The 53,801-nt window shown below is 63.1% G+C and carries 60 protein-coding genes and 2 pseudogenes (2 of these 62 only partly in view); 28 read left to right on the top strand and 34 right to left on the bottom strand.

Annotated features, from left to right (window positions below; genetic code table 11):
* The 12 genes from AC1DYJ_RS14645 to AC1DYJ_RS14590 form a co-directional block, all read right to left on the bottom strand.
* Positions 1-97, bottom strand: the 5' portion of a protein-coding gene (locus AC1DYJ_RS14645) for a hypothetical protein (protein ID WP_477286243.1). The gene continues 2,366 nt to the left of window position 1, outside the view; only the first 97 of its 2,463 coding nucleotides appear in the window; it begins with the start codon at positions 95-97; its stop codon lies off the left edge, out of view.
* On the bottom strand, positions 97-492 hold the full coding sequence (locus AC1DYJ_RS14640; RefSeq protein WP_477286245.1) for a hypothetical protein: 396 nt from the start codon (positions 490-492) through the stop codon (positions 97-99). The genes AC1DYJ_RS14645 and AC1DYJ_RS14640 overlap by 1 nt, the downstream gene beginning before the upstream one ends.
* On the bottom strand, positions 492-839 hold the full coding sequence (locus AC1DYJ_RS14635; protein WP_477286247.1) for a phage upper tail fiber protein: 348 nt from the start codon (positions 837-839) through the stop codon (positions 492-494). Before AC1DYJ_RS14635 ends, AC1DYJ_RS14640 begins: the two co-directional genes overlap by 1 nt.
* Positions 840-849: 10 nt before the next feature.
* Complete coding sequence (locus AC1DYJ_RS14630) at positions 850-1,650, bottom strand: hypothetical protein (protein WP_477286249.1); 801 nt, start codon at positions 1,648-1,650, stop codon at positions 850-852.
* Positions 1,651-1,658: 8 nt separating this feature from the next.
* Positions 1,659-3,158 carry a hypothetical protein gene (locus AC1DYJ_RS14625; protein WP_477286251.1) on the bottom strand — a complete coding sequence of 500 codons (1,500 nt, stop codon included), beginning with the start codon at positions 3,156-3,158 and terminating at the stop codon, positions 1,659-1,661.
* Positions 3,155-3,553 (bottom strand): hypothetical protein, encoded by a 399-nt coding sequence (locus AC1DYJ_RS14620; RefSeq protein WP_477286253.1) that lies wholly within the window; start codon positions 3,551-3,553, stop codon positions 3,155-3,157. The genes AC1DYJ_RS14625 and AC1DYJ_RS14620 overlap by 4 nt, the downstream gene beginning before the upstream one ends.
* 310 nt (positions 3,554-3,863) lie before the next feature.
* Entirely contained in the window at positions 3,864-4,868 is a 1,005-nt protein-coding gene (locus tag AC1DYJ_RS14615; RefSeq protein WP_477286255.1) for an AAA family ATPase, read from the bottom strand.
* Positions 4,868-5,143, bottom strand: coding sequence for a hypothetical protein (locus AC1DYJ_RS14610; protein WP_477286257.1), 276 nt, complete (start codon positions 5,141-5,143; stop codon positions 4,868-4,870). Before AC1DYJ_RS14610 ends, AC1DYJ_RS14615 begins: the two co-directional genes overlap by 1 nt.
* 174 nt (positions 5,144-5,317) lie before the next feature.
* Positions 5,318-5,509 carry a hypothetical protein gene (locus tag AC1DYJ_RS14605; RefSeq protein WP_477286258.1) on the bottom strand — a complete coding sequence of 64 codons (192 nt, stop codon included), beginning with the start codon at positions 5,507-5,509 and terminating at the stop codon, positions 5,318-5,320.
* Complete coding sequence (locus AC1DYJ_RS14600; protein WP_477286260.1) at positions 5,506-5,694, bottom strand: helix-turn-helix domain-containing protein; 189 nt, start codon at positions 5,692-5,694, stop codon at positions 5,506-5,508. Before AC1DYJ_RS14600 ends, AC1DYJ_RS14605 begins: the two co-directional genes overlap by 4 nt.
* A gap of 143 nt (positions 5,695-5,837) precedes the next feature.
* Complete coding sequence (locus AC1DYJ_RS14595) at positions 5,838-6,260, bottom strand: hypothetical protein (protein WP_477286262.1); 423 nt, start codon at positions 6,258-6,260, stop codon at positions 5,838-5,840.
* Positions 6,260-7,543: a tyrosine-type recombinase/integrase gene (locus AC1DYJ_RS14590; protein ID WP_477286264.1), complete on the bottom strand. Its 1,284-nt coding sequence runs from the start codon at positions 7,541-7,543 to the stop codon at positions 6,260-6,262. Before AC1DYJ_RS14590 ends, AC1DYJ_RS14595 begins: the two co-directional genes overlap by 1 nt.
* 402 nt (positions 7,544-7,945) lie before the next feature.
* On the opposite strand from AC1DYJ_RS14590, the gene AC1DYJ_RS14585 reads away from it, so the two are divergent.
* Positions 7,946-8,140, top strand: a complete 195-nt coding sequence (locus tag AC1DYJ_RS14585; RefSeq protein WP_477286266.1) for a hypothetical protein — start codon at positions 7,946-7,948, stop codon at positions 8,138-8,140.
* Positions 8,141-8,203: 63 nt separating this feature from the next.
* Here the strand turns inward: AC1DYJ_RS14585 and AC1DYJ_RS14580 are convergent, their stop codons facing one another.
* Positions 8,204-8,842, bottom strand: a complete 639-nt coding sequence (locus AC1DYJ_RS14580; RefSeq protein WP_477286267.1) for a 2-dehydro-3-deoxy-phosphogluconate aldolase — start codon at positions 8,840-8,842, stop codon at positions 8,204-8,206.
* Positions 8,843-9,013: 171 nt separating this feature from the next.
* Between AC1DYJ_RS14580 and trhO the strand changes: the two genes are divergently transcribed.
* The gene (gene trhO, locus AC1DYJ_RS14575) at positions 9,014-9,946 is read left to right on the top strand and encodes an oxygen-dependent tRNA uridine(34) hydroxylase TrhO (protein ID WP_477286269.1); all 933 of its coding nucleotides are present in this window, start codon (positions 9,014-9,016) and stop codon (positions 9,944-9,946) included.
* A 25-nt stretch (positions 9,947-9,971) separates the two neighbouring features.
* Here the strand turns inward: trhO and AC1DYJ_RS14570 are convergent, their stop codons facing one another.
* On the bottom strand, positions 9,972-10,334 hold the full coding sequence (locus tag AC1DYJ_RS14570) for a YybH family protein (RefSeq protein ID WP_477286271.1): 363 nt from the start codon (positions 10,332-10,334) through the stop codon (positions 9,972-9,974).
* A 203-nt stretch (positions 10,335-10,537) separates the two neighbouring features.
* Between AC1DYJ_RS14570 and AC1DYJ_RS14565 the strand changes: the two genes are divergently transcribed.
* The gene (locus AC1DYJ_RS14565; RefSeq protein ID WP_477286273.1) at positions 10,538-11,290 is read left to right on the top strand and encodes a tellurite resistance TerB family protein; all 753 of its coding nucleotides are present in this window, start codon (positions 10,538-10,540) and stop codon (positions 11,288-11,290) included.
* Between the two features lie 246 nt (positions 11,291-11,536).
* Positions 11,537-12,298 (top strand): SDR family oxidoreductase, encoded by a 762-nt coding sequence (locus AC1DYJ_RS14560; RefSeq protein WP_477286274.1) that lies wholly within the window; start codon positions 11,537-11,539, stop codon positions 12,296-12,298.
* 99 nt (positions 12,299-12,397) lie between these two features.
* Here the strand turns inward: AC1DYJ_RS14560 and AC1DYJ_RS14555 are convergent, their stop codons facing one another.
* Entirely contained in the window at positions 12,398-13,582 is a 1,185-nt protein-coding gene (locus AC1DYJ_RS14555; RefSeq protein ID WP_477286276.1) for a pyridoxal phosphate-dependent aminotransferase, read from the bottom strand.
* Between the two features lie 83 nt (positions 13,583-13,665).
* Here AC1DYJ_RS14555 and AC1DYJ_RS14550 point away from each other — a divergent pair, with 83 nt between their 5' ends.
* The 4 genes from AC1DYJ_RS14550 to denD are packed head-to-tail and all read left to right on the top strand — an operon-like array spanning position 13,666 to position 16,620.
* Complete coding sequence (locus AC1DYJ_RS14550; RefSeq protein WP_477286278.1) at positions 13,666-14,352, top strand: GNAT family N-acetyltransferase; 687 nt, start codon at positions 13,666-13,668, stop codon at positions 14,350-14,352.
* Between the two features lie 10 nt (positions 14,353-14,362).
* Positions 14,363-15,358 carry a cation diffusion facilitator family transporter gene (locus AC1DYJ_RS14545; RefSeq protein ID WP_477286280.1) on the top strand — a complete coding sequence of 332 codons (996 nt, stop codon included), beginning with the start codon at positions 14,363-14,365 and terminating at the stop codon, positions 15,356-15,358.
* 58 nt (positions 15,359-15,416) lie between these two features.
* On the top strand, positions 15,417-15,623 hold the full coding sequence (locus AC1DYJ_RS14540; RefSeq protein ID WP_477286317.1) for a hypothetical protein: 207 nt from the start codon (positions 15,417-15,419) through the stop codon (positions 15,621-15,623).
* A 13-nt stretch (positions 15,624-15,636) separates the two neighbouring features.
* Entirely contained in the window at positions 15,637-16,620 is a 984-nt protein-coding gene (gene denD, locus AC1DYJ_RS14535; protein ID WP_477286282.1) for a D-erythronate dehydrogenase, read from the top strand.
* Between the two features lie 10 nt (positions 16,621-16,630).
* Here denD and AC1DYJ_RS14530 read toward each other — a convergent pair whose 3' ends face one another.
* The 4 genes from AC1DYJ_RS14530 to AC1DYJ_RS14515 form a co-directional block, all read right to left on the bottom strand.
* Complete coding sequence (locus AC1DYJ_RS14530; protein WP_477426156.1) at positions 16,631-17,830, bottom strand: nickel/cobalt transporter; 1,200 nt, start codon at positions 17,828-17,830, stop codon at positions 16,631-16,633.
* 8 nt (positions 17,831-17,838) lie between these two features.
* Complete coding sequence (locus AC1DYJ_RS14525; RefSeq protein WP_477286284.1) at positions 17,839-18,507, bottom strand: DUF1007 family protein; 669 nt, start codon at positions 18,505-18,507, stop codon at positions 17,839-17,841.
* 166 nt (positions 18,508-18,673) lie between these two features.
* On the bottom strand, positions 18,674-19,573 hold the full coding sequence (locus AC1DYJ_RS14520; RefSeq protein ID WP_477286286.1) for a LysR family transcriptional regulator: 900 nt from the start codon (positions 19,571-19,573) through the stop codon (positions 18,674-18,676).
* Between the two features lie 3 nt (positions 19,574-19,576).
* Complete coding sequence (locus AC1DYJ_RS14515; RefSeq protein WP_477426124.1) at positions 19,577-20,776, bottom strand: amidase; 1,200 nt, start codon at positions 20,774-20,776, stop codon at positions 19,577-19,579.
* A gap of 541 nt (positions 20,777-21,317) precedes the next feature.
* Here AC1DYJ_RS14515 and odc2 point away from each other — a divergent pair.
* Positions 21,318-22,451, top strand: coding sequence for an ornithine/lysine decarboxylase (gene odc2, locus AC1DYJ_RS14510; RefSeq protein WP_477286290.1), 1,134 nt, complete (start codon positions 21,318-21,320; stop codon positions 22,449-22,451).
* Positions 22,452-22,547: 96 nt separating this feature from the next.
* Positions 22,548-23,117 (top strand): GNAT family N-acetyltransferase, encoded by a 570-nt coding sequence (locus AC1DYJ_RS14505; RefSeq protein WP_477286291.1) that lies wholly within the window; start codon positions 22,548-22,550, stop codon positions 23,115-23,117.
* A 109-nt stretch (positions 23,118-23,226) separates the two neighbouring features.
* On the opposite strand, the gene AC1DYJ_RS14500 is transcribed toward AC1DYJ_RS14505, so the two are convergent.
* From AC1DYJ_RS14500 to AC1DYJ_RS14485, 4 genes are all read right to left on the bottom strand, one after another.
* Positions 23,227-23,511 (bottom strand): SCP2 sterol-binding domain-containing protein, encoded by a 285-nt coding sequence (locus tag AC1DYJ_RS14500; RefSeq protein ID WP_477286293.1) that lies wholly within the window; start codon positions 23,509-23,511, stop codon positions 23,227-23,229.
* A gap of 197 nt (positions 23,512-23,708) precedes the next feature.
* Positions 23,709-24,257: a hypothetical protein gene (locus tag AC1DYJ_RS14495; protein ID WP_477286295.1), complete on the bottom strand. Its 549-nt coding sequence runs from the start codon at positions 24,255-24,257 to the stop codon at positions 23,709-23,711.
* A 31-nt stretch (positions 24,258-24,288) separates the two neighbouring features.
* The gene (locus AC1DYJ_RS14490; RefSeq protein ID WP_477233066.1) at positions 24,289-24,705 is read right to left on the bottom strand and encodes a hypothetical protein; all 417 of its coding nucleotides are present in this window, start codon (positions 24,703-24,705) and stop codon (positions 24,289-24,291) included.
* 13 nt (positions 24,706-24,718) lie between these two features.
* A complete protein-coding gene (locus tag AC1DYJ_RS14485) occupies positions 24,719-25,291 on the bottom strand; it encodes a rod-binding protein (RefSeq protein ID WP_477286296.1) in 573 nt (190 codons plus the stop codon).
* A gap of 196 nt (positions 25,292-25,487) precedes the next feature.
* On the opposite strand from AC1DYJ_RS14485, the gene AC1DYJ_RS14480 reads away from it, so the two are divergent.
* The 3 genes from AC1DYJ_RS14480 to AC1DYJ_RS14470 are packed head-to-tail and all read left to right on the top strand — an operon-like array spanning position 25,488 to position 27,935.
* A complete protein-coding gene (locus tag AC1DYJ_RS14480) occupies positions 25,488-26,324 on the top strand; it encodes a DUF1295 domain-containing protein (RefSeq protein WP_477286298.1) in 837 nt (278 codons plus the stop codon).
* The gene (locus tag AC1DYJ_RS14475; protein ID WP_477286300.1) at positions 26,321-27,349 is read left to right on the top strand and encodes an SAM-dependent methyltransferase; all 1,029 of its coding nucleotides are present in this window, start codon (positions 26,321-26,323) and stop codon (positions 27,347-27,349) included. The genes AC1DYJ_RS14480 and AC1DYJ_RS14475 overlap by 4 nt, the downstream gene beginning before the upstream one ends.
* A 25-nt stretch (positions 27,350-27,374) precedes the next feature.
* Complete coding sequence (locus AC1DYJ_RS14470; RefSeq protein ID WP_477286302.1) at positions 27,375-27,935, top strand: hypothetical protein; 561 nt, start codon at positions 27,375-27,377, stop codon at positions 27,933-27,935.
* Positions 27,936-27,941: 6 nt separating this feature from the next.
* On the opposite strand, the gene AC1DYJ_RS14465 is transcribed toward AC1DYJ_RS14470, so the two are convergent.
* Positions 27,942-28,352 (bottom strand): DUF2177 family protein, encoded by a 411-nt coding sequence (locus AC1DYJ_RS14465; protein WP_477286321.1) that lies wholly within the window; start codon positions 28,350-28,352, stop codon positions 27,942-27,944.
* A gap of 123 nt (positions 28,353-28,475) precedes the next feature.
* Here AC1DYJ_RS14465 and AC1DYJ_RS14460 point away from each other — a divergent pair, with 123 nt between their 5' ends.
* The 3 genes from AC1DYJ_RS14460 to AC1DYJ_RS14450 all read left to right on the top strand — a co-directional run bounded on the left by AC1DYJ_RS14460 (position 28,476) and on the right by AC1DYJ_RS14450 (position 31,246).
* Positions 28,476-28,862, top strand: coding sequence for a DUF2147 domain-containing protein (locus tag AC1DYJ_RS14460; RefSeq protein ID WP_477426122.1), 387 nt, complete (start codon positions 28,476-28,478; stop codon positions 28,860-28,862).
* Positions 28,863-29,038: 176 nt separating this feature from the next.
* A complete protein-coding gene (locus tag AC1DYJ_RS14455) occupies positions 29,039-30,385 on the top strand; it encodes an NAD(P)/FAD-dependent oxidoreductase (protein ID WP_477286306.1) in 1,347 nt (448 codons plus the stop codon).
* Positions 30,386-30,397: 12 nt separating this feature from the next.
* On the top strand, positions 30,398-31,246 hold the full coding sequence (locus AC1DYJ_RS14450) for a DUF1365 domain-containing protein (RefSeq protein ID WP_477286308.1): 849 nt from the start codon (positions 30,398-30,400) through the stop codon (positions 31,244-31,246).
* 19 nt (positions 31,247-31,265) lie between these two features.
* Here the strand turns inward: AC1DYJ_RS14450 and AC1DYJ_RS14445 are convergent.
* The 4 genes and pseudogenes from AC1DYJ_RS14445 to AC1DYJ_RS14430 all read right to left on the bottom strand — a co-directional run bounded on the left by AC1DYJ_RS14445 (position 31,266) and on the right by AC1DYJ_RS14430 (position 36,064).
* Positions 31,266-31,648 (bottom strand): annotated as a pseudogene (locus tag AC1DYJ_RS14445) (hypothetical protein).
* A 1-nt stretch (position 31,649) separates the two neighbouring features.
* Positions 31,650-31,880 (bottom strand): annotated as a pseudogene (locus tag AC1DYJ_RS14440) (flagellar biosynthetic protein FliR); the annotation flags it as partial.
* A gap of 9 nt (positions 31,881-31,889) precedes the next feature.
* Positions 31,890-35,000: an efflux RND transporter permease subunit gene (locus tag AC1DYJ_RS14435; RefSeq protein ID WP_477288350.1), complete on the bottom strand. Its 3,111-nt coding sequence runs from the start codon at positions 34,998-35,000 to the stop codon at positions 31,890-31,892.
* Positions 35,000-36,064: an efflux RND transporter periplasmic adaptor subunit gene (locus AC1DYJ_RS14430; RefSeq protein WP_477288356.1), complete on the bottom strand. Its 1,065-nt coding sequence runs from the start codon at positions 36,062-36,064 to the stop codon at positions 35,000-35,002. The genes AC1DYJ_RS14435 and AC1DYJ_RS14430 overlap by 1 nt, the downstream gene beginning before the upstream one ends.
* Positions 36,065-36,193: 129 nt before the next feature.
* Here AC1DYJ_RS14430 and AC1DYJ_RS14425 point away from each other — a divergent pair, with 129 nt between their 5' ends.
* The 3 genes from AC1DYJ_RS14425 to AC1DYJ_RS14415 all read left to right on the top strand — a co-directional run bounded on the left by AC1DYJ_RS14425 (position 36,194) and on the right by AC1DYJ_RS14415 (position 39,007).
* A complete protein-coding gene (locus AC1DYJ_RS14425) occupies positions 36,194-36,772 on the top strand; it encodes a TetR/AcrR family transcriptional regulator (protein ID WP_477288348.1) in 579 nt (192 codons plus the stop codon).
* Between the two features lie 47 nt (positions 36,773-36,819).
* Positions 36,820-38,121 carry a beta-ketoacyl-ACP synthase II gene (gene fabF / locus AC1DYJ_RS14420; protein ID WP_477288346.1) on the top strand — a complete coding sequence of 434 codons (1,302 nt, stop codon included), beginning with the start codon at positions 36,820-36,822 and terminating at the stop codon, positions 38,119-38,121.
* A gap of 70 nt (positions 38,122-38,191) precedes the next feature.
* The gene (locus tag AC1DYJ_RS14415; RefSeq protein ID WP_477288344.1) at positions 38,192-39,007 is read left to right on the top strand and encodes an oxidoreductase; all 816 of its coding nucleotides are present in this window, start codon (positions 38,192-38,194) and stop codon (positions 39,005-39,007) included.
* Between the two features lie 89 nt (positions 39,008-39,096).
* On the opposite strand, the gene AC1DYJ_RS14410 is transcribed toward AC1DYJ_RS14415, so the two are convergent.
* Genes AC1DYJ_RS14410 through flhA form a run of 3 tightly spaced genes read right to left on the bottom strand, consistent with a single transcriptional unit; the run spans position 39,097 to position 42,318 of the window.
* The gene (locus AC1DYJ_RS14410) at positions 39,097-39,480 is read right to left on the bottom strand and encodes a hypothetical protein (RefSeq protein WP_477288342.1); all 384 of its coding nucleotides are present in this window, start codon (positions 39,478-39,480) and stop codon (positions 39,097-39,099) included.
* Position 39,481: 1 nt separating this feature from the next.
* Complete coding sequence (gene fliR, locus AC1DYJ_RS14405; protein ID WP_477288340.1) at positions 39,482-40,234, bottom strand: flagellar biosynthetic protein FliR; 753 nt, start codon at positions 40,232-40,234, stop codon at positions 39,482-39,484.
* Positions 40,231-42,318, bottom strand: a complete 2,088-nt coding sequence (gene flhA, locus AC1DYJ_RS14400; RefSeq protein ID WP_477288338.1) for a flagellar biosynthesis protein FlhA — start codon at positions 42,316-42,318, stop codon at positions 40,231-40,233. The genes fliR and flhA overlap by 4 nt, the downstream gene beginning before the upstream one ends.
* Before the next feature lie 122 nt (positions 42,319-42,440).
* Between flhA and AC1DYJ_RS14395 the strand changes: the two genes are divergently transcribed.
* Complete coding sequence (locus AC1DYJ_RS14395; RefSeq protein ID WP_477288336.1) at positions 42,441-42,740, top strand: putative quinol monooxygenase; 300 nt, start codon at positions 42,441-42,443, stop codon at positions 42,738-42,740.
* Positions 42,741-42,762: 22 nt separating this feature from the next.
* Here the strand turns inward: AC1DYJ_RS14395 and AC1DYJ_RS14390 are convergent, their stop codons facing one another.
* Positions 42,763-43,074, bottom strand: coding sequence for a hypothetical protein (locus tag AC1DYJ_RS14390; RefSeq protein WP_477288334.1), 312 nt, complete (start codon positions 43,072-43,074; stop codon positions 42,763-42,765).
* 248 nt (positions 43,075-43,322) lie between these two features.
* Here AC1DYJ_RS14390 and AC1DYJ_RS14385 point away from each other — a divergent pair, with 248 nt between their 5' ends.
* From AC1DYJ_RS14385 to AC1DYJ_RS14350, 8 genes are all read left to right on the top strand, one after another.
* The gene (locus AC1DYJ_RS14385; protein WP_477288332.1) at positions 43,323-45,158 is read left to right on the top strand and encodes a chloride channel protein; all 1,836 of its coding nucleotides are present in this window, start codon (positions 43,323-43,325) and stop codon (positions 45,156-45,158) included.
* 91 nt (positions 45,159-45,249) lie between these two features.
* Positions 45,250-45,903 carry a helix-turn-helix domain-containing protein gene (locus AC1DYJ_RS14380; RefSeq protein ID WP_477288330.1) on the top strand — a complete coding sequence of 218 codons (654 nt, stop codon included), beginning with the start codon at positions 45,250-45,252 and terminating at the stop codon, positions 45,901-45,903.
* A gap of 39 nt (positions 45,904-45,942) precedes the next feature.
* Positions 45,943-47,019, top strand: coding sequence for an extracellular solute-binding protein (locus AC1DYJ_RS14375; RefSeq protein WP_477288328.1), 1,077 nt, complete (start codon positions 45,943-45,945; stop codon positions 47,017-47,019).
* Positions 47,020-47,041: 22 nt separating this feature from the next.
* The gene (locus AC1DYJ_RS14370) at positions 47,042-47,914 is read left to right on the top strand and encodes an ABC transporter permease (RefSeq protein WP_477288326.1); all 873 of its coding nucleotides are present in this window, start codon (positions 47,042-47,044) and stop codon (positions 47,912-47,914) included.
* Entirely contained in the window at positions 47,914-48,711 is a 798-nt protein-coding gene (locus AC1DYJ_RS14365; protein WP_477288324.1) for an ABC transporter permease, read from the top strand. Before AC1DYJ_RS14370 ends, AC1DYJ_RS14365 begins: the two co-directional genes overlap by 1 nt.
* Complete coding sequence (locus tag AC1DYJ_RS14360; RefSeq protein ID WP_477288322.1) at positions 48,708-49,823, top strand: ABC transporter ATP-binding protein; 1,116 nt, start codon at positions 48,708-48,710, stop codon at positions 49,821-49,823. The genes AC1DYJ_RS14365 and AC1DYJ_RS14360 overlap by 4 nt, the downstream gene beginning before the upstream one ends.
* Positions 49,824-49,845: 22 nt before the next feature.
* Positions 49,846-51,231: an NAD(P)/FAD-dependent oxidoreductase gene (locus AC1DYJ_RS14355; RefSeq protein ID WP_477288320.1), complete on the top strand. Its 1,386-nt coding sequence runs from the start codon at positions 49,846-49,848 to the stop codon at positions 51,229-51,231.
* A gap of 59 nt (positions 51,232-51,290) precedes the next feature.
* Positions 51,291-51,659, top strand: coding sequence for a cupin domain-containing protein (locus tag AC1DYJ_RS14350; RefSeq protein ID WP_477288318.1), 369 nt, complete (start codon positions 51,291-51,293; stop codon positions 51,657-51,659).
* 25 nt (positions 51,660-51,684) lie between these two features.
* On the opposite strand, the gene AC1DYJ_RS14345 is transcribed toward AC1DYJ_RS14350, so the two are convergent.
* Positions 51,685-53,328: an MFS transporter gene (locus tag AC1DYJ_RS14345; RefSeq protein WP_477288316.1), complete on the bottom strand. Its 1,644-nt coding sequence runs from the start codon at positions 53,326-53,328 to the stop codon at positions 51,685-51,687.
* A gap of 248 nt (positions 53,329-53,576) precedes the next feature.
* On the bottom strand, positions 53,577-53,801 hold the end of the coding sequence (gene asnB, locus AC1DYJ_RS14340) for an asparagine synthase (glutamine-hydrolyzing) (protein ID WP_477288314.1). It continues 1,644 nt past the right edge of the window; 225 of the gene's 1,869 nt are visible here — the last part of the coding sequence; its start codon lies beyond the right edge, outside the window — the gene reads right to left on this strand; the stop codon is at positions 53,577-53,579.

Here is a 53,801-nt window from a genome sequence, read left to right as displayed (position 1 = left end):
CGTCTGCAGAAACCGGCTCCGGTTGCTTGGCCGAGTCCGGCATGATGGTCGGGCCGCCAAACGTATTCCCGGTCGCGAAGCCGATGATACCGTCCATCAGGCGGCTCTTGGGCGAAGCCGATACTCACGGCCGGTCGGCAATCGGACAGCGATCATCCGGTGAAGCGCGACGATGTTGTTGCGAGGTATTGTCGCCGCTTCGACTGGGTCCAGCGTCATGATGGTTACGCTTTCGGCATCCTGTTCGAGCAGGATCTTGACCAGGCAGGCTTCGCCCCGCGCTACACGATGGCCTATCTCGTTCCCCTCGGTGCCGTCCGAGCAGCGGCCTGGCACCAGCCACACAGCGACGATGTCGCCGAGCGCTGGTACTTCCAAGGCCGACACCTGCCAGAGCGAGCCGCTGACCGAAGGCCCAAGGCAGATGCCCTGGCTCTGCACATTGTAGACTTCCGGGAAGCAGCCCAACGATGACGGCGTCGCGAAACTCATCAGCCGACGACCAGGTACAGGGTTGCGGGATCGGGCGTCAGGGCATCGTATTCAGCCTGTGTAAGCTTGGTGATGCGCTCAACGTCTGATGTGACGGCCGGGAAATCCGCCGGGCCGATGTTGTAGGTAAACGGGGTCAGGGAACACCGCAGGACATGCCGTGTCGGGAAGGCAAACGGCCCGATCGATTTGTCGGCAGTGATCGCCGCTGTTCCAAGCGACGGATCGCCGGGGTTATTGCCGAGTCGCTCGATGCTGCCAGACCCAATACCTGAAACGGTTATCGACAACACGTCATAGGCCGGCAATGAAACGGTTTCGTGGCCGTTGATTGGAAGTGTTGCCATCGCCTTTGCCTTAAGCTGCCGCGTGATTACGCGCGCCGGGATTGTCGGCGAGGTATTCCGCTTGGTTGGCGTAAAACTTCCCGGTCGCGATCTCGTCGGCCGTGGCGGCTGGATAGCTGGTCTCGCCCGGGATCACCTTGAGAACCTTGTCGCCGTTCTGCTTCAGCCAGGGCGTAAGAACGCCCATTTTCTGCAGCTCATCGAATGCCGTGTCAGACAGGCCGGTCACGGTTTTGATGTCGTTGCGGGCTACAAGCATTGCCGCCTGCGCGGCTTCGGCGGCTTCCTCCCCCTCTCGAATCTCTGCGACCCGATCGCCGAAACGTCGATCAACGGTCAGGTCGCGAATCTGGCCAAACTGGTCATCCGACAAGCCGGCCAGCACCCCCGGAGCCGAGAGAATTGCATCCACAATTCGCTCGTCAACGGTACCCGTCAGGAACACCATGCGCTCGGCCGGCTTCATTGCCCTGACCATGGCGCGAATTTCTTGCCGCTCCAACGCCGCGGCGATATTGCTCGGGTCCGGCGCCGGGACCGAGATCGCAGCACGCGCGTTCCTTGCGGCGATCAGCGCCTTCTCGATAGGGGCGAAAGCAGACTTGAGGCCGGGCAGGCAGTTCTTGACCGCTTCATCCTTCAGCGCCTTGTCGCGGCCGAGTTGGGTGAAACTTGGGTCGGACTTGATCGCTGTGACGCGCTGGGCGAAGCGATCGGCAAGGTCAAGGCAGGCCCCTGCCGCCGCTTTCAACGTTGCCGAAGATGCGTGATCGGGAATGCGGGAAAGCAGTTGCTGGGTACGGATGTTCATGACCGTTCCTATCGTTGAGTGGATTGTGCAAGCGCGCGGTCGAGGGCATCGTATGGGCTGTTTCCGCCCATCCGGACGGAGAACTGTGACGAGCCGCCTCCAGCCGTTGCGTAGGTCACGCTGTAGGGCGAGGGAGCGGTCTGCTCGTGCCCGGCGACGAGATCGACGGCGCCTGCCGCAGCATTGGCCCAGTCGTCGTGATCGCCGTTCTGGTGGTCAATTCGCGCGCCACGTACGACCAGCGTGAGCAATTGCTCCTGCATCTTCGGCTCGTCAGGCAATTCGACTTCGCCAGCGTTCAGGCGCGGCTCTAATGCCTCATAAAGCTGGGTTTTGGTCTTGCCGCAGAGCTGATATTCAATGCCCTCTTCCTCGAAGTCCTGGCGATAGGTGAGGCCGGCATAGGCGTCGCCGACGACTTTCCTCGCCCCGTATTCCTTGATGACCCTGGCGAAGCGCTTCACCGCTGCTCGGGGATTGAAAGGCGGATTGCCGGCCTGCTTCATGACGAGATCAACCACGGCTTTGCCGTCGTCGTCATGCGCAATGCTGAGAGCCGCGTCGTCGCTCGATCCGCCGCTCATGTCGACAAAAGCGCGATAGGCTCGGCCTTCCTGCGGCTTGAGGACGTTGACACCTTTCCTAACGGCGGCAAGCACAGTGTCGGCATCCAGGAAGGCCCCATCGGGTGCCCCCGGCATGTTCAAGTGCAGGCGGCGGTACTTATGAGTTGGAAGGCGTCGCTGCTGCTGGTCTAGATAGGCTTCACCTTCCGGCCATGAGCCCATGCTTGGGTTGGCACGCTCGCGCGGCGGCAACTCGGCGAAGTTTGGATCAGTGCAGAGTTCGCCCGAATACCAGGAGAACATCATGCGCGGGTCGGTGCCCGCCTTGCCGATCTGCTTCAAATCGAAAAGAGGCACGCCTACCGCGTTGAAGATCGTATCGTACGACGCGATCCAGGTCAGCACATCCGCCCTTGTAGGATCTGGCGCCAGGGCTTCAAAGATATCCCAAGAGCGAACAGCGTGGATTTCGTCAAAGCCAAGAAAGAGGGCCGTCTTGCCATGCGCGCCGGTTACGTCGCGACCCGGCAAGATTTGAAGCGATCCCCGCCCGTCAGAGCGGCGAATCTCCTTGGCCAACTTGTCAACCTCGCCGCGAAGCTCATGCGCGTTGGCGTCAATGAGCTTTTTGGCAAGCACTAGATCGTCGTTGGCCTGTCCCTCGTCATTGGCCAGGATGTAGCAGTCATTGCCGAAGTCGCTCGGCCAGATCAGGAGGCGGTACAGGGACGCGAGCACAAGGTCTGTGGTCTTGAAGTTCTTCTTGCCGCGCCCGCTCAGCACCAGGTTGTGAAGCGGTACGCCGTCATCCCTGAACGTGAACAGTGCATTGGTCATGAACTCACGACGATAGGGCTCCATCGTGTCGAGCAATGGCCGTCCGTCCAGCCATTTCAGGCGGCCGAAGAAATCGAGCGGGGTCGGAATATCGGTTGGCTTCACGCGGCACCTCGCAACAGGCGCTCACGCAACGGAGGTGTGATATCGCGCGCATTGCCACGACGCTCCAAGCCGACGTCAGCGAGTAAGCGACGCTGTGCATTGGTCAGGGCCATGAACTCGCCAAGGTCGACGGGATCGCCAGACAGGTAGGTTGCGCCGGCATCCTTGATCATGGCGCCGAGCAACGCCGCACCATCCACGATCTCGCGCTCCATAGCGGACAGTCGATCGATGCCCCCAAGGTCTTTGGCAATGGAATCCCTGAGTTCGAACGTGGCTTGTGCCGCCCTGGTCCTGCGGTCCAGATCGTCCAGTGTGCGCAACCGGGCTTTCGGCCCCTTCGAGGGCGTTACAGCCTGGCTTTCGGCTTCTATCTGGTCGGTATCTGCGAGCACTTTTCAGAGCCTTTATTCGATGAATATGCGATATATAGCACAAGCCTCGTGCTAAGTCATTGATTTTACTGGTTCGCAGAAGTCCGCTAGCGTTCAAGTTTACGCCTTAGAAAGGCGAAGACATGCCGTGAGCCTTGGTGGCTCTTGTCAGCGGAGAAAAAGGCATCGTTGCCGAGTGACCGTTGGTGCCGCAGCTATCCAAGGGGCCGGACACCGGACACTGTTATAGACAGTTGTCCGTGTCTGTCCGTCCTGCACCTCACCCGGACATTTCAGGACAAGTCCGGTTTTGTCCGTCTCTGTCCGGGCATCAATCATCGAAGCACCGCCACACATAGCCGTCATAAATGCGGATCACGCCTCTATCGATGAGGTTGTCGCGGCTGCGGTTGAATGCCTTGAGACGGCTGTCGGCCTTGTCACTGCCGGAGACGCCATGCCGATCGCAGCATTCTCGCCAGTGATCTATCAGCACTATGTTGCAAGGCGGCCAGTCGGGGCCGGTCTTTCGCGTGCCTCGTTCCTGCAATGCTTCATCAAGTGCTTGCATTGCGATGCGCTGGCGCACTGTGAGGTTCCTGCCCTTGGACGCCTTAACGCTGCCGTCCATCTCGGGGACCAGGCTGTCGCCGGTTTTTGTCATCCTGAAGCCCCAGGATCCAGTACTGTCGGCATCCTTGTGGCGTTCTACCGTCAACGTTCCGGTGAGCGCGTCCTTGTCGCCTTCCATCCGCAATCGGCTGTCGAAGCTGCCCCAGAAATGAGTGTGCATCCTGGCTCGCGTGTCATCCGCCCAGCCTGTATGCGCGACGCAGAGCACTGAGGCGCCGGTTTCTCGGAGAATGCGCTGGATGCCGTGCACCCATGCCCTGGCTGTCTTGTCCTCGATCTCGCTTCCCTTCATGGAGCCGCCGAAGATATCGATGACGACGAGGGCGAAGTTGCCGCGGATATTCATGGCGGCGATCAGCGCCGTCACGTCGTCGGTGGCGTCCAGGTAGATCTCCATCGGGTAGAGAAATGCCCGCCGGTCTTCCTCGGCAACAGCGTGGTGCTGATACCATGTCGGGATACGCAGGCGCCCTACACCGTTGGCGCCCTCGGTGGCGACGAACAACACGCCACCCTCCTTCACTGCATTGCCGTGCCAGTCGCGGCCAGCATCGACGGAAAGGCCTATGTCGATCGCTAAGAACGATTTGAACGAATTCGACTTGCCGAACATCAAGGCGGTGCTGCGCGTCTGGATCAGTCCTTCTACGAGCCATTCCGGCTCGGGCATTGCTTCCATTTCGGGATAGCTGAGGAGATGCATCAGTAGCCCCTCCTTGCCCGGCGCCGGTACTCTTGCGCTGCTTCCTCGAAGTAAGAGGGTGGCGGCGGTGGTACAGGCCGGTACTGGCTGCCGTTGAACTCGGCAACGATCCCGGCAACGTAGCTGTAAGAACGCGCGGTCGGGTCGTGTTCGTAACCGGCGTCATCAAAGCTGAGCACCGCGCGTTGGAGATGGTTGCGCGCGGCCGTCAGATGACGGACGGCTGCCAAAAGGTACAGGTCGTCAATACTTGGGATATCGGGGCGGATGGTCATGCCGCGCCTCCATAGGCGAGGCTGGCGGTTGCCAAGGCCAAAGGGACCGACATCGGGAAGTGGGCAATGATCCTCGATGCTTGCCTGAGGCGGAGAGTTTCGCTATTGTCGAAGGTGTTGCTGCTTTGGAATTCGACTGCGCGAAGCTCGCCCTGGCCGGCGGGCTTTCGCATTTCAGGAGCGGCCATTGTCCACCCCCCTGACCCTTGCGGCTTCCCGCATCGCTTCGATCGCCTCAATGGCTGTGATTCCGAAGCGCTTGCGGAGACCGGGCACCAGCGGGCGCTCAGCTTTCCACCAGTTGACGGCGAGCCAGACAGCGGCCTCGTCCACCTTGGCGGTCATCTCGTGATCGATGCCGGTCATGCCGCCTCCCGCACCGGAAGCGCCTTCAGGAAGGCAGAAAGGTCGTCGGCCAGGATGATTGTCCTGCGGCCGGCTTTGCGAGCCGTCAGTTTGCCGAGTTTGATGGCTTCAAAGATTTTGGTACGGCCGATGCCAGAGCAGTCGACAGCTTCCTCGATTGTCAGGCCGAACTTCTGATCATTCATTATAGTGCTCCATGAATTGCGGTCAGTCCGCGTGAATTCATGGAGGTATTCTGCTTATCCGCGCCCGATTACTCAAAGGCAGGAAAGTGGCCACTTAAAAATGATTTTTGAGGCGGCCTCACAACTAAGTGGTCGCTTTATTGTCAGGCTTTGGGCTTGCGAGATCGACCCATGAAATTGATGAGGGTTTCGACATCATCGGCCAGGAGTTTTTTTGAGTCCGCCAACTCTTGGACGGCTTCCGGGACGCCGATTTTCCTTCCTTTGGAAGCCTGTTCCATTTGATATTGCCGCACCATCCAGGCGCGTTCGCGGCGAACCTCCTTTTGGTCAGCAGACAATCCCGGTCGAGCATGCGGCCGATCCAGATCGCCGACCAGCAATTCCGCCAGATATTGACGTTCACCCATGCCGATTTGGCGATCTGAAAGAAGGATGGACACTAAATCTGCCGTTGCCTTGATCCTGGCATCCCGCGATTCGCGGCTTTTTAGGATACCGGCCGCTTGGCGACAGGCATGGAGAAAGTCCGTATCGACGGCGAAAACTTCGTGGTCGAGCGCCATCAGATACCCCCACGCATTGGTACGATGTTGCTGCCTTCCAGCGGCACCAGCGGTACGATCGCGGCCCGGGCCATCTCCTCGAGGCCGGACGTGATCCACTTCGAATAGTGCCGCTCTATCATCACGGTGCTGGTGTCGTGGAGTGCTGCCACCAGTCGGATCGGTAGGTTGGCGCGGATGCCCTTGACGATGCTGGAATGGCGAAGCGCGTACGGAATCATGTCGGGCAACTCGGCGCGTTCCTTAATGGCCTGCCAGGGCCGAACCATTTCCGCCGACTGCCATGGGCCTCGGCCCGAAGGTTGCCACTGGATGCCTCTTTCTACCTGCTCGTACCGCTGGCGCTCAAGCAAGATGGCAGCTTGTGGGCGACCTGTAACCGCAGGCAGAAGAGCATCGATGACGTCTCTGCCTACTGGTATCGTGATCGACGTAGGGGCGTTTGCTCGGCGCTTACCCTTTCGACTGACAGGCACCATGATCCTGCCGGCGGCAATCTGGCAGTCGCCGACCTTAATTCTCGCTACTTGAGAGAACCGGGCGCCTGTGGCCGCAAGCACGAGTACAAGCCTGAACAGATCCCCGCCCATCTTTAGTTCAGCATCAACCTCCCGAGCAGCACGAAGAACTCTGGCGATGTCGGCGTCCGATAGGATTTGGTTGTCTCGGGCGGCAGGCTCGTCGTCATCCGGCGCGTTGTCGGGAGCCTTAAGTCCATCTTTGATAGTCGAAGGCAGGGTAGGCAGGAGTTTAGCCTTGTTAGAGGCATAGGCAGCATTCAGCGCCGCTTTCAGATCGTTGATGAGCCGTTGCCGCGTGGTCGCTTTCATTGCGGATGGTAGATTTGCCCGCCATGTCTTCAAATCATTTTCTGTCAACGCATAGAGCGTCACCCCAGCTAGTGTGGTTGCCGGGGTTGCCTCTTCCTTGCCTCGTGCAGGCTGGCCCAGGACGTGCCGCCCTAACCGGCGGGATGCGTCAGATCGGATCTGCCGCCCAGCCCTCTTGGCGTCCCTGTCGTCTCTTGCCGCGACGTATTCAGCCACGGCTTTGGCGACGGTGATCGCAGGGCCTTCGACATGGGCGTCGGCCTGCCTCCGCTCCCGCTCGACCACCTCCCGCGCGGCTTTCTCTGCCGCCTGGAAGCTGAGGTTTCCAGCCTTGATGGTATCGTCGGCGGTCCCGATCGCAGCTTGCTTGTAGCCGGCGCCGTTTCGCCACCTTACCAGCCAGACACCGCCTCGCTTTCCCTTGCGATAGCCAAGGTGAACTTCGCGGTCCAAGCCCCGCCAATGAAGCCCAACAGGCAAATCCTTGCGGGCATTGGGGTCGTCAGCTTTGCTTCAACCAAGGTCTTGGCCATTTCGCATCCGTCCAAACCGTGAAATATGCGTCAAATATATACCAGCGTACGGGTATGAACAATAGCGAACGGAAAACCAGAAAATCCCTTATTTTCCCGGACTTATGCGAATGACGCTGAACGGGTATCTTGATCGGACAGCGCCCTTTGAAGGCGTGAATCGTGGTTCGAGCCCATGAGCGGGAACCAACTCCCCATCTACGATCGCTGGCAGCTATGCCACGCCATCCCTAGCGATCACGCGCGGCTGAACTTCTCGTGAAGCCGGAACGACTGACATTCTTGCGGGTTAGGCTGGGTTCGTTCCAACCTGGGGATATCAATGAAAAACATTCTTTTGGCGTCGGCCATCGCATTGGCAACGGTTTCGGCCGCCATCGCTCCGACACAGGCCGCAACCGTTATCATCAAGACCCACGACCATATGCGTGTGCATCACAATCACTGCCGGACCAAATGGGTCACGACCTGGCGGCATCACCAGAAGTTCGTGAAGAAGGTTACGGTCTGCGGCTGACCGCTTTTTCCCAACAATCAAACCCGGTCGGTGCAAGCCGGCCGGGTTTTTGGTGCCTGGCGTTTACTTCTTGAGCTTGCTTGCTTCTCGGGCGAGCGCCTCGATCTCGTCCCACTTGCCGGCCTTGACCAACTCATCCGGCGCCACCCACGAGCCGCCGACGCAGATGACGTTGGGCAGGCTGAGATAGTCAGGGGCGTTCTTGGCCGAGATGCCGCCGGTCGGGCAGAATTTCACGTCGGCCAGCGGCGAGGCGAAGGCCTTCAGCGAGGCGATGCCGCCGGACTGTTCGGCCGGGAAGAATTTCAGGAAGCGCAGACCGGCCTCGCGGGCAGCCATGATCTCGCCGGGCGTGATGGCGCCGGGCAGCAGCGGCACGTCGCTATCCTTGGCCGCCGCGAGCAGCTCGCGCGTGATGCCGGGGCTGACGATGAATTTCGAGCCGGCGGCTGCCGCCTCCTCGAACTGCTTGGCGTCGAGAATGGTGCCGGACCCGACAATGGCGCCCTCGACCTCGCCGGCGACGCGGCGGATGGCCTCCAGCGCATCGGCGGTCCTCAGCGTGATCTCGATCGCCGGCAGGCCGCCGGCGGCGAGCGCCCGGGCGAGCGGCACGGCGTCGGCGACATTGGCGATCTTCAACACCGGGATGACCGGCTGGCCGTTGAGCAGCGACAGGAGCTTTTCGGTCTTGCTGGGCATTGGCTTGTCTCTCCGGCAACGATGATTTCAACCGATTAGCAGAAGGCCGATTCCGAGTCCACGAAACCCGGCCTGCCGCGATGTCACATCTGTCGGCCGCCGGGCCGAAGGGAGGACGGCTTCGTCAGCGCTGCCTTGAATCCGCTTTGACCACGGTTTAGTGGCTTGGCGATGACACTGTCCAACCATGAACCCGTCCGCGTCGCCGCGCTCTATAAATTTGCGGCGCTGGGCGACTTCGACGCGCTGCGGGAATTGCGCACGCCGCTTGCCGCCTTCTGCTGCGGGCGTGGCATCAAGGGTACGCTGCTTCTGGCGCAGGAAGGCATCAACGGCACGGTCGCCGGCTCAGGGACCGATATTGCCGACCTGATCGCTTATCTCGAGTCCATCGAAGGCCTCGCCGATCTCGAGGTCAAATACAGCACTGCCGCCGAGATGCCGTTCCACCGCATGAAGGTGCGGCTGAAGCGCGAGATCGTCACCATGGGCGTCGAAGACCTCGATCCGGCGACAGGTGCGGGCACCTATGTCGCGCCGGCCGACTGGAACGCGCTGATCTCGGATGCCGACACCATCGTCATCGACACCCGCAACGCCTATGAAGTGTCGATCGGCACGTTCGAGGGCGCCATCGATCCGCGCACGTCGAGCTTTCGCGAATTCCCGGCCTGGGTTGAAAGACATCGCAACCAGCTCGACGGCCGCAAGGTCGCGATGTTCTGCACCGGCGGCATACGCTGCGAAAAGGCGACGGCCTATGTGAAGTCGCTCGGTTTCGAAGACGTCTTCCATCTCAAGGGCGGCATCCTCCGCTATCTCGAAGAGGTGCCGGCGGAAGACAGCCTGTGGCAAGGCGAATGCTTCGTCTTCGACGAGCGGGTCTCGGTGTCGCATGGGCTGACAGAGGGCGAGGCTGAACTGTGCCGCGCCTGCCGGCATCCGCTGACGCCGGAGGACAGGCTGTCGCCGTATTTTGCCACCGGCGTGTCATGCCCGCATTGCTACGAGGCCCGCACGGACGAGGATCGCGCCCGCTACGCCGAGCGCCAGCGCCAGGTCGAACTGGCGCAGGCGCAGGGCAGGGGCCATATAGGCAGCTAGTATCGGTATTGCTCGGCTGGCTGAATCACCAGGCGACGGAATAGCGGTCGATCACCCACAGCCATGTGCCGTCGCTCTGCCGGCGCGCGACCTCCGAAGTCACTGTGCCATCGGGAAGCCGGGTCGAGGTCAATGCGAGATCTCCATTGATGGCCGCCGGCCGCTGCTCGCCGCGTTGGAATTTTCGCCCACTCGCGGCAAAGGCTTCGAACAAGGCGTGGATCGCGTCGTGGCCGCGCGTCAATTCGGCTTCGCCAGTGTCGACGACGGCATCGGGTTCGAACAGCGCCACCATGCCATCGACATCTCCAACCCACTGCCGGTCGATCAGCAGGCGTTCCAGGTCCTGCGGATCGCGGGCGGGTTCGCGTTCGGTGTTTTCGGTCATGGCAGGTCCTCCCTCGGCGGTGCGGCGGCGACACTAGCGGAAGCCACAGCCCATTTCGACACATGGCAATGCCGATTTTTCGGAAGGCTGCATCGCTGGCAAAGCGCCTGTGCGTCATTGTAATGTCAACAAGCGGGACCTACGTCTGCAACGTCCAAAACCCGCCCGTCCCTGTTTGGCGCGGGCCCTTTTCTGGAGGCACCATGTTCGACCCCAAGAAGCTTCTCGACGACCTGCTCGGCTCGCAAGTTCCCGGCACCACCGGCACCGTCCGCGACAAGGCAGGGCAAGCCGTGCAGATGGCCAAGGACAATCCGCTGGCCGCCGGTGCGCTGGCCGCGGTGCTGCTGGGGACCGGCACCGGACGCCAGGTGACGGGCACTGCCATCAAGCTCGGCGGGCTGGCCGCGATCGGTGGTCTCGCCTACAAGGCCTACCAGAACTACAAGGCCGGCAATGCGCCCGAGCAGGCGCCGGCAGCCGGGACGTCAGGAGCAGGCGGGCCGGAATTGCTGCCGCCGCCCGCCGACACCGCTTTCCATCCCTCGCAGGCGCCGCAGGGCGAGGACGAGTTCACGCTGACGCTGGTGCGGGCGATGATCTCGGCGGCCAAGGCCGACGGCCATGTCGACGACGAGGAACGCGAGAAGATCGCCGGCAAGCTCAAACTCGCCGGCGTCGGTTCCGATGCCGAAAAATTCCTGCTGGCTGAGCTGGACAGCCCGCTCGACCTCGACACGCTGGTCGCCGGCGCCAAGACCGACGAGCAGAGGCTCGAACTCTATACGGCGTCGCGCCTCACCATCGATCCCGATACGCGTGCCGAACGCGGCTATCTCGACCTCCTCGCAGGCCGGCTCGGCCTGCCGGATGCGCTGGTCGACCATGTCGAGGCGACCGTGTCGGCGGCCAAGGTGCCGGCCCCGGCGGGGACCGCGCCGAATCCGCGCTGGTAGCCAGCGCTGGCGCGCGGCTGAGGCAGCGCGGCCGAGGCTGGAAAATGCGTTAACGTCTCGTTTACCGAGGAAGCGCATGATTCTAGCAGTCGGATCGGCTTTTCCTCCTCCCAAGCCCGGTTCAGATCAGGGCGGTCGCCAATGACCGCCCTTTTTGTTGAACCGTTTTGCCGATGGTTCGGCTTGCCATATCAGCCGCCATTTGCGATGCCACTGGCTTCCTCCAGCGACATCAGGATAACGGCGATGACAGCCCTCACAGAGAAAACCGCCATCGTCACCGGCGCCGGCACCGGCATCGGCAAGAGCGTCGCCACGGCGCTGCTCAAGGCGGGTTGGAACACGGTGTTTTGCGGCCGCCGCAAACAGGTGCTCGATGCCGCCATCGCCGAGGCCGGGCCGACGCAGGCCAAGGCGCTGGCGGTGGCTTGCGACATCAGCAAGGCCAATCAGGTCGACGACCTGTTCGAGACGGTGGCGGCGGCTTTCGGGCGCGTCGACCTGCTCTTCAACAATGCCGGCATGAGCTACAAGTCGACGCCGATCGACGAGATCCCGGTCGAGGTCTGGAACGACATTGTCGGCGTCAACCTCACCGGATCATTCCTGTGCGCCCGCGCCGCTTTTGGCGCCATGCGCAGACAAAAGCCGATGGGCGGCCGCATCATCAACAATGGTTCGGTCTCGGCCTATGCGCCGCGGCCAGGTTCTGTGCCTTACACCGCGACCAAGCACGCCATAACGGGGCTGACCAAGACGCTGGCGCTCGACGGCCGGCCCTACGACATCGCCTGCGGCCAGATCGACATCGGCAATGCGCTGACCGACATGGCGCAGGCCATGACCGTCGGCGTGCCCCAGGCCAACGGCTCGATCGCCGCCGAAGCGGTGATGGATGTCCAGCGCGTCGCCGACGCCGTCGTCCACATGGCCAGCCTGCCGCTCGACGCCAATGTGCTGTTCATGACGGTGATGGCGACGAAGATGCCGTTTGTCGGCAGGGGGTAAGCAGCCGGTTCGCCGAAGGCGAATTCATCGTGCCAGTGGCACGATGAAAGGCCGGCGAACGCCGGGACGCTGCGAAGCAGCGGGGACCCGGCTGGGCGACTACTTCTTCAAAAACGCCTCGATCCGCTCCAGGGCGCGCAAAATGTTCTCTTCGGAATTGGCGTAGGAGAGCCTGATATAGCCTTCGCCGAGAATGCCGAAATCAGGGCCGCCGATCAGCGCGACGCCGGCATCATCAAGCAGCGCCGAGGCGAGCTTCTTGGCCTTCCAGCCGGTTTTCGAAACATTGGGGAAGGCATAGAAGGCGCCCTTGGGCGTGATGCAGGAAACGCCGGGCAGGGCGTTCAACCCCTCGACCACGATCTTCCTGCGGTTGTCGAAGGCGCGCATCATCTTGTCGACATCGTCCTGCGGGCCGTCGATGGCCGCGATGCCGGCATGTTGGCTCGGCGCATTGACGCAGGACCAGCAATTGACCGCCAGCTTGCGCACCTTGTCGTAGAGATGGGCGCCCTTGTCACCATTCGGCCAGATCGACCAGCCCATGCGCCAGCCGGTCATCGCCCAGGTCTTCGACCAGCCGTTGAGCACGATCAGCCGGTCGCGGATCTCGGGGAAATTGAGCAGCGAGAAATGCGTCTCGCCGTCATAGGTCATGACGTCGTAGATCTCGTCCGACATGATGGCGACCTGTGGGTGCTTCTCCAGTCCCTTGACCAGCTTCTCGATCTCGGCGCGCGGCGTGACGCCGCCGGTCGGGTTGGCCGGCGAGTTGAGGATAAGCAACCTGGTCTTCGACGTGATCAGCGCCAGCGTCTCTTCCGCCGAGAAGGCAAAGCCGTTCTCCTCGCGGATCGGCACCGGGATCGGTGCTGCGCCGGTGAATTCGATCATCGAGCGGTAGATGGGAAAGCCGGGATCGGGATAAAGAATCTCGGCGCCGGGCTCGCCGAACATCAGGATCGCCGCGAACATGGTCGGCTTGCCGCCGGGCAGGATCATCACATTCTCCGGCGAGACCTCGATGCCGGTGGTGGTCAGCGTGCGGCGCACCACCGCCTCGCGTGTCGCCAGCAGGCCGTTGGCCGGGGTATAGCCATGGTGGCCGTCGCGCAGCGCCTTGATCGCCGCCTCGACAATGTGCTGCGGCGTTTTGAAGTCGGGCTGGCCGATGCCGAGATTGACGATGTCGCGGCCCTGTTGCGCCAGCGCCGTCGCCCTCGCGAGCACCGCAAAGGCGTTTTCCTCGCCGAGGCGGTCGAAGGCCGAAATCGTGTGGAGCATTTTTCCCGTCCGTGTGGTTCTTACTGTTGGGTCGCGTTTTTGTGAGCGTCTGCTCACAAAAGTCAAACGGATTGGAGGTTTGCGTGTCGGAAAATCTTAGCGATTGGCAGCCGCGCCCGCGGCCGGAACGAAAAGTTCTGGATGGGCGCACAGTCCGTCTTGAGCCGCTGAGTGCTGAAAAGCATGGAGACGGTCTCTACGAGGCGTCGGCTGTCGCTGATGGCGATACGCGGTTCCGCTGGCTGTTCGACACCGTGCCCGAGAGCCGCGCCGCCTTGCAGCCATGGCTGGAGAAATCGGCGGCCAGCGAAGATCCGCTGTTCTTCGCCGTCATCGACAAGGCCAGCGGCACGGTCGCCGGGCGGCAGACGCTGATGCGCATCGATCCCGCCTTCGGTGTCATCGAGATCGGCAACATCTATTGGGGGCCGCTGATCTCACGCAAGCCGGCGGCGACCGAAGCGCAGTTCCTGTTCATGAAATACATTTTCGACGGGCTCGGCTATCGCCGCTACGAATGGAAATGCAACAACCGCAACGAGCCGTCGAAGCGCGCGGCGGAACGGTTCGGCTTCAAGTTCGAGGGCATTTTCCGCCAGCATCTTGTGGTCAAGGGTGAAAACCGCGATACGGCGTGGTACTCGATCATCGACAAGGAATGGCCGGCGCTTCGCAAAGCCTATGAGGCCTGGCTCGATCCGGCCAATTTCGATGGCGAAGGCCGGCAGAAGCGGCGGCTCGAGGATTTCCGCGCCGAGTTCGGCGCGTAGGAGAAAACATATGGCGCACAGCCACGATCATGGTTCGCACGATCACAGTGCGCATGGGCACAGCCATGGCGCCGGTCATGTGCATGGCTCGACCGACAAGAAACGGGTGCTGATCGCGGCCTGCCTGACTGCGGGCTTCATGGTTGCCGAAGTGCTTGGCGGCCTGCTGACCGGATCGCTGGCGCTGCTGGCGGATGCCGGTCACATGCTCGCCGATTCGATTGCTCTCGGCCTTGCCTGGTATGCCTTCCATCTTGGCGGACGGCCGGCGACGGTGCGCCTCACCTATGGCTTCGGCCGGGTCAAGACGCTGGTTGCCTACACCAACGGCATCGCCATCTTCGCCATCGCATTGTGGATCGTCTACGAGGCCTGGGGCCGCCTGATGACGCCGGCGCCGGTGCTGGGCGGGCCAATGCTGGTGGTGGCGATCGCCGGCCTTCTGGTCAACATCGCCTCGTTCTTCGTGCTGCATGGCGGCGACCGCGACAGCCTCAACATGCGCGGCGCCATCCTGCATGTGCTGGGCGATCTGCTCGGCTCGGCGGCGGCGATCGTGGCGGCGCTGGTTATCCTTGCGACCGGCTGGACGCCGATCGATCCCATCCTGTCGGTTCTGGTCTCTGTGCTGATCCTGTCCACCGCCTGGTCGCTGATGCGCGAAGCCGCCCATGTGCTGCTTGAAGGCGTGCCCGCAAGCCTCGACCGTGATCTCATCGCCAAGGACATTGCCGGGACGATCAAGGGCGTGCGCGAGGTGCACCACATGCATGTCTGGTCGCTGGACGGCTCCAGCAACATGGCGACGCTGCATGCCTGCCTCAATGACGGCGTCGATCCGCATCAGGCGGTCAGCGCCATCAAGAAGCGGCTTGCCGCAGAGCACGGCATCAGCCACGCCACCGTCGAGCCGGAATTCGGCCAGTGCGCCGACAGCCATGACGAGCACCACCACGATCATGACCACGACCATGGTGCGCCACCGCATCATGGCCATTATCACTGACAGGGAACTTCATGGCATTGGCATCCAGGTTGACGAGCTCCCGCGACGGCGGGAAGGCATGATGGATCGCGACAACAGAAACGCGCTGATTGCCGCAGCATGGATCATGCTGCTGTTCGGCATTGCGGCCTACAATCTGCCGACGGTGATGCTGGCCGTCGGCAATGTCTCGACGGTTCTCGCCGGCATTGTCGGCATCGGCTTCGTGCTGGCATTCTTTCTGGTGTTCTGGCTGCGCGGGCGCAGCCAGAATAAGGGCAAATAAGAGGCTTTTACAAATGCGCATCCTGATTACTGGTGCCGCCGGCATGGTCGGCCGCAAGCTCATCGCCCGGCTGGCCAAGGACGGCACGCTCAACGGCCACAAGATCACCGGGCTCGACCTGCACGACATCGTGCCGCCGCAGGCGCCGGCGATGGCAGGCGTCAGCATCGCCACGCATACCGGCGATCTTGCCGACGCCGGTGCTGCCGAGAGCCTCGTCGCCTCACGCCCGGACGTGATGTTCCATCTCGCCGGCATCGTGTCGGGCGAAGCGGAAGCCAATTTCGATCTCGGCTACCGCGTCAACCTCGACGGCACCAGGGCGCTGTTCGACGCCGTGCGGCTGGCAGGCTTTGCGCCGCGCCTCGTCTTCACCTCGTCGATCGCGGTGTTCGGCGCGCCGTTCCCGGATGTCATCCCGGACGACTTCCACCCGACCCCGCTGACGTCCTATGGCACGCAGAAGCAGATGAGTGAGGCGCTGCTGGCCGATTATTCCAGGCGCGGCTTCTTCGACGGCATCGGCATCAGGCTGCCGACCATTTGCGTGCGGCCCGGCAAGCCGAACAAGGCGGCCTCGGGCTTTTTCTCCGGCATCATCCGCGAGCCGCTCGCCGGGCAGGAGGCGATCCTGCCGGTGCCGCGTTCGGTGCTGCACACCCATGCCAGCCCGCGCTCGGCGGTGAATTTCCTGATCCATGCCGCGGGGATCGACGGCGCCGCCGTTGGACCGCGCCGCAACCTCACCATGCCCGGTGTCGCCGTCACCGTTGGCGAGCAGATCGAGGCGCTGGAGCGCATTGCCGGACCGAAGGTCGCGGGCCTGATCCGCGAGCAGCCCGACGAGACGATCTGGGCGATCGTCAAGGGCTGGCCGACGCGCTTCGAGGCGCGCCGCGCAAGAGACCTCGGTTTCACCGCCGAGAAGAGTTTTGATGAAATCATCCAAGCGCATATCGTGGATGAGCTCGATGGCAAGATTGCGGGTCAGGCCTGACCCGCAATCTTCAGACGCTGCCGGTCAGGCTCGCCGACAGGAGCAAAAGTCCGAACAGGAAGACGAAGGCGGCGCCGCCGATCTCGACGAAGGTGTGGATGCGGTTGCCCATACGGCCGTCGCCGGCGAAATAGACCGCCCAGTTCTTGGCGGTCACCGCGATCGTCGCCAGCGCCGAGACGGTGATGGCCGTGCCGAGCGACATTGCCAGCACCGACAACAGGCCGCCGAGCCACAGACCGTTGAGCAAGGCGAAGCTCAGCACGATCAGCGCGCCGGAGCAGGGGCGGATGCCGACAGCGGCCACCGCCGACCAGGCCGTGCGCCAGTCGAAGCGGTCGCCCGACAACAGCGCAGGATCGGGCGCATGCGAATGGCCGCACGTATCGCAGACCTCGCCGGCTGCGTGATCGTGATGCGCATGATCGTGGTGAGCGTGGTCGTGATGGGAATGATCATGGTGGGAATGATCGTGTCCGGCATGATCATGATCGTGGGCGCTGTGATCGTGATCGTGCGCGGCATGATCGTGATGGGCGTGAAGCGCATGCGCGTGCGCCGCATGGCTGTGGGCGGCATGCGAGTGGCCGGCGTGAGAATGACCATGGGAATGGCCGGCATGCGCCGCCGACAGGCTGTAGGCGGGCGCCTTGCCGAACCAGCGCAGGACCGTTGGACCGAGCTTGCGCCACAGTAGCCAGGCGCCGAACAGGGTGACGAAGACATAGCTCATGATCTCCATGAACCAGGCCGCGTCGGTCATTGAGATGGCGGTGCCGCGCAACACGAAATAGGCAAGCAGCATGACCACGACCGCGGTCAGGCCCTGCAGCAGCGCCGAGACGAAGGACAACAGGATGCCGCGCTTGAGCGCCACTTCATTGGCCACCATGTAGGAGGAGATCACCGCCTTGCCGTGGCCGGGGCCGGCGGCGTGGAAAATGCCGTAGGCGAAGGACAGACCGATCAGCAGCCACATCTTGCTGCCGTCTTCGCGCATCTCCTTCATAGCCGCGGCCAGCGCGCGATAAAATTCCTGCTGCCTGAGATTGATCCACATCAGGATGTGGGCGAACGGGCCGGTGGTCGGCGCCATGCCGTCATTGACGCCGATGCCGAGCGAACTCTGGGCGTGGGCCTGGCCGAGAAAGTGCGTCATCACCAGGGCAGCGGCGACGAGGCCGAATGCCAAACGCAGGGACGGTTTCATCACCGGATCTATCCTTCTGGCGGGCAGTTCAGTTCGAGCTTGGTGGCGAAGATCTTGCTCATGTCGGTGCCTGTCGGATCGTTGAAGAAGGCTTCCGTCAGGGTCTTCTGGTTTTCCTTGATCGCCTCGTCCGGGTCGGGCCGGATCACCTTGCTGGTGCAGTTCGAAGGCAGGCCTTCGACGGTGATGTTGGAATCTTCGGTGAAATCGATGGCCGTGTAGAAGGTCGGGTCGTAGACGCCGAAATCGATCTTGCCGGCGAGCTTGATCGGTTCCTTCGGTTCGGATTCGAACAGGATGATCAGCTGGTCATTGTCGAAATTGGCCATCAAATGCGGCGGCGGCGTCATAGGCACGTCCTTGCCGTTGACAGTGACGAGTTGGAAGTAGTTGAACTCGGCCAGCGAGGCGTGGACGGTGTCGGCAACGTCCTTCAGCTCCTTGTCGTCAAGCTTCAGGTCGGAGTTCTTGTCGAACTCCATCATCACCGTACTCGAGAACAAATCGTCGAAGCGCCAGAGATGGCGCAGCGCTTTCACACTTTGGTGATCCGGCGACAGGATTACGTCGAGGCGGGCCTCGGCGAAGACATGAGGATGCGCGCCAGCCGCTCCGACGGCGGCAAAAGGCGCCGCCAGGGCCGAAGCCAGCATGATTGCGTGGCGATTCAGGTGCATTCTCGGTCGCTGTTCCATCGGCCTCGGGAAGATTTCGAGAGGTTACCAGAAAGCGGGCGAAATTGGGACCGCTGCCGCGTGTCGCCCAAAAGTGCGAAGCGGTTTTGGGATCACGACACGCGCCCTACAAAACTCAAAGCGCAACGCGCTTTGACGGCGAAGCCGGTCAGGCACCCTCGCGGTTCTTGAACCACTGCACCAGGAAATCGACGAAAACGCGGACCTTGGCCGGCAGATAGCGGCGATGCGGGTAGACGGCGAAAATGCCACTGCCCGACTGGATGCGGTCGTCGAGCAAGGACACCAGCTTGCCCGATGCGAGGTCAGGGGCGGCAATGAAATCGGGCAGGATGGTGAAGCCCAGGCCCGACACGGCGGCAGCGCGCGCGGCCATCGGACTGTTGACTTCGATCGGCCCCGACACGTTGACGCTAACGGACTCCTCGCCATCGCCCTTGAAACGCCAGTTGGCGAGCGAGCGGCCATTGGTGTCGACGATGCAGGGCATGTTGGCGAGGTCCTGCGGGCGCGTCGGCTTGCCATGTTTGGCGATCAGCTCCGGCGAGGCGCAGAGCTTGATCGAGAATGGCCCCAGGCGCCTTGCGATCAGCGAGGAGTTCTCCAGCCGCGAAATGCGCACGGCGAGATCGAAACCTTCTTCGACCAGATCGACAAAACGGTCGTCGAGATGGATGTCGAGCACGATGTCGGGGTGCTGCTTGGCGAAATCGATCAGCGACTGGCCGATCGGCGCATCGGCAAAGGTGCGCGCCGCCGACAGCTTGATCCGGCCGCGCACGTCGCCGGAGGATTCGCGCACCGCGTCGGCCAGGCTGTCCACCTCGCGCACGATTTCCGAAGCGCGGCTGTAGTAGGTATGGCCGGCCTCGGTCATCGAGAACTGCCGCGTGGTGCGGTTGAGGAGCAGCGCACCGAGTTCGTCCTCGAGTTCGCGCACATATTTCGACAGCAGCGCCTTGGAACGGCCGATCTTGCGCGCGGCGGCCGAAAAGCCTTCGGCCTCGACGACGTCGATAAAGGCGCGCATGCGGGTCAATGTATCCATGGATCAGGCCTTTCGTGCCGTATCGAGAAGCCGCCGGCCAAGCCGTATCAGGGCAATGTCGCTACCGGGAGGGCCGAGCAGCGAGAGGCCGAAAGGGGCGCCGTCGACCGAGCCCAGGGGCAGGGTGATTTGCGGAAAGCCTGAAAGACCCGAAAGACACAAGAGATGCAAGGCCCTTTCGCGGTAGGCCTGGAGTTGCTCAGGCGCGCTTTTAACGAGAGGGGCGGGACCTGGAACGGTGGGCAGAACCAGAAATCCGTCCTGGCCGAGCAGGGCGGCGAGCTCGGAGCGGAAGGTCAGACGGCGCACCGCCTCGGCCTGTGCGGTCTTCGCGTCTATCGTCCGGCCGAAGCCGAAGCGCTCCTCGACGCCCGGCCCGAGATCGCGCTCGCCAGAGGTGATCCAGGCGCCATGCTGCTGCCAGGCCTCGGCGGCCTGCAGACGGCGGAAGCACCAGTAGAGTTCGTCGGGGAAGGAAGCGAAGACGTACTCCACCGGCTTCGGTTCGCCGACGACAGCGGCCGCCAGCGCTCTCATGCTGGCATATTCGGCTGCCTCGACCGGGCCTGACACGAAGGCATCCAGCCAGCGGATCGAAAGCGGACGGTTGAGCGGATGCTGGTGCGGGTCGCGGCCGAGCAGCAATTTGCCGATCGTCTCGTAGGTTTCGATGTCGTCGGCGAACCAGCCGAACGTGTCGAAGCTCGGCGCCAGTTTCATGGTGCCTTCCAGCGAAATGCGGCCATGCGTGGTGCGCAGCCCGATCAGCCCGCAAAAGCTCGCCGGCGCGCGGATCGAGCCGCCAGTGTCGGAGCCGGTGGCAATGTCGGCGAGTTGGCCTGCCACTGCTGCCGCCGAGCCGGAGGACGAGCCGCCGGTGACGCGGTCGGGCGCCGCCGGGTTCACCGGAAACGGAAAATGCGCGTTCTGGCCCATCAGAGAGAAGGCGAATTCGTCAGTCTGCGTCTTGCCGATGAAACGCGCGCCGGCATCGAGAATCGCCTGCACGGCAGGCGCCGTGCTCGACGCAGCGTGCGCTTCGGCGAACTTCACCAGATTGCCGCAGCCGGTGCGGTAGCCGGCGACGTCGTAAATGTCTTTCACGGCCAGCCTGAGCCCAGCCAACGGGCCCAATTCCGCATTGGCGACCGGCATTCGACGCAGATTGAGGAAGGCGTTGAGCGGGCCATGCGTCCCTGTCATCGTTCGATATCCGGATACGTTTGGCGCAGCATTGTTCGATGCCAGAAATTTTACAACCTGGGATACGATTTTTATTGATTGTGAAATCTTTCGATCTTATATCGCGCTTGCCCAAAGTCGCACGTGCCTGTGGGTGTCCGCCGATCCTCGAATGGTGAGGGAAATCGGTAAGGTAACTGGAGCCAACCCCTCCAGTCGGTCTAGCGGCCAACCGCCAGCCCGAGGACACCTTGAAGCAACGACGGTGCGGGCCTTTCTGGTTCTCTTCCGGTTGTCCAAAGACCGGGGTTACTAAAGAGGCACACCTTCATTGCCGGCAGTGCGGACGGGTCTCCCCTCCAAGCCAAGGCAGACAAAGCGAACCGAAGCCGGGCAAGGCCAAGGTTCATCGCCGCGAGACGGCGTTTCATGGTTCCGGGGTCTCCACCGGCTGGTTCCATGATTTGACGTCCCGCCTTTGTTTGATCCGCGTGTTCGCGAGGCTGACCGCCCGCGTCCGCAGCCTTGTTGCGCGCCGCAAGGCGTTTATGGAGAGACCCCGATGGCCACCCAGCGCATCCTTGACTTCCTCGCCACCCGACGTCCGTCCGGCCCCTGCCTCGTCGTCGACCTCGATGTCGTGCGCGACAATTTCCGCGCCTTCGAGAAGGCTCTGCCCGATTCCAAGATCTACTATGCGGTGAAAGCAAACCCGGCGCCGGAAATCCTGCGCCTCCTTGCTGCGATGGGCTCGTCCTTCGACACCGCTTCCGTTGCCGAAGTCGAGATGGCGATGGACGCCGGTGCGCCGGCGGACCGCATCTCCTTCGGCAACACCATCAAGAAGGAGCGTGACATTGCACGCGCCTACCAGCTCGGCATCCGGCTGTTCGCGGTCGACTGCGTCGAGGAAGTCGAGAAGATCGCCCGCGTCGCTCCCGGCGCCCGCGTGTTCTGCCGCGTGCTGACCGACGGCGAAGGCGCCGAATGGCCGCTGTCGCGCAAGTTCGGCTGCGTGCCGGCGATGGCCGTCGACGTGCTGCGCCATGCCAAGACGCTCGGCCTCGACGCGTACGGCGTGTCGTTCCATGTCGGCTCGCAGCAGACCGACCTGACGGCCTGGGATCGTGCGCTGGGCGACGCCAAGAAGGTGTTCGCCACGCTCGCCGACGAAGGCATCGTGTTGAAGATGGTCAATATGGGCGGCGGTTTCCCGACCCGTTACCTGAAGGACGTGCCGGTGGCGCAGGCCTATGGCCAGGCGATCTTCTCGGCGCTGCGCAAGCACTTCGGCAACGCGCTTCCCGAGACCATCATCGAGCCGGGCCGCGGCATGGTCGGCAATGCCGGCGTCATCAAGTCGGAAGTCGTGCTGATCTCCAAGAAGGCCGACAACGACAATGTGCTCTGGGTGTTCCTCGACATCGGCAAGTTCGGCGGTCTGGCCGAGACGATGGACGAGGCGATCCGCTACCCGATCGTCACTCGCCATGACGGCACCGAGACCGCGCCTTGCGTGCTCGCCGGCCCGACCTGCGATTCGGCCGACGTGATGTACGAGAAGACGCCGTACCCGCTGCCTCTGTCGCTGACCATCGGCGACGAGGTGCTGATCGAAGGCACCGGCGCCTACACGACCACCTACTCGGCGGTCGCCTTCAACGGCTTCGAGCCTCTCCGATCCTACGTGATCTGACGGCTCGCAAGAGCCGATCAGATCATCCCAGGTGGGCGTCAGTCGCCCACTTGGGCTCGCCTGTGGAACAAGCTCCGCTCGTGAAGGATCGCGGAAATGGAAATGCCAGTTGAAATCGTCGACCGCTCGCCGGTCCTTGCCATTGTCGCCGAAACCCCTGCCGATGTCGCGGCGCGTGAAGCGTTGCTCGACCGCGCCATGGGTCCGATGCGGCGCAAGAAATCGTCGGAGAAGCTGCGGCGTGGCCGTCGGCCCTCCGAAGGCCTGGCCTTTGTCGTGCGCGATGCGGCCGGCGCGGTGACCGGCACCGTGCGGTTGTGGGACGTGAGGCTGGGCGAGGGCGGCCCGGCAGCGCTTCTGCTCGGTCCGCTCGCCGTCGATCCGGCGCTGAAGAACGCCGGCATCGGCTCGGCGCTGATGCGCCATGCATTGGCTGAGGCCGCGCGTCTCGGCCATGCTGCGGTGCTGCTGGTCGGCGATGCGCCCTACTATGGCCGCTTCGGCTTTTCGGCCGACAAGACCGGATCGCTGGCCATGCCTGGTCCATATGAGCGGCATCGCCTGCTGGCGCTGGAGCTGGTCGAGGGCGCACTCGACGGTGCGCATGGCACGCTGAAGGCCGCCGGGCGCAAGCTGAAGGCGCTGCCGCTTACCTTCGCGGCGTAAGCCCTCGGCTTTCCGAGGCGCAAAAGCCTTCGGCTTTGCGCGGCGTAAAAGCTTTTGGCTCGACAAAACAAAACGCCGCCTGATGGGCGGCGTTTTGTTTTGCGAGGGGTCAGCCGAGCAGCTGGCTGAGCGCCATGGCGACCGTCATGTCGCCTTCGATCTTTATCTTGCCGGACATGAACGCCATGGTCGGGTTGAGGTCGCCGGCGATCAGCGAATCCAGATCGTCGAGCGACAGCTTGACGGTGCAGTCGGTCGGAGCGTCGGTGTTCGAGACGGTTGCGCCGTCAATGACGATGACGCCGTCGCTGCCGGTATCGAACTTCACCGAATGTTCGAACCCAGCGCTCGCCACGCGCGACTTCATCTTCTCGGCAATCTCCTGAACGCTCATGACTGTTCTCCTCGTCTCGTTGCGTTTTGCCGCGCTTCAGTGACCGGCGCGTGCCGAAGTCGCTGTCTTGCGCGTGCCGCGATCCTGGTCGCTTGGCGCATATAGCTTCGAGTTGACGTAAACGTCAACGCGGTCGCGATGCGTCATGTCGTTTCAGTCGGAAGGGATGGGACAGAGAAATCAGCCTTGCGGCGAGGTCAGTGTGCCGCGGCCGGTTTGGCTGGCTCGGCCTGCGCCGATTCCGCCGGAGCAGATTCGGTCGGCGTGGCCGGCTCCTTGTGACGGCGCATGGCGTTGTCGCGGATCTCGTCCTTGGTCAGGAAGTTGACCTGGTCGATCAGCACTTCGTGCACGAGATTGGCGCCGACGCGTGTGTTGACGGTGTCGCGTATGGCCGTGCGGAAAGCATCGAGATCGATGGTTTCCTTTTTGGTGAAGTCGATCTGTGGATTGGAATAGAGATAGGAATAGACCTGATCGGTCATCAGCGCTTCGGCCGGGATCGACATCTTCTTTATCTCGGCCGGCTCGACCGTATAGACGAGCTTGGTGAGGAAATAGCCGTCGATCTTGGAATTTCGGACCAGCGGCACCGAGATGACGTCGGTCTTGACGTAGTCGAGACCGCCCAGCATCGGCTTCGGCGTTTCGCCGACGCCGCGCTCGCCGGCCGCCTGGAACGAATAGAACACGGCGCCGAGCGTAGCGGCGCAGATCCAGATCGCGGCGGCGATGAATTTGATCACCGGCTTTTCCCGCCAAGTCTTCTCGCAAACATCAGCTCGCCCATCCGAATTCACCGGCCGAATAGGTGCCGTCGGCCTCGGCGCGCTGGATGGCGTTCTTCAGGAGCGTCGCGACCTCGTTGACGGCGTTGAGGTGGGCGAGGATCGCGGCTTCGTTCTTCGCCAGTTTCTGGCGCAGCCGCGCCAGGCTGTCGCGATGCTCTTCCAGGAATTCGATCTCGTTGGCGCCCTTCATGGCGCGGGTCAGCTCATAGAGGTAGCGGCTCTTGCGGGCGTTGGAAGCCTTGAGATCATAGCTGGTGTCGTTCTTCAGTCCCGCCGTCTCTTCCTCGACCGCCTCCTCGATGCGGCCGATGATGGCGGCAAGGTTGCCCGGCCGGGCGAACGGGATCGGCGCCTCGGACGTACGCGCCGGCAGGTTGGAAGAGAATTTTGAAAAATCGGCCATTGAAAATCCTGGTCTAGATCTTGATGTCGGTTTTGATGGTCGTCTCGTCGCCGGTCATCGACCGTGCGGCCTTGCGCTGCAATTCCTCGACCAGCGAGGTGGAGAGCCGGGTCTGCTGGTCGATCTCGGTCTTTTGCGGCCCGGTTGATACCGGTCCGATCGGCACGGTGCGCTTGCCGTCCTTGTAGTGGTCGGCCAGCAGCGACTTGGCGATGCCGATGCCGCCGCGCTCGGCCATGACATCGGCGACGCGCTCGGCAAGCTGCGATTTCCACATGTCGCCGGCCAGCCCCTTGCCGTAGACGCCTTCGGTATCCTTGGGCAGCATGTTCTGAATGAAGGTCTGCAACACCATCGCCTCGAATTTCTTGAACTTGCTGGCGGGATCGGCGTTCGCCGCGGCCTTGTCGCCGGTGGCGCGCGACAGGATCGAGCCGGCATCGACCGAAGCCGCCATGTCGACAGAGAAGGCGCCGCCAACGCCGTTGGCCCGCTTGGTGAGCGCGGCACGGGCAGCCTCGATATCCGTCGGGTCGACGGCTCGGGCAACATCGAGAACGATGTCACTGGGTGGAGAAATCGCCAAGAAAGTCCGCCTCTTTGCCGGGTTTCCTGAAGCGACCATGCCTCAACAAGCTTGTGGCAGGCTTGCCGGTCAGAATTCGGTTCGTGGCGTCGAATGAAATTGCTGGTCCGGCAAAACTCTGAGAGCACGGGAAACTTGCCGCCATCCCAACGCGTACCTCACCCGAGAGACCGAGGTGATCGTGCAGGGCCATGATGTGACGTTTGTAATTCTGTTTGTCGGCGTGGGCATTTGCCTGTCTCTCGTCATGTCGATCGCCTGGGCCATTGCTGTCGCCAGCGGCAAGTCGGGCTGGGTCGATGCGATCTGGTCGTTTGCGGTGGGCGCTGCCGGCGTCGCCGTGGCGCTTATTCCACTGTCAGACTGGCAGCATGTGACGACACGGGCCGTGATCGTTGCTCTGCTCGCGGCAATCTGGTCGATCAGGCTTGGCCTGCACATCGTCATCAGAACCCTGCACGGTGGCGACGATCCGCGTTACGCGCAGCTGCGCAGCGAATGGGGTGAGGCCTTTCCGAGCCGGCTGTTCTGGTTTCTGCAGATCCAGGCTGCGGCAGCCTTGCTGCTTGCCCTTTCCATCTTCACGGCCGCGCGCAATCCGGCGCCACAGCTGCAGACCTCCGACTGGCTGGGCATCGCCATCCTGGTGATTGCGATTGTTGGCGAAGGCGTTGCCGACCGCCAGCTCACGCGGTTTCGCGACGATCCAGGCAACAAGGGAAAGGTCTGCGACGTGGGGCTCTGGGGTGTTTCGCGGCATCCCAATTATTTCTTCGAATGGCTGGGCTGGCTGGCCTATGTCGCGATCGCGCTCGATCTGACCGGCGCCTATCCGTGGTGCTGGGTCGCCGGCACCGGCCCGGTCTTCATGTATTGGCTGCTGGTGCATGTCTCCGGCATACCGCCGCTCGAGGCGCACATGGTGAAGTCACGCGGCGAAAAGTTCCGCGCCTACCAGGCGCGCGTCAATGCATTCTGGCCGGGACCGCCCCGCCACCCCTCTCCACAGACATCGAAAGGCAAGGCATCGTGAGCTTCATTGCATCCGCCATCCGCACCGTCGAACGCAGCCCGTTCCCCGATCCCGTGACTCGAACGGGTATAGACTTCCTGGTCGGGCGTACGCGTCGAAACCTGTCGGAGAAGAACGCCTCGCATGAGCAGGCGTTCGTCCGCGCCATGGCCGGGTATCCGATTGCCGAGCACACGGACGCCGCCAACGAGCAGCATTATGAATTGCCGCCTGAATTCTTCGGGCTGGTGCTCGGGCCACGGCGCAAATACTCCTCCTGCCTTTACCGTAGGGGTGACGAGACGCTGGCGCAGGCCGAAGTGCTTGCCCTGCTGGAGACCGTCGCGCATGCCGATCTGGCCGATGGCCAGCACATTCTCGAGCTTGGCTGCGGCTGGGGTTCGCTGACGCTGTTTATGGCCGAGCGCTATCCCGACGCAAAAATCACCGCGGTCTCCAACTCGACGCCGCAAAGGGCCTACATCGAAGCGCAGGCGCGGGAAAAAGGTTTTGCAAACGTCCGCGTCATCACGGCCGACATGAACAGTTTCCAGCCGGACGGGAGGTTCGACCGGATCGTCTCGGTCGAGATGTTCGAGCATATGGCGAACTGGCAGAAACTGCTCGAACGCGTGCGGTCCTGGTTGGCGCCGGAGGGGCGTGTGTTCATCCACGTCTTTACGCATAAGAGCCGGTCCTACCGCTTCGACCATCGCGACAAGTCGGACTGGATTGCGCAGCATTTCTTCACCGGCGGCATCATGCCGAGCCATGAGTTGATCCGGCATTTTCCCGATCTGTTCGACGTCGAGCAGGAATGGCGATGGAACGGCCGCAACTACCAGCGCACGGCAAACCAGTGGCTTGCCAATATGGACGCCAACTTGCCTGCGATCGACCACATTCTCGCTGACGTCTACGGCAAGGACGCCCTGATCTGGCGGCGCCGCTGGCGGCTGTTCTTCCTCGCCACCGCCGGGCTGTTCGGGCACAAGAATGGCGAGGAATGGGGCGTCAGCCACTATCGCCTGCGGGCGGCCGAGTAGCTTGGCAACACCGGTTCGATCGGGAATGCTGGGAGCAGGCTGGAGAGCGGCGAAGGCCTACTTCGCCGATGATGACCCTCTCGTCGCCACCGCCAATCTGGTGGCGCTTGTCGTGCTGTGGAACCAGCCTTTCTATCCGCTCTATGTCTATTGGGCGGTCGGACCCGACATTGCGCCGACCTTCTACACATTCCTCTCGACGCCGTTTTTCCTCGCCGTACCGGCACTGGCTCGCATCAACAGCCGTGCCGGGCGTGCGCTGCTGCCGCTCGCCGGCATCGGCAATACGGTGCTGAGCGCCAAAGTGTTCGGCATCGCTTCCGGCGTGGAGATTTTTCTGTTGCCCTGCGTGCTGCTCGGCTTCGTGCTGTTTCGGCCAGGCGAGCGCGTTATTGCGATTGGCATCGCGGTTGTCGGCATGCTGGCCTTTACGGTGCTGCATGGGCGCTACGGTGCGCCTGTTCATCTCTATTCGGCGGAAGAATATGCAAGCTTTCTGAAGATGAATGCGCTCAGCGCCGGCACGCTGACGGCCTTCATCGGTCTTCTCGTGATGAACCTGATTGGCGCTGCAGCCAAACGCTGAGCGCTGCTACGCCGTTCGCGACAGAGCGCTGGAGACGAGAAAGCCTGCCGTCGCCGCGGCTGCCGTGAGCACGGTTCCCCAGCAAATATCGGCGACGGTAATCGCGACGGGCCAGTTCTTCAGCGTCGCCTGGTTGGTCAGGTCGTAGGTGGCGTAGGCGCAGAAACCGAACGCGGCGCCATTCACCGCCGCGGTCGTCCACGAGCCCGTCTGAAAGGCAGGCTGCACCGCGAAGAAGACGGCGCCGGCGATATAGATGATGTAGAAAAGCGCGGCCGCCTTGACGTCGAAACTGTCGAGCAGCATCGGCCCCAACAGCGGTTTGTAAAGCCGGCTCGCCATCACCGTCAGCCAGACCGCGTCGATGCACAGGAACACGACCGCCGTCGTGAGATAGGCGATGCCGTAAGTCTTGATCATGTCCGCTCCAAAATCGCGTTGGCTGTGGTTCAGCAACGGTTTTTATCGGCGATAGTTTCGAGCGGCCGAAACTCGTTCCGCCTGTCGCCCGTAGCTTCGCAAAACGAGATGACAGGGTGAATGATGAACCGACTGGCAGCGGCGGTAGGCCTCCTCTTTTTTGTCCTGTTTTGCGGATCGGCAATTGCCGCATCGGCACCTGACCCGAGCGGCGTGTGGAATCGCGGCGACGGCAATGCAAAGGTCCGCATCGCTCCCTGCGGCTCGAACATCTGTGCCACCAACGTCTGGATCAAGGACACCAGCGGCGGTGAGGCCGTTGGCGACAAGCTTGTGATGACGCTGAAGCCGAAATCCTCAGACACGCTGAGCGGCAAGGCTTTCGATGCCAAGCGCGCGCTGACTTATGCGATCCAGCTCAAGGTCGGCGGGCAGAAACTGGTCACGCGCGGCTGCCTCGTCGGCGGGTTGGTTTGCAAGTCGGTCAACTGGTCGCGCGCCCGCTGACGATGCGAGCGACTGGTTCAGACAGAAGCCTTTTCATGTCGCGGGGTCGACGCCGCTTGGTGGTGCGGCGAAATAGCTGACGGCACGGTGAAACTCACGCCGGATCCTGCCGTATCTACACATGCTCCCGAGCGCTCTCAGCGCCTTACCGATCTGATTTCAAACAAGGATTCTTGATGAACCTCGTGCCGATTAGCCGTGGCCTTTCGCACGGCCGGAAGAAGATTGCTGTCATCGGTTCAGGGATTTCCGGCGCCGCCGCAGCATGGGCCTTGCATCCGACCTCAGACGTCACCCTTTATGAGGCTTCGCACCGTCCCGGCGGCCATACCGCAACCGTCGACATCGACTATGACGGGACGCCGATTTCGGTCGACACCGGTTTCATCGTCTACAACGAACTGGCCTATCCGGATCTCACCGCGCTGTTTTCGCATCTCGATGTGGCCACGCATGAGAGCGACATGGGATTCTCGCTTTCGCTCGACGGCGGCAAGCTCGAATGGTGCGGCTCGACTTTGCGCACCATCTTCGCCCAGAAGCGCAATTTCTTCTCGCCCGGTTTTCTGTGGATGCTGCGCGAGATCCTGCGCTTCAACAAGGCTTGTATCGCCGAGCGGGACGCCGGCACGCTGGGCAATGTCTCGATCGGCGATTATCTGCGCACGCGCGGTTTTTCCGCCGGCTTTCGCGACAATTATCTGATGCCGATGGCGGCGGCGATCTGGTCGACGCCCCGTGCGAAAATGCTGGACTATCCGGCTGCCAGTTTCATCAGCTTTTTCGAAAACCATCGCCTGATCGACAATGATACGCGGCCGATGTGGCGCACGGTGAGCGGCGGTTCGCGCAACTATCTGCAAAAGCTGCTGGCGCCGCTCGCATCGCAGCTGCGGCTGTCGTCTCCAGTCAAGATCATGGTGCGCGACGCCTTCGGCATTACCGTGTGGGCGGGCGACGATGCGCCGGAGCGCTTCGACAACGTCATTATCGCCTCTCACAGCGACCAGGCGCTGGCGATGCTCGGCGATGCGTCGAGCGTCGAGGAATCCATCCTGTCGGCCATACCCTATCGCCCCAACCGGGTCGTGCTGCACCGGGATCCGCGCCTGATGCCGAAGCGGCGGGCCGCCTGGGCGGCGTGGAACTATCTGCGCTGCTCCTGTGACCGTGAAGAGCCGGAAGTGTCGGTCACCTACTGGATGAACCGCCTGCAAGGGATCGACGCCACCAAGCCGCTGTTCGTTTCGCTCAACCCGGTTGTCGAGCCGCGTCCCGAACTGGTGTTCGGCGAATGGATGTTCGACCATCCGCAATACGATGCACGCTCCCTGTCGGCACAAGCCCGTCTCGACGACATACAGGGCGTGCGCGGCACCTATTTTGCCGGCGCATGGACCGGCCACGGTTTTCACGAAGATGGCTTGCGCTCAGGCCTCGATGCCGCGATCGCGCTCGGTGCCGAAGTGCCGTGGCGGCGGGGCAAGGCGGTCTTGCCCAAGATGCTGCTGGCGGCTGAATAGGGCCTGATCGGAATGGAAGAACGTGTCACCACACTGGAGCAGAACGGCCCGCCGCCACAGGCGGCCGGCGTGCTCTATCCCGGTGAGGTCATGCATGCGCGGTTAAAACCGTTCGGCCACCGCTTTATCTATCGCGTGTTCTCGCTGCTGGTCGACATAGACAGGCTGGCCGAGCTCGGCCGCATGTCATGGCTGCTCGGCGTGAACCGGCCCGGTCTGGCGTCGTTCCACGAGAGCGACCATGTCAGTTTGCCCGGCGAAACGCTGCGGGTCTATGTCGACAGGCTGCTTGCTGATGCCGGTCTGAGAAAGCCGGCGGCGCGGGTGCTGCTGCTCGCCTATCCCCGTATCTTCGGCTACGTCTTCAACCCGATCTCGGTCTATTTCTGTTACGACGAGGCCGGCGCGCTGACCACCCTGATCTATGCGGTGCGCAACACGTTCGGCGGCCAGCACATTTATGTCTCGCCGATCCGGCCGGGCGAACTCGGTCCGGCCGGCGTGCGCCAGACGCAGGCCAAGCGTTTTCATGTCTCGCCCTTTATCGGCATGGACACACGCTATCATTTTCGCATCCTGCCGCCGGGCAAGACGGTCCGGCTTCGCATCCATGAAACGGAAAATGGCGAGCCGCTGCTGGCGGCGACTTTTGCTGGCGCCGCACGCCGGCTTGCCACGCCCGATCTCGGCGCGTGCCTGGTCAAGTTTCCCCTTCTGACGCTGAAAATCGTTGCCGGCATTTACTGGGAAGCGCTGAAGCTGTGGCTGAAAGGCGCGCGCTTCCATCCGAGCCCGAAGGTTGCCGGCCGTACGCAATACAGCCTGCCCCACGAGGCGGAGCCGGACATCGCCCGTAAGTGACGGCTATTAACTGCCGAAGTTATTCCTGTCCCCGTTTCTGCGCGATGAGATCCAGCCGGTCACGGTCGGAGCGTTCGCGCTCGTCCTGGCGGCGCACGTCCTTGTAGGCGCGCTCGACCATGTTGGTGCGCGCCGTCGCCGTGGCGATGAGCGTAACCCCTGCCTGGCGCTTTCCAGGCTCGCCTCCTGCCGGACCAGGGCATTGGCGATGCGGCGATGGTAAAGGTCGGGAAACAGCACCGCCATCGACTGGTCGGCGTCGAAGTGCTGGACCAGTTCCTTGGCCTCGGTCTCGGCGGTTGCCGCCGCCGCCAGGAAACTCGCATGGCGGGTCTCGTGCAGGGCCTTCAGTTGCTCCTGCACCTTGACCAGTTTCTTCAGCCGTTCCTTGCGTGTGGTCATCTCACCTCGCCAGCGTCAGGTCGACGAAGCCGTCGACGAACAGCGACAGCATGGTGCCGATGGCGAAGTAGAAGATGATCATGCCGCCGGCGATGACGAAGGGCAGCGAGATGAAATAGACCGGGATCTGCAACGTCAGCTTGTTGACGAAGCCGATGGTCAGGTTGACCAGAATGGCATAGGCGATGAACGGGCTGCCAAGCCGGATGACCAGGAAGAAGGCGTCCGACACGGCAGAGTTCTATTCGGTAGCCATTGCTGGTCGCAGTTCCGACTCCTCCGTCGAAATCTCATGGGACTCATCAGCAGTCGGCTTGATCCGGAACCACGCTGCGTAGAGCGCGGGAAGAAAGAGCAGGATCAGCACCGTGCCGGCCGCCGTTCCGCCGATCAGCGTATAGGCCATTGAACCCCAGAAGACGGAGTGCGTGAGGGGGATGAAGGCGAGCACGGCGGCAAGCGCGGTCAAAACGACGGGCCGCGTGCGTTGCACCGTGGCCTCGATGACGGCGTGATAGTCGTCAATGCCGGCAGCACGGTTCTCCTTGATCTGCTCGGTCAGGATCAGAGTGTTGCGCATCAGGATGCCGGCCAGTCCAATCATGCCCAGAATGGCATTGAACCCGAAGGGCTGGTGGAAGGTGAGCAGCATCGGCACGACGCCGACAAGGCCAAGCGGTGCCGTCAGCATAACCATGAACATCGTCGAGAAGGATCGCACCTGCAGCATGATGACGATCAACATGGCGGCTATCATAACCGGGAAGACCTTGCCCAGTGCGGTGTTGGCCTTTTCAGCCTCTTCGATTGATCCGCCCATTTCGATGCGATAGCCGACCGGAAGGGACGCAATCAGCGGCTGAAGGGCCTCCATGATCTCCTTGGAGACCTCCGGCGGCTGGGCCGCCTCATTGATGTCCGAGCGGACCGTGACGACGGGCGTGCGATCGCGGCGCTTCAGGATTGGCTCCTCCTGACGGATTTCCGAATGGCCGATCTGGTCGAGCGGAATCGAGCGGCCGTCTCGGCTCACGAGTGAGAAGTCCGCCAGACGCGCCGGATCCAGCCGCTCGCCGCCGGCGCTGCGTGCCACGATGGGGACATTGCGAATGTCCTCGCGGACCTGCGTAACGGGGATGCCGGTGAGAAGGAATTGCAGTTGCTGGGCCACCTCCGCCGGCGAGAGGCCGATGAGGTTCAGTCGATCCTGATCCGGGACGAAGCGAAGCACGGGCGTGCGATTGCCCCAGTCGCGGTTGGCCTGCCGCACGTCCGGGACGCCCCGCATGATGTCTAGGGCCTTTTCGGAAATGCCGTAGAGTTGCGCGGGATCAGGTCCCATGACCCGGAACTCGACCGGGAACGGCGTGTAGGGGCCGAACACGAGCTGCGTGACGCGGATATAGGCCTCGGGTGCAAGTCCCTGCGCCACCGCCTCGCGGAGCCGGTGCTTCAGCACCTCACGCGCCTCGGCGTCCGGGGTCAGCACGACGATCTTGGCGAAGGCAGGATCAGGCAGTTCCGGAGCCATGGCGAAGAAGAAGCGCGGAGCGCCCTGACCGACATAGCTGGTGACGATCTTGGCCTCGGGCTGGCGGTCCAGCCAATTTTCGAGCTTCTCGACGGCGGCGGTCGTTGTCTCGATGCTACCACCTTCCGGCAGGCGAACCTCCACCAACACCTCGGGGCGGTCGGATGTCGGAAAGAACTGCTGTTTGATGCCGCCCATGCCGACGACGGAAAGCGCGAAAACGATCCCGACGATACCGCAAGTTACAAACTTATGGCGCACGGCAAAGGTGATGAGCCGCCGCAAACGTCGATAGTTAGGCGTGTCGTAGATCGCGTGATGACCGCCTTCGACCGGTTTGATCGCTGGCAGCATCTTGACGCCGAGATAGGGCGTAAAGACCACCGCGACGATCCAGGAGACGATGAGGGCGAACCCCACGACCCAGAAGATGTTGCCGGCGTATTCGCCAGCCGTCGAGCGCGCGAAACCCACCGGCAGGAAGGCGGCGATCGTCACGAGCGTTCCGGATAGCATCGGCGCCGCAGTGTGGCTCCACGCGTAGGCCGCCGCCTTGATGCGGTCCATGCCCTCTTCCATCTTCACCACCATCACCTCGATGGTGATGATGGCGTCGTCCACGAGAAGACCAAGTGCCAGGATGAGGGCGCCGAGCGTGATGCGGTCGAAGAACCGGCCGGTTTCCAGCATGATGAGGAACACGACGGCAAGCGTCAGAGGAACGGCAGCCGCCACGACGATGCCGACGCGCCAGCCCATGCTGAGCAGGCTGATCAGCAGCACGACGCCGAGAGCCATTGCAAACTTCAACATAAATTCGTCGACCGCCGAGGTGATGTTGACGGCCTGGTCGCTTACCTTGTCGAGCGTCATGCCGAGCGGCAATGTTTGTACGATCGCGGCAGTCTTGTCCTCCAGTGCCTTGCCGAGCGCGCGACCATCCCAGCCTTCTTGCATGACCGCCGCGAGCATGATGGTGGGCTCGCCCTGACGCCGGATGAGGTATGTGGGAGGGTCTTCATAGCCGCGGCTGACCTCGGCGATATCGGAGAGCTTCAGCGTTCGTCCCGCACCGACAATCGGCGTGTCGGCGATCGCCTGAACGCTGTCATAGGCGCCGTCGACCCGAATGAAGAGCCGCGGCCCCCTTGTGTCGATCGAGCCGGCCGGTGTGACGGTGTTCTGCCGCTGCAAGGCGGCGACGATGTCCTGTGCCGACACGCCGAGGGTTGCCAGCTTGGCGAAGGAAAACTCCACGAATATCTGCTCGGGGCGTTCTCCAAGGATGTTGATCTTCTTGACGCCGGGCACGTGCAGGAGGTCTTGGCGGATCACCTCCGCCTGCCTCGCCAGTTCCCGCATCGGCATGCCCTTGGCCTTGAGCGCATAAAGGGCGAAGCTCACATCCGAATATTCGTCGTTCACGAAGGGGCCGAAGACGCCGGACGGCAGATTGCGGGCTTCATCCCCGAGCTTCTTGCGAGCCTGGTAGAACTCTTCCTGCACGACGGATGACGGTGTGTTGTCCTTCAGAGTGACCGTCATATACGCATACCCTGGTCGTGTGGTCGTCTCCACCCGGTCATACCAGGTCAGCTCCTGAAGCCGCTTCTCCAACGGTTCGGCGACCAGGTCCTGCATCTCGCGCGCCGTCGCGCCCGGCCATGCCGTCGTGACCGTCAGGGTCTTGATGGTGAAGCTCGGATCCTCCGCCCGGCCGAGCATGAGGAACGAGTAGGCGCCGGCAGCCACCAGCAGAAGGAGGAAGAACAGGGTGACGGCGCGTTCGCGAACGGCGATCGCGGAAAGATTGAAGCTCATCAGTTGCTCCCGCTTTCGGACTCAGTCCTGACGCGAGCGCCTTCCTGAAGGAGATGAGCGCCGAGCGACACAATGGGAACGTTGGCGTTCAATCCGGAGATCACAGCGGTTTCGCTGGTTACACGAACAAGCTGGACGGGCTGAAAGTGTACGGTCGAGGCGGCGCTGTCCAACACCCATACGCCGGTCTTCCGGCCGTCATCGAGCACGGCTCCCAGCGGCACCTGGACCTCCGGCTGTTTCACCTGGCTTGCGAGCCGAATGGTTACCGTCGCGCCAAGCGGTGCGGCGGCAGCCTCGCCGTCGAGCACATAGCGGGCCTCATACGTGCGGGTCTGGGCATCGGCGGAGTCCGACAACTGCCGCAGATGCGCCGAATAGCGACGCTCATCGCCACCATACACGCTGGCCTCGGCTGGCGAGCCTATCGCCGGCCGGATCGTTTCGGGAAGCGAGACCACCGCTTCGCGCGGTCCGGCCTTGGCGGTCCGGATCACCGGCTGGCCCGCAGCGACGACCTGCCCCGGCTCGCCAAGCGTTTCAACCACCGTTCCGTCGGCGTCCGCCAACAGGACTGCGTAGGCCGCCTCGTTCTCGGCGACCCGTGCGTCGGCTTCGGCGGCGGCAAGTTGCGCCTCGGCTGTATCCATCGCAGCCTTCGCCTGCTCGTAGCGCTGCGGTGTAACCCACCCACTGCCAAGCAAGCTGGCGTATCGCCGTTCATCCGGCTGTGTCTGAACAACCGATGCACGCGCTGCCGCAACGGCATTGCGTTTCGCCGAAAGCGCTAGGCGCAGATCGTTATCGTCAATCCGCATCAGCGGCTGACCGGCTTTGACCTCCTGACCGACGTCCACCAACCGTTCCACGATCTTGCCGGGGACCCGAAAGCCGAGATTGCTCTGCACCCTCGCAGCGATGATGCCGGTGAAGCCACGTTCTGATCCGGTCACCGGCACTGCTGACACCAGTCTGACGAACGGCGCCTCCTGCCTCGGATCGATCACCAAAGGGGCTTCCTGCGCAGGAGCAGCAAGCGTGGCGAATGCCGCCGCCCATGACATCGCCATCAGGGTCGATCCCAATACGAAAATGGTTCTCTTTTTCACGCTCGCCCTCATCTCAAAATAGATTGCATACGACTTCTATATCGATTATAGATTACGAACGCAATCTAAAAATGGAGATCGACGATGCGTGTGAGTCGTAGTCAGGCTGCGGAAAACCGCGAGACTGTGATCAATGTGGCAAGCCGCCTTTTTCGGGAGCGCGGCTTTGACGGCATCGGCCTCAAGGATCTGATGAAGGGTGCCGGGCTGACCCAGGGGGCCTTTTACAAGCAGTTCGAGTCAAAGGACGACCTGGCTGCGCAGGCGTCCAGGCGGGCGATGGAGAGCGCCACCCACCGATGGTCGGACGCAATTGCGGCGAACCCTGAGGATCCGCTGGACGCGGTGATCGGATTCTACCTCAGTATGGATCATCGCGGAGAAAAAATGGACGGTTGCCCGATCGTGGCGCTCGGTTCGGATGCCGCTAGGCAGGGCGCTGATGTGAAGGCGTCATTCGAAGCCGGCATCAAGGAGCATCTCGAGATCCTCGGCCGTTTCATTGCCGAGACCAATGGCGAGGAAACCGAGGGCAAGGCCATGGCCATTCTCTCGACGATGGTCGGCGCGGTGCTCCTCTCGCGGGTCGTCAACGATCTCGACCTTGCGCAGGCCTTTCTGGATGCGGCCACCGATCAGGTTCGCGAAGCAGCCCGCGCTTGAACGACGTGCGCAGTGCTGGCGCCGCACTCAACTTGATAGGAAAATAAATGCGACGGATTGTTGTCACAGGCATGGGAGCGGTCACGCCCCTTGCCGCCAATGTCGAAGCGTCTTGGTCGCGCCTGCTGGCCGGTCGTGCGGGCATCCGGAGGCTTCCGGACGATGTGGTGGGAGACCTGCCGGCGAAGATCGGCGGCGTGGTGCCCTCCCTGGAAGAAGATCCGGACGCCGGTTTCGATCCCGATGTCGTCCTGTCTGCGAAGGATCAGCGCAAGGTAGACCGGTTCATTCTCTTTGCGCTGGCGGCGGCGGAAGAGGCGCTTGCGCAGGCGAAATGGAAGCCTGCCTTGGAAACGGATCGACTGCGCACAGCCACGATCATCGCTTCAGGGATCGGCGGGTTCCCAGCCATCACCGAGGCGGTGCGCACGGTCGACCTGCGCGGCGTCCGCCGCCTGTCGCCGTTTACGGTGCCGTCCTTCCTGGTGAATCTCGCGGCCGGCCACATCTCGATCCGCCATGGCTTTAAAGGTCCCCTAGGCGCACCGGTGACGGCGTGCGCGGCCGGCATCCAGGCGATCGGCGATGCGGCTCGTCTTATCCGCGCCAATGAAGCCGATATTGCCGTGTGCGGCGGGACTGAAGCATGCATGAATATCGTCAGCCTCGGTGGGTTTGCCGCGGCACGCTCTCTTTCGACCTCCTTTAATCACCGTCCTGATGAGGCCTCCCGACCGTTCGACAAGTCGCGCGACGGCTTCGTCATGGGTGAAGGAGCGGGTGTGCTGGTCATCGAGGCGTTGAGCCATGCGCTGGCGCGCGGCGCAAAACCGCTCGCCGAGCTCGTCGGCTACGGGACGACCGCGGATGCTCACCACGTCACCTCTGGTCCTGAGGATGGCGACGGTGCGCGCCGGGCCATGGAGATCGCCATCGCGCAAGCAGGGATTTCGCCGCGCGAGGTTCGTCATCTCAATGCGCATGCGACCTCCACGCCAGTAGGCGACCTGGGTGAGATCGAAGCGATCAAGAGCGTGTTCGGGCGCGATTTCGCGATAGCTGTCAGCGCAACGAAATCGGCGACCGGACACCTGCTGGGCGCGGCTGGCGGGCTTGGTGCCATCTTCGCGATCCTGGCGCTCCGGGATCAGGTGGCGCCGCCAACGCTCAATCTGAGCGCTCCCGATCCGGCCGCCGACGGCATCGACTTCGTCGCAAACGAGCCCCGGCCAATGGAGATGGATTACGCGATCTCCAATGGCTTCGGCTTTGGCGGCGTGAATGCCAGCGCCTTGTTCAGGCGCTGGACCGCCCCGGCGGCCCGACGCGAGGGCCAGGGGCGCTCATGATTGGCACCCTTCGCACCGATCTTTCATGCTTCTCCAACTCCGATCCAACACAAAGAAAGAAATGATTTCCATGAACAAGACCAATCCTGGCGTCGCCCTCGTCACAGGGGCATCCTCCGGCATCGGGCGCGCGACTGCCCAAGCCTTGCAAAGCGCGGGCTTTCGCGTATTCGGAACCAGCCGTCGCCCGGCCCCCAAACAATCCGACAGCGTTGCGATGCTGGCGTGTGACGTGACCGACGATGCGTCCGTTGCGAAAATGGTCGAAAGCATTCTGGCCGAGGCCGGGCGCATCGACCTGCTCGTCAACAATGCCGGTATGGGTCTGTTTGGCGGCGCGGAGGAGTCCTCGACCGCCCAGGCCCAAGCGCTGTTCGACGTGAACGTCTTCGGCGTTTTGCGCGTGACCAACGCGGTGTTGCCGGCAATGCGACGCCAAGGGAAGGGCAGAATCATTAATCTGAGTTCTGTACAGGGGTTCATCCCCGGCCCCTATTTCGCGCTTTACGCGTCGACCAAACATGCCATCGAGGGTTATTCCGAATCGCTCGATCACGAATTGCGCCCGTTCGGCATTCGCGTTTCGTTGGTGGAGCCCGCCTATACCCGTACGTCATTCGAGGACAATCTCGCCGCCCCCGATCAGTTGCTTGATGTCTATGACTCCGCGCGCGCCGGCATGACCATAGCCGTGCGGAAAGCGATGGAAAAAGGCGATGCGCCCGAAGTGGTAGCCAAGACCATTTTGGCCGCTGCGATCGATCCCGCTCCGAAGAAGCGCTATGCGGCCGGAAAAATGGCGCGCCAGGTCAGTCTCCTGCGCCGTTTCGTCCCCGCGTCCGCATTCGACAAGAGCCTGAGAAAGCAGCTCGGGCTGCCGGTCTGACGATTAAGATTGCGGGGGGCCTAAACGGTCTCGAGCAGCCAGTCGGCGTGGCAAAGGCTGGTTTCGGGTCAAAAGCAGAATTCCCGCCGCTACTCCTGCCCGCGCTTCTGCGCGATGAGATCCAGCCGGTCGCGGTCGGAGCGTTCGCGTTCGTCCTGGCGGCGCACGTCCTTGTAGGCGCGCTCGACCATGTTGGTGCGCGCCGTCGCGGTGGCGATCAGGCCGACCTCTTGCCTGGCGCTTTCCAGACTTGCTTCCTGGCGGACCAGGGCGTTGGCGATGCGGCGATGGTAAAGGTCAGGAAACAGCACCGCCATCGACTGGTCGGCGTCGAAATGCTGGACCAGTTCCTTGGCCTCGGTCTCGGCGGTTGCCGCTGCCGCCAGGAAGCTCGCATGGCGGGTCTCGTGCAAGGCCTTCAGCTGCTCCTGCACCTTGACCAGCTTCTTCAGCCGTTCCTTGCGCGTTGTCATCTTACCTCGCCAGCGTCAGGTCGACGAAGCCGTCGACGAACAGCGACAGCATGGTGCCGATGGCGAAGTAGAAGATGATCATGCCGCCGGCGATGACGAAGGGCAGCGAGATGAAATAGACCGGAATCTGCGGCGTCAGCTTGTTGACGAAGCCGATGGTCAGGTTGACCAGAATGGCATAGGCGATGAACGGGCTGCCGAGCCGGATGACCAGGAAGAAGGCGTCCGACACCGTGTCGGTGACATCGACCAGGGCGGCCTGCGGGTTGAAGAAGACGTTGACCGGCGCCACCGTGTAGGAGGCGACCAGCGCGCGGATGATCTCGTGGTCGAAGTCGAAGACGAAGAGCAGCAGCAGGGCCGAAAACGAGATGATGGCGGCAAGGGCTGCCTGCGGCTCCGGCTCTTCGATCGCCGGCCCGCCGGTGCCGCCATAGCCAATCAGCATGGCGATGGCCGAGCCCATGAAGCGCAGCGCTTCCATATAGAGCCTGGTCATGGCGCCGATCAGCCCACCGACGAGCAGTTCGGAAATGATCATCGGCGCCAGCACTTGCGGACGCGCATCGACGAAGGGAAAGATCTTGTCCCACAGGAAGGCGAGCAACCCCCCGGTGGCAGCGATCGACACGAACAGCCGGACCTGGACCGGCACGCGCGCGCTCGACAGGCCCGGCATCAGCATGAAGCAGGCGCCGATGCGGCAGAAGGCGAGGAAGGCGGCGATGACGACGCCTTGCGACAATACGTTCACGAGATTGTCCCGAGCACCTTGATCTCGACGCCCTTGGCGATTTCGACGTGGCTGAGAACGGGAAGCGTCGTGAACAGCCGCTCGATGATCATGCGCACATAGGGGCGGGCATCGGGAGCGGTGACGAGGACGAAACGTTCGCCGGCCTCGAGATGCTTGCGGATCGCCTTGGTGGCGTCCTGGCCGAATTCCTCAAGCTGGCGCGGGTCGATGTCGAATTCGCGCACTTCGCCCTTGGCATCGCGCTTGAGGCTTTGGTGGAAGGCGAGGTCCCAGCGGTTGCCGAGCCGCAGCACCTTGAGCATGCCGCCTTCGGAGAGGTCGCCGCAGATCTGCTGGGCCATGCGGATGCGGACATGCTCGACGATCTGCTCGGTGCGGCGCACATGCGGGGCGATCTCGGCGATGGCCTCGATGATCAGGTGCAGGTTGCGGATCGAGACGCGCTCGGCCAGCAGCAGTTTCAGCACCGCCTGCAGGCCGGGATAGGAGATGTGCGAGGTGCAGATTTCGTCGGCGAGTTTTCTGTATTCCGGATCCTGACGTTCGAGCAGCGCCTTCATGTCCTTGTAGGACAGAAGCTGCGGCAGGTTGTTGCGGATCACTTCGGAGAGATGGGTGAGCAGCACCGACATGTTGTCGGCAAAGGTGTAGTTCTCGCGCTTCAGATCCTCGGCGAAGGTTTCGAGCACCGAGAAGGCGCGCATGCCGAAGGCGGGCTCGCGAATTTCCTCGCCCGGCACGTCGGGCACATCGCGAGTGCCGAGCAGCACCATGATCTCGCCGACGCGCATCTGGTATTCGGCGACGACGGTGCCGTGGACCTTGATCTGATAACTCTTCGGCGGAATGCCGAAATCGTCGGCGACGCGCACTTCCGGCACGACGAAGCCGTATTGGGTGGCGAACTTCTTGCGCATCTTGGCCATGCGGAACACCAGTTCCTGGTGCGACACCAGAAGCCTTGTCGACAGCTGCTTGCCAATCAGAAGCTCGATCTCGGCGGTGGTCAGCGAGGCCTTGACCGAGTTCTTCTCCTCCTCGACCTTGTTCGCCTTTTCCTGATCCTTGAGCGCTTCGACGGCGGCAGCCTCACGGTTGGCGCGCATCGGGATGACGTAGCCGAGGCCAGCCATGCCGGCGGCCAGCGTGAAGAACGGGAAGAACGGCAGGCCGGGCATCAGGCCGAGCAGGACCAGCAGCGAGGCCGCGACGTAGAGCGCGCGCGGATGCGCGCCGAGCTGGCCGAACACCGCCTGGTTGGTCGAGCCGCGGGTGCCGCCCTTGGACACAAGCAGGCCGGCGGCGAGCGAGACGATGAGCGCCGGGATCTGGGTGACGAGGCCGTCGCCGACCGACAGCTTGATGAAGACATCGGCGGCTTCGCCCATGCCCATGCCGTGCCTGATATAGCCGATGGCGATGCCGCCGACGATGTTGATGGCGGTGATGATCAGGCCGGCGATGGCGTCGCCGCGGACGAATTTCGAGGCGCCGTCCATCGAACCGAAGAAGGATGATTCTTCTTCCAGTTCGCGGCGGCGCAGTTGTGCCGTCTTGTCGTCGATCATGCCGGCGGACAGGTCGGCGTCGATCGACATCTGCTTGCCGGGGATGGCGTCGAGGGTGAAGCGGGCGCCGACTTCGGCGATACGCGTGGCGCCTTTGGTGATGACGATGAAGTTCACCACGATGAGGATCATGAAGACGATCAGGCCGATGACGAAGTCGCTCGCCATCACCAGTTTTGAGAAGCCGGCGATGACATAGCCGGCGGCGTGCGTGCCCTCATTGCCATGCGACAGGATCATGCGCGTGGTGGCGATGTTGAGCGATAGCCTGAGCATCGTGGCGATGAGCAGCACGGTCGGGAAGGACGAGAAATCGAGCGGCCGCTGGATCCACAGCGCCACCATCAAGATCAGCACCGACAGCGCGATCGAGAAGGCGAGGCCGATGTCGATGAGGAAGGCCGGGATCGGCAGGAACAGCACGGCCAGAATGATGACGATGCCGATGGCGAAGAAGACATCGCGGCCGTTCTTGGCCACTGTTCCCGTCGCTAAGCTTTCGCTGATCGCCATATCGTCCCCGAGCCATGGACTGCCCGGATATGAGGGCAGCCCTTCGAGCCTAACCGGCCAAGCTTGCGCGAGGGTGGGAGACTGGCTACTGCCGGCAGGTCATAGTGTTTGAGGAGCAAAAAATGCTGGTGATCATCGGCACCATCCGCCTGCCGGCGGAGAGGCTCGACGAGGCGAGGCCGGCCATGCAGCGCATGATCTCGGGCAGCCGCACTGAACCCGGCTGCATCGACTATTCCTATGCGCAGGACGTGCTCGACGCCGGGCTCATCCATGTCACGGAGGTGTGGAGCAACAGGGAAGCACTCGACGCGCATTTCCGCTCGCCGCACATCGCCGACTGGCGGGCGAGTTGGGCAGCGCTCGGCATAGGCGAGCGCAACCTCATGCTTTATGAGGCCGGCGAGCCCAAGCCGACCTGAGGATTAGCAACTGCCAGAAGGTCTAGCAGGCGTTGACCTGTCTGCAGGACCAACCGCCGCCATCGGTATCGTGGCAATCTTCATAGCTGCCGTAGCAGGTGTTGGTTGAATTGCGATACCAAGGATAGCCGCCAGGACAGCAGACATCCTGCTGTGCAGTTTGAATAAACTCTTTTATTGACCGGCTTTGTTTTTCCGGATTGCCTCCTGTCAAAAGAGACACTGGGTATGAAATCCTCAATTTAGTCGGGATATCGACGGTTGAGTTACTCATTGCAGACGAACTTAAAAAAATCATGCAAGCAGCTACTGAAAAAAATCCCCGCGCACTCATCTTCTCCTCCGTGAGGGAAATAGAGACAGGCAAAAATACCATAGTTGCGTCGATTGCGTAAGCGATCGCTCATATGGTCCACAAGGGGCTGAAGCGGGGCGGCGAACCTGGCTGACCGGCCGGATCGTCACGGCCGGCTGGCGCGCGTGTTTCCGCTTGCCCGCCTGAGCCAAGGAGCTGCCGTCTTTCGCGGCCCGCCGCACCGCCAAAATGGCGCCACAAGCAGGCGGCATTGCGATTGCCACGCAATGCCGCCGGGCGTATCAGCCACGGCAGCTTTCATCCCTCGCACCCGGCGAGCCGCTCCGTTGCCTAATGAACCCCAGGTCTATGCCCTTCGCCTGCGCGCGGTGCTGATCCGATCGATCCCGCTGCTCGAAGCGCGCGGCATCGTCATCGTTGCGCTCGCCGGTGTCGTGGGCGTGATCTCGGCGGTGCTGGTCACCGGCATGAGCGAGGCGGTGCAAGGCCTGCATTTCCTTTTGTTCGGCGTCCAGCCCGGCGGCCGTCTCTCGGGGATGTTTTCCCTGCAAAGCCCGTTCCAGGCGCTGATTCCAGCGATCGGCGGCATCCTGCTCGGCCTGACGGTGATCTGGCTGCGGAAGCGGAAATTCCGCACCCCGGTTGACCCCATCGAGGCCAATGCGTTGTACGGCGGACGCATGTCGCTCACCGATACGTTCATCATCGCCGGGCAGACGATGATCTCCAGCGGCTTCGGCGCTTCGGTCGGACTGGAGGCCGGCTACACGCAGGTCGGCTCCGGCCTGGCGTCACGGCTGGCGCGGGCGTTCAGGCTGCGCCGCAACGATGTCCGCATCCTGGTCGGCTGCGGCGCGGCCGGCGCCATTGCCGCTGCCTTCGACGCGCCGCTGACCGGCGCCTTCTACGGCTTCGAGCTGATCATCGGCATCTATTCGGTCGCCAATGTCGCTCCGGTGATGACTGCCGCCATCTGCGCCTCGCTGACCGCCGAGATGTTCGGCGTGGTGCCGTTTCCGATGGAACTCTCCGGCCTGCCGGAACTGACCGCCAGCCAGTATCTGCCGTTCCTGCTGCTCGGGCTGCTGGGCGGTGCTGCCTCCATCGCCATCATGCATCTGGTCAGCCTGGTCGAGCGTGGCTTCGCGCGGCTGGCTGTCGACGGTTCGCTGCGTCCGATGATCGGCGGCCTCGCCGTAGGAATGCTGGGCCTGATCACGCCGCAGGTTCTGTCGTCAGGCCATGGCGCGCTGCATCGCGAGTTCGCGATGAATTACGGGCTCGCCGTCGTCGCCAGCGTCTTCGTGCTGAAGCTCGCGGCATCGGCGATTTCGCTCGGCTCCGGCTTTCGCGGCGGCCTGTTCTTTGCCTCGCTGTTCCTCGGCGCGCTGCTTGGCAAGATGTTTGCCGCCGTGATGGCGATCGCCTCGCCGGCAACCGGCATCGATCCTTCCGTCGCCGCCGTCGTCGGGATGACCTCGCTTGCCGTCGGCGTCGTCGGCGGGCCACTGACCATGACCTTCCTGGCGCTGGAATCGACCCGCGACCTGACACTGACCGGCGTCGTGCTGGCGGCCTCGCTGATGGCGGCGATCCTGGTGCGCGAGACCTTCGGCTACTCCTTCTCGACCTGGCGCTTTCACCTGCGCGGCGAGACCATCCGCAGCGCCCATGATGTCGGCTGGATGCGAAACCTGACGGTCGGGAAAATGATGCGCCAGGATGTCCGCACCGTCGATGCCGCAAAGACGCTGGCCGCGTTTCGCAAGGACGTGCCGCTCGGTTCTGCGCAGCGCGTCATCGCCGTCGACGAAGACCAGCACTATGTCGGCGTGCTGATCGTCGCCGAACTGCACAGCGACCCGTCCGACGGCGAGACGCCGGTGCTGGCGCTGGCCAAATTCACGGATGCGGTACTGGTGCCCGCCATGAACGTTCAGTCCGCCGCCGAAACCTTTCAGCGCGCCGGCGCCGAGGAACTGGCCGTGGTCGAGGATTTCGACAATCGCGTCGTGCTCGGCCTGCTCACCGAAAGCCATCTGATGCGGCGCTATGCCGAGGAACTCGACAAGGCGCGGCGCGACCTGTCTGGCGAAGAGTAGGCCCTAGCCGTCCTCTCAAAATCTCGCTGACTCAGCGCTTGCCAGTTGTACAGTACCACTGTACAAATTGTTCAGTAGGAGAAAAGACGGGATGAGCACCGACCAGGCTCGGGTCAAGGACGGCGGCGCCGCGACAGCGACGCATGCGCTTGAGATGCTGGGCCAGCGGCTGAAGAGCCTGCGCGTCGGCCGCCGGCTTTCGCTGCGTGAGCTCGCCGAGCTGACCGGAACCAGCGCCAGCTTCATCAGCCAGCTCGAACGCGGCTTGACCGGCGCCAGCACGGCTTCGCTCAACCAGATCGCCTCGGCGCTGGGGGTCAGTGTGGCGATGCTGTTCGAGGATAGTGCCGCCGGCCAGCACGGTGTGCTGCGGCGCAGCGAGCGTCCGAGCCTGCCGCCCAGCGACGGCTGCCGCAAGATGCTGCTGTCGCGTCCCCCCTTGAGCGACATGGAAGTCTATATCGGCGAGTTCGAAATCGGCGGTTCCACCGGCTCCGATCAATACACGCATGGCGACGCACACGAGATGCTGGTGGTACTGCGCGGCGTCGTCGAGGTCTCGCTTGGCGAGGCGCGGCATGTCCTCGAAGAAGGTGACAGCGTCGAATACACCACCGCTACCCCGCATCGCACCGAGAACATCGGCAGTGGCCGAGCCGAGGTGATGTGGATCATCGCGCCGCCGACGTCGGTGCGCGCCGAACTCGATCAATACACGGCCTGGAAACCGCTCGCAGCCAGGTAGGTTCAGTCCATGCGGGTCACAAATGGGAGAATGACAATCATGCTGAAATCAAGACATCTCGGCCTGGGCGCCGTGCTGGCGCTCGGTGTTCTGGCTACGGCGGCACTGGCACAGGAAAAGCCGGTCGCTGGCGAGGTCAAGGAAGGGTCGCTCAAGGGCAAGACCCTGACGCTCGTCTCCTATGGCGGCATCTACCAGGACGGCCAGGCGGCGGCGCTGAAGGAGTTCGTCGACAAGTCCGGCGTCACCTTGCTCAATGACGGGCCGACCGAGATCGCCAAGCTGCAGGCACAGGTCGAGTCCGGCAACGTCACCTGGGATGTCGTCGATACTGATGACCTGCCGCCCTACGTCTATTGCGGCAAGCTGTTCCAGAAGCTGGACCTGACGAAGCTCGACGTCTCGAAAATTCCGGAAGGCCAGGTTGGCGAATGCTCGGTGCCGGCGATGAACTACGGCGTCGTGCTGATGTACAACACCGAGAAGTACAAGGACAATCCGCCCAAGAGCTGGGCCGACTTCTTCGACACGGAGAAATTCCCCGGCGTGCGCGGCATCGACGGCTCCGGCAGCCCGACCGGCGGCCTGCTCGAACAGGCGTTCAAGCTCACCGGCGGTGACCCGAAGGCGATGACGGTGGCCGATATCGACAAGGCCATCGATGTGGTCCGCAAGCTCGGCCCTGATACCATTTTCTGGAAAACGGGTGCTGAATCGCAGCAGCTTGCCGAGTCCGGCGAGGCCGACATGCTGATGATGTGGACCGGCCGCGCCATGACCGCGGTGAAGAACGGCGCCAAATACACGCCGGCCTGGCAGGATTGGCTGGTGGTGATGGACCAGATGACCATTCCGGTCGGCGTCAAGGATACGGACGCATCCTACGCGCTGCTCAACGCCTATCTCGGCAAGCAGTCGCAGGAAATCCTGGCCGAGAAGACCTCCTACACGCCGATCAACAACGATGCGCAGCCCAAGGTCGACGCTTCGGTCTCCGCCTTCCTGACCAACACGCCAGAGCGCCAGAAGCAGGGCTACAAGCAGAACTTCAAGTTCTGGGTCCCGAACTTTGCAGTGGCGCAGGAGAAGTGGGCGGCGCTGATGGCCGGCAACTGAACGAACGCGTGAGAGGAAGACCGTGAGCGCGTCCGATCCCATCGCCCAACCCGCCGCCGATGCGCGGCCGGGTCGGGCATGGCGGCCGTTCGCGCTCGCGGCGCCGGCGCTCATCTTGCTCATCGCGGTGATCGGCTATCCGCTCGCCACCATCGTGCTGCGCAGCCTGTCGGAACCCGAATGGGGTCTGCAGAACTACACCTGGTTCTTCGGTGCGCCGGTGAACCTGACGGTGCTGCAGCGGACTTTTACCATCTCGGCCTGGGTGACGGTGGTCTGCGTCATCGCCGCCTATCCTTACGCCTATCTGATGACAGCGGTCGGTCCGCGCATCCGCCTGGTGCTGGTGCTTTGCGTGCTGATCCCGTTCTGGGTCAGCGGCGTGGTGCGCACGCTGTCCTGGGTCATCCTGCTGCAGGATTCCGGCGTCATCAATTCACTGCTGCGCTCGGCCGGGTTCAGTGGCGTCAAGCTGATCCGCACCCAGACCGGCGTCGTCATCGGCATGGCGCAAGTGCTGTTGCCGTTCATGATCCTGCCGCTCTATTCGGTGATGAAGGGTATTGATCTCAGGCTTATGCGGGCGGCGCAGAGCCTTGGCGCGCGACCGTCGCGCGCGTTCTTCACCGTCTATTTGCCGCTGTCGCTGCCCGGCGTCTATGCCGGCGCGATCATCGTCTTCATCCTGTCGCTCGGCTTCTACATCACGCCGGCTTTGCTTGGCGGGCCGCGCTCGACCATGCTGTCGACGCTGGTGCAGACGCAGGTGCTCAGCCTGCTGCAATGGGGCAGGGGCGGCGCCATGGGCGTGGTGCTCTTGGTCACCACCTTCGTGCTGTTGGCACTCGCAGCACCGGTGATGCGGTCCAGGCACCGGGAAGCGGGGCGGCGCTGATGGAGATGAAGCCGCTCACCCGCGTCCTTCTCGGCCTCGTCTGCCTGCTGGTGGCGATATGGCTGGTGGCGCCGACACTGGTCGTGGTGCCGATGTCGTTCAACGAGAACAAATCGCTGGCGTTTCCGCCGCAGGGCTTTTCCTGGCAGTGGTACGAGAATTTTGCCACCAATCCGGACTGGTCGTCGAGCTTCCTCAACTCGCTGAAGGTCGCCTCGATCGTGGCTGTGCTGGCGACGGTGCTCGGAACGCTTGCCGCCTTCGGCCTAGACCGCATGAAGGCGCGGCCGGCGAACCTTTTGCGCATGCTGATGCTGACGCCGATGGTGGTTCCCGGCGTGGTGCTGGCCATCGGCATCTACGCCGTCTATCTCGACACGCAACTTGTCGGCACGCTCACCGGCTTCGTGCTCGCCCACACCATCCTTGCCCTGCCCTTCGTGCTGATCGCCGTCTCGGCCAGTCTCGAAGTGTTCGACAGGCGGCTGGAGACGGCCGCCGCGAGCCTCGGTGCCGGCGCGCTCACCACGTTTCGCACGGTGACGCTTCCGTTGATCGCGCCCGGCGTGGCGTCCGGACTGCTGTTCGCCTTCGCCACCTCGTTCGACGAGATCGTCGTGTCGCTGTTTATCACCAACCCCTATCTCAAGACATTGCCGGTGCAGATTTTTGCCTCGATCACGCGCGACGCCGACCCGACGGTCGCGGCCGTCGGCACGATCCTTTTGTTCGCCACCACGATCCTGATCGGCGGCGGCATGCTTCTTCTTGGCCGCGAGCGGAAAGGACGCCCATGAACCCGGTGCAGGCAAGCAGGGGCGCGGCGATCGATCTGGAAGGGATCAGCAAGGCCTATGGCGGCTTCAAGGCGCTGGATGGCGTGTCGCTGCGCATCGAGCCGGGCGAGTTCATGACGCTGCTTGGCCCGAGCGGCTCGGGCAAGACGACGACGCTCAACGTGATTGCCGGCTTTACCGATGTGAGCAGCGGCAAGCTGCTGGTCGGGGAGAAAAGCGTCGTCGGCGTGCCGGCGCACAAGCGCAACATCGGCGTCGTCTTCCAGCACTATGCGCTGTTCCCGCATATGAGCGTCGGCCGCAACGTCGCCTATCCCCTGACGCTGCGCGGCGTCGATCAGGCAACGCGGCAGGCGCGCGTGGCAAAGGCGCTCGACATGGTCAAGATGGGCGATTTCGCGCACCGCTATCCCAGCGAATTGTCGGGCGGCCAGCAGCAGCGCGTGGCACTCGCCCGTGCCATCGTCTTCGACCCGCCGCTGCTGCTGATGGACGAGCCGCTCGGCGCGCTCGACAAGAAGCTGCGCGAATGGCTGCAGCTTGAGATCAAGCGCATCCACCGCGAGCTCGGCACCACCTTCGTCTATGTCACGCACGACCAGGAAGAGGCGCTGGTGCTGTCGGACCGCATCGCCGTGTTCAACCGCGGACGCATCGAACAGGTCGGCACCGGCCGCCAGCTCTATGACGAGCCGGCCACGCTGTTCGTCGGTCGCTTCATCGGCGATTCCACCGTGCTGCGCGGCGAGGCGCGAAGCGATGGCACCAGCACCGCGCTGAGCATCGCCGGCGAGACGGTGACGGCGCCGCGACGGTTGGCAGGCGAGGCCAGCCCGGTGATGCTGCTGCGTCCCGAAAAACTCGCAATCCGCCGGCCCGGCCAAAGCGCTGCCAATGGCGCCAACCGCCTGTCGGGGACGATCGCGGAAGCCATCTATCTTGGCTCGGAATCGAAATACGAAGTGAAGCTGGCAGACGGCTCCGCGGCAATCGTGCGCTCACCGCTGACCGGCGAGAGTTTCGGCCTCGGCGACAACGTCGAGCTCTGCTTTGACGGCACCGACGCCAAGCTGCTCGCCGACGACAGCACCGCCGATACCACCCTCACCTAATCCCCGTCTGAAAGTCATTTTCATGCAAGCCAAGCGCAACGGCGACATATCGTTCTGGTATGCGGATCTGGGGGCGGTTCCGGTGCCACGGCCGCCCTTGCCTGGGAACATCGAGGCCGATGTCGCCATCGTCGGCGCCGGCTATACCGGCCTGTGGACCGCCTACTATCTGAAGAAGGCCAAGCCTTCGCTGCGCGTCGTCATCGTCGAGCGCGAGTTCGCCGGCTTCGGCGCCTCGGGCCGCAATGGCGGCTGGCTGTCGGGCGGCTTCAACTGGTCGCGCGAAAAGTACCTCAAGACGTCGAGCCGGCAAGGCGTGATGGCGATGCAGGCGGCGATGGCAGGCTGCGTCGATGAGGTGATCCGGGTGGCGACCGAGGAAGGCATCGACGCCGACGTTCGCCGCGTCGACAATCTGACGGTGGCCACCAATCCAGCACAGCTCGAACGCGTGCGCGAGGAGTGCGAGACGATCCGCTCGTGGGATGTCGATCCGAACCGCGTCGAGATGCTGGATGCCACCGCGGCGCGCGCGCGCATCAACATCAGGAATGTCATGGGCGGCTTCGTCGTTCACGGCCAGGCGCGGGTGCAGCCGGCCAAGCTGGTACGCGGGCTGGCCGATGCTGTCGAGCGGTTGGGCGTGCCGATCTATGAGAAGACGACGGTGACCACGATCGCCAAGGGCAGCGTGACGACGGACCGCGGCACGGTGCGGGCAGAGACGATCATCCGCGCGACGGAAGGGTTCACCGCCGGCATCCCTGGCGAGGAGCGAACCTGGCTGGCGCTCAACAGCGCCCAGATCGTGACCGAGCCGCTGTCGCCGGAGCTGTGGCGCGACATTGGCTGGGAAGGGCACGAGCTGCTCGGCAATGCGGCGCACGCCTATTGCTATGCCCAGCGCACGCGCGAGGGGCGCATCACCATGGGCGGCCGCGGCGTGCCTTACCGCTACGGTTCGCGCACCGATGTCAACGGGCAGACGCAGCAGGCGACGATCGACCAGTTGCATACGATCCTGACGACGCTCTTGCCGCAGACCAAGGGATGCCGCATCGATCATGCCTGGTGCGGTGTGCTCGGCGTGCCGCGCGACTGGTGCACCACGGTCGGCCTCGACCCCGCCACCCGCATCGGCTGGGCCGGCGGCTATGTGGGGCTCGGCGTATCGAGCTCCAACCTTTCGGGGCGCACGCTTGCCGATCTTGTTCTTGGGGCAAACACCGAACTGACGCAGCTGCCCTGGGTCAACCGCAAGGTTCGGCCATGGGAGCCGGAGCCCTTCCGCTGGCTGGGCGTGCATTCGATGTATCAGCTCTACAGCATCGCCGACCGCCGCGAGGCCGCAGGGCTTGCGCACACCTCGAAGCTGGCCGCGCTGGCCGACAGCATCACCGGCCATTAGAGCCAGTTGTTCTCTCGCAATTCCCAGAGGAAACCGCTTTCCCGGAATTGCTCTCATCCATGGAGCCCTACTTGATCGATCTTTCGACTTTTCATGATCTCGCCAATGCCGAGATCGGCGCGTTCTCGCCCAAGCCGACCTCCATCGAAGGCGATCAGGTCGAGGCCGTGCGCTCGTTCTTCCAGTCGCCGGACGGCAGCGTCGATATCGGCATCTGGGAATGCACGCCCGGCCGCTTCACCGCCGATCGTTCGGATTCGTCGGAGATCTGCCACATCATTTCAGGACGCGTGGAACTGAGTCGCATTGACGGCGAGGTGCGCGAACTCGGTCCGGGTGACCTGCTGGTCCTGCCGAAGGGCTGGAAGGGCGAGTGGCGGATACGCGAGACCACGCGCAAACTCTACGTGATCCAGAGCGCGGGCTGAGGGGCGCCGGCGGGCATTGACGGGATCAGTGGTCGATGGGACCTTTCGGCGAGACCAGCGCGGTGCCGGCGGTCGTCGGGCGTTCGATCAGGCGGCGCACGCGCGGCGGTTCGTCGCCGCTGTGCAGCGCCCGCACCCGCTCGGTGACGACGGCGTCGGCATGCGTGGCGCGCCGGTTGTGGCGGATGTATTCCAGCCAGGTCGGCGTGTGGTAGTGCTCGATCCAGACCGCGGGATTTTCGAGGTCGCGCGCCAGCGTCCAGTTGCGGGCGCCGTCGCGGCGGCGGATGCGTCCGCGCTCGGCCATGGTGGCGAGGAATTCGGGCACGTCCTCGTCGCGAATGACATACTCGATCATGATGGCGATCGGGCCGCTGCGCGGCTTGAGGTCGAGGCCGAGATGCGGCTCCTTGAAGCGGTTGAGCGGATCGAGGTTGAGCGCGGCCTGCTGCGGCAAGGGCAGAAGCAGGCCGATGGCGCCACCGACAAGCATCGCGATGGCGGCCGCGATCAGCGCGGTTTCAGCGCCATGCGCATCAGCGACGACGCCCCAGATCCAGCTGCCCAGCGCGATGCCGCCGAAGGTCGCCGTCTGGTAGACCGAGAGCACCCGGCCGACGACCCAGCGCGGCGTCGACATCTGCACGGTGACGTTGAAATGCGACAGAGCGATCACCCAGCAGGCACCGCCGATGAGCAGGCCCGCCGATGTCTGCCAGGCATTGTGGCTGATGGCGGCGTTGAAGGCGCAGACGGCGAAGCCGCCGAAGGCCATGCGCACCATCGTTTCGCTGGACAGCAATTGCCGCAGACGCACGCTGATCAGCGCACCGCCGACGGCGCCGATGCCGAAGGCGCCAAGCATGATGCCGTAGGTCAGTGCATCGCCCTTGACGACGTCGCGCGCCACCAGCGGCAGCAGCGCCAGCACAGCACCCGCGCTGAAGCCGAAGGCCGAGCCCCTGACCAGCACCTTGCCGATGTTGGGCGACATGGCGACATAGCGCAGGCCGGCGCCCATCGCAGCGCCCAGCGTTTCGCGCGGCAGCGTCGAGACCGGCAGCTCCGGCTTCCAGCGGAAGAGCACGACGATGAGGCCGATATAGCTCAGCGCGTTGGCAGCAAAGGCGGCGGCCGCGCCGGCGGCGGCAACGATGATACCGCCGATCGCCGGGCCGACGCTGCGCGTCAGGTTGAAGCCGAGAGAATTCAGCGCAACAGCCGCCGGCAGCTTGTTGCGCGGCACCATGTCGCCGACCGACGCCTGCCAGGACGGGTTGTTGAGCGCGGTGCCGCTGTCGATCAGGAAGGTGAAGGCAAGCAGCGTCCACGGCGTCATCCAGCCGTTCCAGGTGAACAGCGTCAAAAGCGCCGAGACAACCAGCATGAAGACCTGTGCGATCAGCATCACCTTGCGCCGGTTGAAGCTGTCGGCAATGGCGCCGGCGACGAGCGCAAACAGCATGATCGGCAGCGTTGTCGAGGCCTGGACCAGCGCCACCTGATAGGGCGAGGTGGCGATGGTGGTCATCATCCAGGCGGCGCCGACGCCCTGGATCAGGCCACCGAAATTCGACACCAGGCTGGCCGACCAGACGGCGCGAAAAATACCATGCCGGAACGGCGCCAGCGCCGAAACGCGTTCGCTGTCCGGCTCGTCATCGATCATCAGACCTGTCCCACCTTCATGCGCTGGTTGCGTCCGCCGGGACGACAATCATGGCATCCGTTTGAAATAGAGCACGACATCCAAAAGGGCGAACGCCTCTTTTGAAAAAGATCATGGTCCAACAACAGGGTAGCAAGGCGAAAATACGTCAGCCGGCAAGGGTTCGCTACCCAGGGCGATGTTCTCGTTGGTCCACCGCGCCGGGGTATCGGCGGGGTACCGGCCCCGGGGCTATCGGCTGGGCAAAGTCAGCTTCTGTCCCCGGCGGCGGCATGCAGCGCTTCGGTGAGCCGGCCGGTCGTCTCGCCGCCGGCGTGAAGGCGCAGGAAAAGCTCCATCCCGACAAGCCGCAGCCTGGACGGTTCCTCGCGCCGCGCCAGCTGGATCATGTTCTCCAAGCTGGCTGCGGGCCACTTCATGGCATCGCGCAGGAAGCCGCCGCGCAGCAAAGTCTCGGTGCCGGCCGAAAATTC

This window comes from Mesorhizobium sp. P2_B11 (genome assembly GCF_056404855.1).
Note: the sequence above shows the minus strand (reverse complement) of the source record. Positions and strands in the feature narration are given on the sequence as shown.

Excerpts from the sequence above, each read along its gene's own strand:
- AC1DYJ_RS14640 (WP_477286245.1), bottom strand. The coding sequence starts at position 492 with ATGAGTTTCGCGACGCCGTCATCGTTGGGCTGCTTCCCGGAAGTCTAC.
- AC1DYJ_RS14635 (WP_477286247.1), bottom strand. The coding sequence starts at position 839 with ATGGCAACACTTCCAATCAACGGCCACGAAACCGTTTCATTGCCGGCC.
- AC1DYJ_RS14630 (WP_477286249.1), bottom strand. The coding sequence starts at position 1,650 with ATGAACATCCGTACCCAGCAACTGCTTTCCCGCATTCCCGATCACGCA.
- AC1DYJ_RS14615 (WP_477286255.1), bottom strand. The coding sequence starts at position 4,868 with ATGCATCTCCTCAGCTATCCCGAAATGGAAGCAATGCCCGAGCCGGAA.
- AC1DYJ_RS14610 (WP_477286257.1), bottom strand. The coding sequence starts at position 5,143 with ATGACCATCCGCCCCGATATCCCAAGTATTGACGACCTGTACCTTTTG.
- AC1DYJ_RS14605 (WP_477286258.1), bottom strand. The coding sequence starts at position 5,509 with ATGACCGGCATCGATCACGAGATGACCGCCAAGGTGGACGAGGCCGCT.
- AC1DYJ_RS14600 (WP_477286260.1), bottom strand. The coding sequence starts at position 5,694 with ATGAATGATCAGAAGTTCGGCCTGACAATCGAGGAAGCTGTCGACTGC.
- AC1DYJ_RS14595 (WP_477286262.1), bottom strand. The coding sequence starts at position 6,260 with ATGGCGCTCGACCACGAAGTTTTCGCCGTCGATACGGACTTTCTCCAT.
- AC1DYJ_RS14585 (WP_477286266.1), top strand. The coding sequence starts at position 7,946 with ATGAAAAACATTCTTTTGGCGTCGGCCATCGCATTGGCAACGGTTTCG.
- AC1DYJ_RS14580 (WP_477286267.1), bottom strand. The coding sequence starts at position 8,842 with ATGCCCAGCAAGACCGAAAAGCTCCTGTCGCTGCTCAACGGCCAGCCG.
- trhO (WP_477286269.1), top strand. The coding sequence starts at position 9,014 with ATGACACTGTCCAACCATGAACCCGTCCGCGTCGCCGCGCTCTATAAA.
- AC1DYJ_RS14570 (WP_477286271.1), bottom strand. The coding sequence starts at position 10,334 with ATGACCGAAAACACCGAACGCGAACCCGCCCGCGATCCGCAGGACCTG.
- AC1DYJ_RS14565 (WP_477286273.1), top strand. The coding sequence starts at position 10,538 with ATGTTCGACCCCAAGAAGCTTCTCGACGACCTGCTCGGCTCGCAAGTT.
- AC1DYJ_RS14560 (WP_477286274.1), top strand. The coding sequence starts at position 11,537 with ATGACAGCCCTCACAGAGAAAACCGCCATCGTCACCGGCGCCGGCACC.
- AC1DYJ_RS14555 (WP_477286276.1), bottom strand. The coding sequence starts at position 13,582 with ATGCTCCACACGATTTCGGCCTTCGACCGCCTCGGCGAGGAAAACGCC.
- AC1DYJ_RS14545 (WP_477286280.1), top strand. The coding sequence starts at position 14,363 with ATGGCGCACAGCCACGATCATGGTTCGCACGATCACAGTGCGCATGGG.
- AC1DYJ_RS14540 (WP_477286317.1), top strand. The coding sequence starts at position 15,417 with ATGATGGATCGCGACAACAGAAACGCGCTGATTGCCGCAGCATGGATC.
- denD (WP_477286282.1), top strand. The coding sequence starts at position 15,637 with ATGCGCATCCTGATTACTGGTGCCGCCGGCATGGTCGGCCGCAAGCTC.
- AC1DYJ_RS14530 (WP_477426156.1), bottom strand. The coding sequence starts at position 17,830 with ATGAAACCGTCCCTGCGTTTGGCATTCGGCCTCGTCGCCGCTGCCCTG.
- AC1DYJ_RS14525 (WP_477286284.1), bottom strand. The coding sequence starts at position 18,507 with ATGCACCTGAATCGCCACGCAATCATGCTGGCTTCGGCCCTGGCGGCG.
- AC1DYJ_RS14520 (WP_477286286.1), bottom strand. The coding sequence starts at position 19,573 with ATGGATACATTGACCCGCATGCGCGCCTTTATCGACGTCGTCGAGGCC.
- AC1DYJ_RS14515 (WP_477426124.1), bottom strand. The coding sequence starts at position 20,776 with ATGACAGGGACGCATGGCCCGCTCAACGCCTTCCTCAATCTGCGTCGA.
- odc2 (WP_477286290.1), top strand. The coding sequence starts at position 21,318 with ATGGCCACCCAGCGCATCCTTGACTTCCTCGCCACCCGACGTCCGTCC.
- AC1DYJ_RS14505 (WP_477286291.1), top strand. The coding sequence starts at position 22,548 with ATGGAAATGCCAGTTGAAATCGTCGACCGCTCGCCGGTCCTTGCCATT.
- AC1DYJ_RS14500 (WP_477286293.1), bottom strand. The coding sequence starts at position 23,511 with ATGAGCGTTCAGGAGATTGCCGAGAAGATGAAGTCGCGCGTGGCGAGC.
- AC1DYJ_RS14490 (WP_477233066.1), bottom strand. The coding sequence starts at position 24,705 with ATGGCCGATTTTTCAAAATTCTCTTCCAACCTGCCGGCGCGTACGTCC.
- AC1DYJ_RS14470 (WP_477286302.1), top strand. The coding sequence starts at position 27,375 with ATGCTGGGAGCAGGCTGGAGAGCGGCGAAGGCCTACTTCGCCGATGAT.
- AC1DYJ_RS14460 (WP_477426122.1), top strand. The coding sequence starts at position 28,476 with ATGATGAACCGACTGGCAGCGGCGGTAGGCCTCCTCTTTTTTGTCCTG.
- AC1DYJ_RS14455 (WP_477286306.1), top strand. The coding sequence starts at position 29,039 with ATGAACCTCGTGCCGATTAGCCGTGGCCTTTCGCACGGCCGGAAGAAG.
- AC1DYJ_RS14450 (WP_477286308.1), top strand. The coding sequence starts at position 30,398 with ATGGAAGAACGTGTCACCACACTGGAGCAGAACGGCCCGCCGCCACAG.
- AC1DYJ_RS14435 (WP_477288350.1), bottom strand. The coding sequence starts at position 35,000 with ATGAGCTTCAATCTTTCCGCGATCGCCGTTCGCGAACGCGCCGTCACC.
- AC1DYJ_RS14430 (WP_477288356.1), bottom strand. The coding sequence starts at position 36,064 with ATGTCATGGGCGGCGGCATTCGCCACGCTTGCTGCTCCTGCGCAGGAA.
- AC1DYJ_RS14425 (WP_477288348.1), top strand. The coding sequence starts at position 36,194 with ATGCGTGTGAGTCGTAGTCAGGCTGCGGAAAACCGCGAGACTGTGATC.
- fabF (WP_477288346.1), top strand. The coding sequence starts at position 36,820 with ATGCGACGGATTGTTGTCACAGGCATGGGAGCGGTCACGCCCCTTGCC.
- AC1DYJ_RS14415 (WP_477288344.1), top strand. The coding sequence starts at position 38,192 with ATGAACAAGACCAATCCTGGCGTCGCCCTCGTCACAGGGGCATCCTCC.
- AC1DYJ_RS14410 (WP_477288342.1), bottom strand. The coding sequence starts at position 39,480 with ATGACAACGCGCAAGGAACGGCTGAAGAAGCTGGTCAAGGTGCAGGAG.
- flhA (WP_477288338.1), bottom strand. The coding sequence starts at position 42,318 with ATGGCGATCAGCGAAAGCTTAGCGACGGGAACAGTGGCCAAGAACGGC.
- AC1DYJ_RS14395 (WP_477288336.1), top strand. The coding sequence starts at position 42,441 with ATGCTGGTGATCATCGGCACCATCCGCCTGCCGGCGGAGAGGCTCGAC.
- AC1DYJ_RS14390 (WP_477288334.1), bottom strand. The coding sequence starts at position 43,074 with ATGAGTGCGCGGGGATTTTTTTCAGTAGCTGCTTGCATGATTTTTTTA.
- AC1DYJ_RS14385 (WP_477288332.1), top strand. The coding sequence starts at position 43,323 with ATGCCGCCGGGCGTATCAGCCACGGCAGCTTTCATCCCTCGCACCCGG.
- AC1DYJ_RS14380 (WP_477288330.1), top strand. The coding sequence starts at position 45,250 with ATGAGCACCGACCAGGCTCGGGTCAAGGACGGCGGCGCCGCGACAGCG.
- AC1DYJ_RS14375 (WP_477288328.1), top strand. The coding sequence starts at position 45,943 with ATGCTGAAATCAAGACATCTCGGCCTGGGCGCCGTGCTGGCGCTCGGT.
- AC1DYJ_RS14365 (WP_477288324.1), top strand. The coding sequence starts at position 47,914 with ATGGAGATGAAGCCGCTCACCCGCGTCCTTCTCGGCCTCGTCTGCCTG.
- AC1DYJ_RS14360 (WP_477288322.1), top strand. The coding sequence starts at position 48,708 with ATGAACCCGGTGCAGGCAAGCAGGGGCGCGGCGATCGATCTGGAAGGG.
- AC1DYJ_RS14355 (WP_477288320.1), top strand. The coding sequence starts at position 49,846 with ATGCAAGCCAAGCGCAACGGCGACATATCGTTCTGGTATGCGGATCTG.
- AC1DYJ_RS14350 (WP_477288318.1), top strand. The coding sequence starts at position 51,291 with ATGGAGCCCTACTTGATCGATCTTTCGACTTTTCATGATCTCGCCAAT.
- AC1DYJ_RS14345 (WP_477288316.1), bottom strand. The coding sequence starts at position 53,328 with ATGATCGATGACGAGCCGGACAGCGAACGCGTTTCGGCGCTGGCGCCG.